This is a genomic window from Candidatus Melainabacteria bacterium (assembly GCA_003963305.1).
GTDB lineage: Bacteria > Cyanobacteriota > Vampirovibrionia > Obscuribacterales > Obscuribacteraceae > PALSA-1081.
The window spans coordinates 173,015-230,685 of the sequence record RXJR01000024.1; the positions used below are offsets into that span (position 1 = coordinate 173,015).

37 protein-coding genes (2 of these 37 running past the window's edge) are annotated in these 57,671 nt (G+C 50.9%); 17 read left to right on the top strand and 20 right to left on the bottom strand.

The features are described from left to right. A protein-coding gene (locus EKK48_23585; GenBank protein ID RTL37669.1) for a hypothetical protein crosses the window boundary here: on the bottom strand, window positions 1–4 show its beginning. It extends 2,432 nt beyond the left edge of the window; 4 of the gene's 2,436 nt are visible here — the first part of the coding sequence; it begins with the start codon at window positions 2–4; its stop codon lies off the left edge, out of view. Between the two features lie 379 nt (window positions 5–383). Here EKK48_23585 and EKK48_23590 point away from each other — a divergent pair, with 379 nt between their 5' ends. Then, window positions 384–1,436, top strand: a complete 1,053-nt coding sequence (locus tag EKK48_23590; GenBank protein RTL37670.1) for a hypothetical protein — start codon at window positions 384–386, stop codon at window positions 1,434–1,436. A 65-nt stretch (window positions 1,437–1,501) separates the two neighbouring features. Here EKK48_23590 and EKK48_23595 read toward each other — a convergent pair whose 3' ends face one another. Then, entirely contained in the window at window positions 1,502–3,439 is a 1,938-nt protein-coding gene (locus EKK48_23595; protein ID RTL37671.1) for a serine/threonine protein kinase, read from the bottom strand. Between the two features lie 382 nt (window positions 3,440–3,821). Between EKK48_23595 and EKK48_23600 the strand changes: the two genes are divergently transcribed. Further along, the gene (locus EKK48_23600) at window positions 3,822–5,135 is read left to right on the top strand and encodes a tetratricopeptide repeat protein (GenBank protein ID RTL37672.1); all 1,314 of its coding nucleotides are present in this window, start codon (window positions 3,822–3,824) and stop codon (window positions 5,133–5,135) included. A gap of 135 nt (window positions 5,136–5,270) precedes the next feature. Here the strand turns inward: EKK48_23600 and EKK48_23605 are convergent, their stop codons facing one another. Both EKK48_23605 and EKK48_23610 read right to left on the bottom strand, forming a co-directional pair. Further along, window positions 5,271–5,465: a hypothetical protein gene (locus EKK48_23605; protein ID RTL37673.1), complete on the bottom strand. Its 195-nt coding sequence runs from the start codon at window positions 5,463–5,465 to the stop codon at window positions 5,271–5,273. A gap of 173 nt (window positions 5,466–5,638) precedes the next feature. Then, a complete protein-coding gene (locus EKK48_23610) occupies window positions 5,639–6,331 on the bottom strand; it encodes an integrase (GenBank protein RTL37674.1) in 693 nt (230 codons plus the stop codon). A 115-nt stretch (window positions 6,332–6,446) separates the two neighbouring features. Here EKK48_23610 and EKK48_23615 point away from each other — a divergent pair, with 115 nt between their 5' ends. Both EKK48_23615 and EKK48_23620 read left to right on the top strand, forming a co-directional pair. After that, a complete protein-coding gene (locus EKK48_23615; GenBank protein ID RTL37675.1) occupies window positions 6,447–8,738 on the top strand; it encodes a TonB family protein in 2,292 nt (763 codons plus the stop codon). Window positions 8,739–8,828: 90 nt separating this feature from the next. Further along, window positions 8,829–9,467 (top strand): hypothetical protein, encoded by a 639-nt coding sequence (locus EKK48_23620; protein ID RTL37676.1) that lies wholly within the window; start codon window positions 8,829–8,831, stop codon window positions 9,465–9,467. A gap of 212 nt (window positions 9,468–9,679) precedes the next feature. On the opposite strand, the gene EKK48_23625 is transcribed toward EKK48_23620, so the two are convergent. Further along, window positions 9,680–12,274 (bottom strand): M1 family peptidase, encoded by a 2,595-nt coding sequence (locus EKK48_23625; protein RTL37677.1) that lies wholly within the window; start codon window positions 12,272–12,274, stop codon window positions 9,680–9,682. A gap of 167 nt (window positions 12,275–12,441) precedes the next feature. Between EKK48_23625 and EKK48_23630 the strand changes: the two genes are divergently transcribed. Continuing rightward, the gene (locus EKK48_23630; GenBank protein ID RTL37678.1) at window positions 12,442–14,331 is read left to right on the top strand and encodes a transketolase; all 1,890 of its coding nucleotides are present in this window, start codon (window positions 12,442–12,444) and stop codon (window positions 14,329–14,331) included. A gap of 175 nt (window positions 14,332–14,506) precedes the next feature. On the opposite strand, the gene EKK48_23635 is transcribed toward EKK48_23630, so the two are convergent. Next, window positions 14,507–16,126, bottom strand: a complete 1,620-nt coding sequence (locus EKK48_23635) for a hypothetical protein (GenBank protein ID RTL37679.1) — start codon at window positions 16,124–16,126, stop codon at window positions 14,507–14,509. A 340-nt stretch (window positions 16,127–16,466) separates the two neighbouring features. Between EKK48_23635 and EKK48_23640 the strand changes: the two genes are divergently transcribed. Beyond that, on the top strand, window positions 16,467–17,456 hold the full coding sequence (locus EKK48_23640) for a decaprenyl-phosphate phosphoribosyltransferase (GenBank protein RTL37680.1): 990 nt from the start codon (window positions 16,467–16,469) through the stop codon (window positions 17,454–17,456). Window positions 17,457–17,563: 107 nt separating this feature from the next. On the opposite strand, the gene EKK48_23645 is transcribed toward EKK48_23640, so the two are convergent. Both EKK48_23645 and EKK48_23650 read right to left on the bottom strand, forming a co-directional pair. After that, window positions 17,564–18,292, bottom strand: a complete 729-nt coding sequence (locus EKK48_23645; GenBank protein RTL37681.1) for a hypothetical protein — start codon at window positions 18,290–18,292, stop codon at window positions 17,564–17,566. A gap of 157 nt (window positions 18,293–18,449) precedes the next feature. After that, window positions 18,450–18,917, bottom strand: a complete 468-nt coding sequence (locus EKK48_23650; protein RTL37682.1) for a hypothetical protein — start codon at window positions 18,915–18,917, stop codon at window positions 18,450–18,452. Between the two features lie 223 nt (window positions 18,918–19,140). On the opposite strand from EKK48_23650, the gene EKK48_23655 reads away from it, so the two are divergent. Next, window positions 19,141–19,638, top strand: coding sequence for a hypothetical protein (locus tag EKK48_23655; protein ID RTL37683.1), 498 nt, complete (start codon window positions 19,141–19,143; stop codon window positions 19,636–19,638). Window positions 19,639–20,170: 532 nt separating this feature from the next. Further along, window positions 20,171–21,298: a M28 family peptidase gene (locus EKK48_23660; protein ID RTL37684.1), complete on the top strand. Its 1,128-nt coding sequence runs from the start codon at window positions 20,171–20,173 to the stop codon at window positions 21,296–21,298. Window positions 21,299–21,471: 173 nt separating this feature from the next. On the opposite strand, the gene EKK48_23665 is transcribed toward EKK48_23660, so the two are convergent. The 4 genes from EKK48_23665 to EKK48_23680 are packed head-to-tail and all read right to left on the bottom strand — an operon-like array spanning window position 21,472 to window position 30,102. Continuing rightward, window positions 21,472–23,031 carry a hypothetical protein gene (locus EKK48_23665; protein ID RTL37685.1) on the bottom strand — a complete coding sequence of 520 codons (1,560 nt, stop codon included), beginning with the start codon at window positions 23,029–23,031 and terminating at the stop codon, window positions 21,472–21,474. A 2-nt stretch (window positions 23,032–23,033) separates the two neighbouring features. Beyond that, on the bottom strand, window positions 23,034–25,709 hold the full coding sequence (locus EKK48_23670) for a hypothetical protein (protein RTL37686.1): 2,676 nt from the start codon (window positions 25,707–25,709) through the stop codon (window positions 23,034–23,036). Beyond that, window positions 25,706–28,519 carry a hypothetical protein gene (locus EKK48_23675; GenBank protein ID RTL37687.1) on the bottom strand — a complete coding sequence of 938 codons (2,814 nt, stop codon included), beginning with the start codon at window positions 28,517–28,519 and terminating at the stop codon, window positions 25,706–25,708. Before EKK48_23675 ends, EKK48_23670 begins: the two co-directional genes overlap by 4 nt. A gap of 20 nt (window positions 28,520–28,539) precedes the next feature. Next, entirely contained in the window at window positions 28,540–30,102 is a 1,563-nt protein-coding gene (locus EKK48_23680; GenBank protein ID RTL37688.1) for a glycosyltransferase family 1 protein, read from the bottom strand. A gap of 216 nt (window positions 30,103–30,318) precedes the next feature. On the opposite strand from EKK48_23680, the gene EKK48_23685 reads away from it, so the two are divergent. The 4 genes from EKK48_23685 (at window position 30,319) to EKK48_23700 (ending at window position 34,814) form a co-directional block, all read left to right on the top strand. Continuing rightward, on the top strand, window positions 30,319–31,758 hold the full coding sequence (locus tag EKK48_23685) for a glycosyltransferase (protein ID RTL37689.1): 1,440 nt from the start codon (window positions 30,319–30,321) through the stop codon (window positions 31,756–31,758). Window positions 31,759–31,765: 7 nt separating this feature from the next. Further along, a complete protein-coding gene (locus EKK48_23690; GenBank protein RTL37690.1) occupies window positions 31,766–32,698 on the top strand; it encodes an NAD-dependent epimerase/dehydratase family protein in 933 nt (310 codons plus the stop codon). A 103-nt stretch (window positions 32,699–32,801) separates the two neighbouring features. Beyond that, window positions 32,802–33,788: a glycosyltransferase gene (locus EKK48_23695; protein ID RTL37691.1), complete on the top strand. Its 987-nt coding sequence runs from the start codon at window positions 32,802–32,804 to the stop codon at window positions 33,786–33,788. A gap of 30 nt (window positions 33,789–33,818) precedes the next feature. Further along, the gene (locus EKK48_23700; protein ID RTL37692.1) at window positions 33,819–34,814 is read left to right on the top strand and encodes an NAD-dependent epimerase/dehydratase family protein; all 996 of its coding nucleotides are present in this window, start codon (window positions 33,819–33,821) and stop codon (window positions 34,812–34,814) included. On the opposite strand, the gene EKK48_23705 is transcribed toward EKK48_23700, so the two are convergent. The 8 genes from EKK48_23705 to EKK48_23740 all read right to left on the bottom strand — a co-directional run bounded on the left by EKK48_23705 (window position 34,811) and on the right by EKK48_23740 (window position 48,362). Beyond that, the gene (locus tag EKK48_23705; protein RTL37693.1) at window positions 34,811–39,076 is read right to left on the bottom strand and encodes an A-macroglobulin complement component; all 4,266 of its coding nucleotides are present in this window, start codon (window positions 39,074–39,076) and stop codon (window positions 34,811–34,813) included. The two genes, EKK48_23700 and EKK48_23705, sit on opposite strands and share 4 nt — an antisense overlap. Window positions 39,077–39,173: 97 nt before the next feature. Then, window positions 39,174–40,610, bottom strand: coding sequence for a glycosyltransferase (locus tag EKK48_23710; GenBank protein ID RTL37694.1), 1,437 nt, complete (start codon window positions 40,608–40,610; stop codon window positions 39,174–39,176). Between the two features lie 19 nt (window positions 40,611–40,629). Beyond that, the gene (locus EKK48_23715; protein RTL37695.1) at window positions 40,630–41,496 is read right to left on the bottom strand and encodes a DUF4915 domain-containing protein; all 867 of its coding nucleotides are present in this window, start codon (window positions 41,494–41,496) and stop codon (window positions 40,630–40,632) included. A 42-nt stretch (window positions 41,497–41,538) separates the two neighbouring features. Further along, window positions 41,539–42,225: a hypothetical protein gene (locus tag EKK48_23720; GenBank protein RTL37696.1), complete on the bottom strand. Its 687-nt coding sequence runs from the start codon at window positions 42,223–42,225 to the stop codon at window positions 41,539–41,541. Continuing rightward, on the bottom strand, window positions 42,222–43,727 hold the full coding sequence (locus EKK48_23725; protein RTL37697.1) for a hypothetical protein: 1,506 nt from the start codon (window positions 43,725–43,727) through the stop codon (window positions 42,222–42,224). The genes EKK48_23720 and EKK48_23725 overlap by 4 nt, the downstream gene beginning before the upstream one ends. Further along, window positions 43,666–45,615, bottom strand: coding sequence for an adenylyl-sulfate kinase (cysC, locus tag EKK48_23730; GenBank protein ID RTL37698.1), 1,950 nt, complete (start codon window positions 45,613–45,615; stop codon window positions 43,666–43,668). The genes EKK48_23725 and cysC overlap by 62 nt, the downstream gene beginning before the upstream one ends. Then, window positions 45,615–46,418 (bottom strand): sulfate adenylyltransferase subunit 2, encoded by an 804-nt coding sequence (locus EKK48_23735; GenBank protein ID RTL37699.1) that lies wholly within the window; start codon window positions 46,416–46,418, stop codon window positions 45,615–45,617. The genes cysC and EKK48_23735 overlap by 1 nt, the downstream gene beginning before the upstream one ends. A 204-nt stretch (window positions 46,419–46,622) precedes the next feature. Beyond that, complete coding sequence (locus EKK48_23740; protein ID RTL37700.1) at window positions 46,623–48,362, bottom strand: hypothetical protein; 1,740 nt, start codon at window positions 48,360–48,362, stop codon at window positions 46,623–46,625. A 264-nt stretch (window positions 48,363–48,626) separates the two neighbouring features. Here EKK48_23740 and EKK48_23745 point away from each other — a divergent pair, with 264 nt between their 5' ends. From EKK48_23745 to EKK48_23765, 5 genes are all read left to right on the top strand, one after another. Then, window positions 48,627–49,835 (top strand): DUF1574 domain-containing protein, encoded by a 1,209-nt coding sequence (locus tag EKK48_23745; protein ID RTL37701.1) that lies wholly within the window; start codon window positions 48,627–48,629, stop codon window positions 49,833–49,835. A 123-nt stretch (window positions 49,836–49,958) separates the two neighbouring features. Further along, window positions 49,959–51,752 carry a DUF4388 domain-containing protein gene (locus tag EKK48_23750; GenBank protein ID RTL37702.1) on the top strand — a complete coding sequence of 598 codons (1,794 nt, stop codon included), beginning with the start codon at window positions 49,959–49,961 and terminating at the stop codon, window positions 51,750–51,752. Between the two features lie 2 nt (window positions 51,753–51,754). Then, entirely contained in the window at window positions 51,755–52,975 is a 1,221-nt protein-coding gene (locus EKK48_23755; protein RTL37703.1) for a hypothetical protein, read from the top strand. A 6-nt stretch (window positions 52,976–52,981) separates the two neighbouring features. Continuing rightward, window positions 52,982–55,522, top strand: a complete 2,541-nt coding sequence (locus EKK48_23760; GenBank protein RTL37704.1) for a hypothetical protein — start codon at window positions 52,982–52,984, stop codon at window positions 55,520–55,522. Between the two features lie 240 nt (window positions 55,523–55,762). After that, window positions 55,763–57,671, top strand: partial view of a hypothetical protein gene (locus EKK48_23765; GenBank protein ID RTL37705.1) — the 5' portion only. The gene runs 281 nt beyond the window's last position; 1,909 of the gene's 2,190 nt are visible here — the first part of the coding sequence; its start codon is at window positions 55,763–55,765; its stop codon lies off the right edge, out of view.

Sequence of the window (57,671 nt, forward strand, 5' to 3'; positions counted from 1 at the left end):
CCATGATTGGCGTCCTCCAGAATCTAGTAATTTTGGGCATAAGTCCGCGCGGTGCTCACAGAGTGCCACACGACTTAAGGGGATATAGAGGGGCAGTTCGGGCTTTGGGCAAGGGCAGTTCGGACTGTTGGTAAATCTTGTCGAGAACTTGCGTTCTTGCAAGGTTTGTATCGGCTGCAATCTGCTGATGATTAATATATAGCGGAAGGATGTGGCCGAAATGTGGCCGTCAAGAGCAAATCTGCAAGGAATGTAATCTTCTTGTGCTCCAAAATCTTTCCTGACTGTGGTTGGATGAGTTGTTGCTTGCTCAAAGCGACAACTAACCTCAGCAGCAGCAGCTTATCGGTCACCTCAAAACAACACGCTTGAAAGGTATCCTTATGCCAACTTCAACTCAGACGGCTCCAGAATGTACTCCAGCTATGCGCGTGTCACAACTGGCACATGGCTTCATCGTTTCTTCGGCGCTGAGCGCCGCGATACGTCTCAATCTCGCAGAAACAATCGGCGATGAAAGCATATCCATAGATGCATTAGCCTCAAAAACCGGCACCGATCCAGATGCGTTAAACCGCCTCCTGCGACTGCTTGCCAGCCTGGAGATATTTGTTCAAACGGGCGACAAAACCTACGCGAATAATGAAGCCAGCAACAGCCTTCGCGGCGACAGAGCCGAATCGCAACGTGGATTCGTTGAGTTCATAACCGATCCCTTCCACTTTACCTACTACGCAGACATCGTCCCGACAATAAGAACTGGGCGCCCGGCACCCGAAATAGCGACAGGAAAGAATATATTTGAATTGCTGGCAGGCGACCCTGTAGAACAGACGCGCTTCGACAACGCCATGACCGACCTCTCAAAAGCAGGGGTGCATGCTGTTCTTGAGGCATATGATTTCATCAATATCAACCACCTTGTCGATGTCGCCGGTGGACACGGCAAACTGTTAACGGCAATCCTGACGCAGTATCCTCAGCTTAAGGGAACGCTGTTCGACCAACCTCATGTAGCGGCCGGAGCAGCAGTACATATAAAAGATGTGGGATTAGAGAGCCGCTGTGGCACCGCGGGTGGTGACTTCTTCAAAGAAGTGCCGCAAGCCGACGCATACATCATGAAACACATTATTCACGACTGGGATGATGAAAGAGCCTCCCTGATCCTCAAGAACTGTCGCGCCGGTCTGGCAAGAAAGGGCGGCGGTAAGTTGCTGCTCGTCGAGATGATACTGCCAGAAACTGCACAACCGCACCCCAGCGTGTTTCTGGATGTCGAAATGCTAGTCTTGCCGGGCGGACGCGAACGCACCGAGCAGGAATATCGAGATCTTCTGGAGCGCACTGGTTTTCGTTTAACCAGGGTGATTCCGACTAAGTCGCCCTGGTGTATATTGGAAGCGGTTCCGGTTGAGCATGCAGCTCCGATTTAGCGTGCAGCTCCGGTTTGGCGTGTAGTTACGCCTGGCGTTTAGCCGCCTAGCATGATATTCAGCGCCTATTGCTCAAAGTAGCGCTGCTTTTCCACTTCCTCGGTGGCGATGTTCAGCAACTTGCAACCAGGTTTCGCACGACGGAAGCGCTTGATACCAGATGCGGTGACATTCCAACAATCCTGAACGCTCATCTCTCGAAGATTCTTCAGGGCAGCCAGTCGCCGCAGCTGATCATCACTGATGGCACTGCGATTAAGAGAGATGCGAGTCAGCTTCTTATGCCGCAGCAATGCATCTATCAATTCGTCGGTTATTGCTGCAGCGTTAGCGCTAATATTTGTCAGCTCAGGATTGTCTAGCTCGCTCAGGTCCACGCGACTGCCGTCGAGCAACAGAGTGCGCAACTTCGTAAATTTGGAAAGATAGCCGCAGGGCTTAGATATATCGGTCATTTTTAAGTCCAGCCCCTCAAGCTGTTTCAGTGGAGCAAGACGCCTGACTCCCTCATCCGTAATGCCTGTGTCCTGCAAACATAGAAAACTCAAATTCGGGAAATACTCAGCGATTCGCGAGCAGCCAGTGTCCTTAATCGCGGTTCCTTTCAAATTCAAACCGATTAACGGCAGATGCCTGCCATACGCCAAACCTCGTTCCGTCACGTTTTCACAACCGCCGAGATTCAAATTCACAATAGAATTTGCTCCATGCAAGGCAACCAGGTCATCATCTGTGATAGAACGATCTTGCACAATCAGCTCTCGGCGCTGTCGATCCTGTCTGATCTGGTGCTGAATGCTGGTACCAAAAGCTTTCGCAACATCTATGCCGCCTAGCAGTTGTTCAGACATCACGTCATTCGTGTGCGACAATTCCACAGATGGCGGGGTTTGAGAAGTCACAAAGAAGCAAATCGCCGCTGCTCCCGAAAGAAACACGAACAGGGCAGAGAAGCCTACAGCCAGCCCGGTCCAAAACGGAAGTGTCGACGATATATTTGCTACAGTCGGATTTGGTTGAGTGATCCGCAGCCCAGTATCGGCTTTACTAACTAAATTGCTGAAAGTATCGACGACACTTTCGGCTTCGGACCGGGAAGCGACCAGATTTTCATAAACTTCGTTCATCGACTCGTAACGCTCGTCCGGAAATTTGGCGAGCATCTTATCGAGCACGGACTGAATTTGAGGCGAAAAAACACGACCATCGAAAGTGCACTCTTCCAAAGAAGGAGCATCGGACTGCACATGCTGCATGAGAATACTGAGCTGGCCACTACCCACAAATGGTGGATTGCCTGTAAGACACTCGAACAAGACACAACCGAGTGAATACTGATCGCTGCGGCGGTCGACGGCTTTGCCGAGTGCTTGCTCCGGGCTCATGTAGGCAGGTGTACCAAACAAGTCACCGGTAGTTGTTGCTCCAGGCGTGTTATCGTCGACCATTTTGGCAATACCGAAATCAAGTATCTTCGCCTGCACACTCGCAGAATCGAAGTGCTCAATGATGATATTGCTAGGCTTCAGGTCACGATGAATAATTCCATTATCGTGTGCATATTGCAGACCTCTGCAAAGCTGCTCGGCTAATCGGAACACCTGATCAACGGCAAGAGGTCCATTGGAAGCGATTAACTCAGCCAGAGTAATTCCGTCGACGTTCTCCATCACTATGTAAGGCGTCGACAAATCAAAATTGAAGGAGTGCAATCGAACGATATTAGGATGGTCCATTTTGGCGATGGCTCGAGCTTCCCGCCGAAACCTATTGAGCGATTTGGGGTTTGCTGTTTGAGCTGCGAATAAAAGTTTCACCGCCACAATACGTTCGACAAACATGTCGAAACAGCGATAGACGCTGCTCATTCCACCGGAGCCAAGTTTAGTCAGCACCTCGAACTGTCCGGCAATGACCTCGCCTGGAGCTAAAGAGGTCGCGTCATCCTGCATAGCGTCATCCGCCACGGGTGAGAGATTGATGTGGGGCTCAATGTTGAACACGGTAGTGATTCCTGTGCTTGTCTCTCATATACAGCTCCAGTGTTACCAATTCCGAACCAATGGCACTCGCTGCCGCGATTTAATGTGGTAGCGACGGTGCCTAACATAATTTTGTCGTGCCGAAATCACAATCCAGAAAGTCTTTTAGGATGGGCAAAGTGATTGAACAAGCGTCCGAATTCGTCAAGGAATCGGACACCGCGTAATAGCCTAAAATATCTTTTTAAGCCACTAAAGAGCCCCAAAAGACCGAGGTCAACCCAGTTATGAGTAATCACCCATTTGAGCGATAATCTTTCATTCTTTACTGGCTGGGCAAGAAGAGGAAACTGAGCTATAAAGGTTATAGCGGTAAAGTGGAATCATTTAAGGGGGACAGTCAATGGCGACTGGCTACGGATCATCGACTGTGGCGTTGGAAAAAATGCTCAAGATGCAGGAGTCGATGTATGGTCCAACAAGCGTTCAAGCCGCAGCTGCGGCACACAAACTAGCCAGTTCATTGGTGGAGCAAGGCGCCTTCGACAGAGCAGAACCCCTACTCCGTCGTGCTCTACATATTTACTCGAACGAAAAATCGCCAGACCCAGCCAAGGCAGCAGCGGTGCAGGCGGTTTTAGACCAGACCATGGCTGGATTGAACAAAGAAGATGGAGACTCGCTCGAAAAACTCACGGTAAGCAGCGACCACATTCCGACCTTCTTGCCCAGTGATCAGGCGCTACGACAACCACAAGCAGAGTCCAAAACACACCTCACGCCTGTGGAAATACTGGCGAATGAAATTATAGAACTACGCAAGAGTGGCAAACCAAGCCAGGCGATGGCTGAAGCTTTAGTAAAACTGGCAGGACTTTATAACGAACAGTCGAAACTAGACAAGATGGAACCACTTCTGAAGGAAGCACTTCAAATACGTGAGTCTCTCGACGGCAGCTCCCATCTAAGTGTCTCGACCGACCTGAAAAATCTGGGCAGGCTTCTCTATTTTATGGCGCGGTACGACGAAGCGGAGGGGTACTTAAAGCGAGCGCTAAACATCAGACAGAAGGAGTTGGGCGAATTTCACCCGTATGTAGCCGATGTGGCTGAATGGTACGCACGCGTTTTGAGAAAGTCGAGCCGTCCCGAGGAAGCCATGGCAATGGAGGCGCTGGTCCGTGACAGTCGCTCCAAATTTGGCAGCGAGTGGGAGCATTATAAAGCCGCAGCCGTTAAAGCGAGTGAACGGGAAAACTACTTCCTAGCGCAAGCCCTGTGGTTGGCTGCACTGGATGAAGCAAAAGATTATCGCTCTGACGACCCGCGCTTGAGCTTGACGCTTGAAAGTCTCGCGGAAGTGTACTGGAAACAACTCAAATACGACAAAGCAGAGCCGCTGTGCAAAAGACTCTTGCAAATTTGGGAGAGCGTCTTGGGACCAGACCATGCAGATGTCGCAGTCGCTGCGAATAATCTTGCCATGCTGTGTGAACGGCAGGGCAAGCATGTTGAATCTGCACTTCTTTACCAGCAAGTTCTCGGCATCAATGAGAAATTGCTTGGACCCAACCACCCTGATGTAGAAAACATCCGCCAGAGCTGGTCGAAAGCCAGACAACTGGCTCAGAAACAAGTGGAGCTCAAGGTGGCTAGAGCTGAGGCGAGCGCCCACCACAATGATGGCGCAGACGGCTCTGGCGGCCAGAGAACTTAGGAATCAACGGGCTCTTAAACTTGAATTTTTTCCGATATCGGAAAAAATACCAACACGCGAATATTATCAGACCGGTCTATTAAAAATAAACAGCAAAAAAATGTGCGCTGGCAGGCTGCGCAGGCGATCGTCTGGCTAAGATTTCTCGCCATGATAGAAATTGAGAACACGTCCGCCAATCCAGGATGTGGCAGCTAATGCGATTTTGAGCCTGGTATCGAGCGGAGCGGCGGCAATCACAGAAACTCCAAACTCCTCCGCCGCTGTTGGTCTGAAAAGATCTTTGCCGGCTATATTCTCACCGAACACACCTTGCAGAGCCGTATTCAAACCGACATCCGCGAGGGCAGCACCGATACCGATAGCTGCTCCCTTCCCGATGCTTTTAAACGCGCCTCCAGTGGAGTCGAGATGCTCAACGGCGTGAAGCGCTGGAGAGGCAGACTCGGATGGCGGTGATGACGGCGATGATGACCCTGCGTCCAGATGGACTCACTGCTCGGCTAATCCTTTCCGAACCCCTTATAACTCTGCTTCGAATCTTGCTTCGTGTAGCGCACAGTGTGCTGAATCGCCTTATGACCAAAGTACCCCTGAATGGCTAATGTATCTGCTCCTTTTGCAGCCAGTTGAAAGCCCTTCGTATGCCGCAGCATATGCGGATGGACGGTGACCTCTAGCCCAGCTTCCTCACCGGCGCGAGCAATGATGGTGTGCACCTGCCGCGACGAAATTTTGCCACCACGTTGTGAATTGAAGACGAATTCGGAATCAGGATGCTCCTCACGTAGTTTTTTCAACGCCTTGATCTCATCCGGCTCCAGAAAGTGAACGGAGGCATCACCGTTTTTCATGCGATGAACCTGGAGTTTTCCGCGTTTGAGGTCGACTTCATCCCAGCGCAAGTCGCAAGCCTCGCTGACTCGCAGGGCGTGAGCGTAAATCATCGAAACCAGCCAATAGTCTCGAAATCCGTTCCGAGGTGCCTTGACCGCAGCTGCCTTGAGTAGCTTAATCTCGCGCGGTGTCAGATACTCTCGGGCCCGCGCCTCGATATTGCGTGGCTTCGTCGGCGGAAGTGGTCTGCTGCTTTTTTGTTTTCTCTTTGGCAAAGCAAGATAGCCGAAAAGGTGACTGTATAAGTTTAGCTGGAGCTCCGCTATCTCGCAACGGACCGACGATATGGTATGCCGCATGGCCGGGGTGATGATTTGCGTAACAGTCCAAAGAGCTCGTAATTCCGACGGTGAAGCCAGTATTTTTTGCGCAGACTAGTCGTAAGATAGTCTCTTCCTGAAATTAAAGATTTAAATGCATACTAAAAGCGACACAACAGAATCAAGCGCACGTCTAACTTCAGAAGCCAAGACAAGCCTGCCATGGGTATTAGCGCTAGCACTCCTTGGGTATCTTTATATCTTCCTCTTAATCATTGGACTCATTTTGCTCGCGGCGCTGATCGCGTACTTCACTTTCAAATACAGTCATCTCTGGTTCGCGAAACTTGCCATTCTTTTGGTTATAAGCGCTGGTTTGATGTTAAAAGCACTTTTTGTTAGATTTCCGGAGCCAGAAGGACTATTGATAGACCAGACCTTTGCGCCACGCTTGTCAGAAATCATTGAAGAATTGCGTAGTAAAACAGGATGTCCCAAAATTCATCAAGTTCAGCTCACCGGGGAATTCAATTGTGGAATAGTTCAAGTCCCAAAATTAGGCATTTTAGGATTTCACAAAAACATTCTGAGATTAGGTCTACCAATTTTAGATTCAGTCACGGTGGATGAGTTCAAGTCTGTTCTCGCTCATGAGATGGGACATCTTTCAAAAAAACATGGTGTAATCGCGTGCTGGATCTACCAGGTGCAAAAATCATGGGACCAACTTTTTGAGGTCCTACAGGCATCTGAAGAATCGGTTGGAAGGCTTCCACTGCAATTGTTCGCTAGATGGTACGATCCTCTCTTCGCAAAATACTCTCTTGCCTTATGCAGAGAACACGAATTAGCAGCCGATCAACTTGCTGCCACCGCAGCCGGTGCAGCCGTCAGTTGCGATGCACTCATACGCGTTCATGTAGTTCTAGAACAACTGCAGGACAAAATGTCTGAAAGATTGACATTTGCTCAACAAGAATTACCCGAGCCGTTCCCTAACTTCTTTCATATTCTGCGTGCTGAGGTTTCTTCAAAACCAAAGGAAGCGGAAGTCCAGTCAACACTAGAGCGAAATTGGCGAATTGATGATGATAGCTCACATCCATCTCTGGGAACCCGACTAAAAGCACTGCAACCATCCAAAGATTGGTCCGACTTATCCGCAATAGCTAAACAATTCGTCAGTCAAAAACATATAGAAGAGACACCTGCCGAGTTGTTTTTTGCTGAGCAAACTTCGGCAGTCAGGCAACAGCTTTCAGACGAATGGTATGAAAAGAAATTAGAAAGTTGGCAAGCCGAACATGCACGACTGCAAGCGCTGAAAGCGGAATTTGCGCCGCTGCAGGAAGCAGCTGAACGAAACGAACTCAACTTTGCAGAAGCAGGCAGGTTGGCTGATTTGCTCTCTGAGCTGCTTACGCGCGACCAGGCAATTCTGCGGCTGCGAAGACTAATTCAGACGTTTCCAGACAACGCTGCCATTCTTTTCAATCTGGGTGTGCAGCTTGTATTTGATGAAAACGAAGAGGGTATCGTATATCTCGAAAAGGCAATCGAACTAGACGAACCTTACGCACTTGTTGGATTCCTCGCCATTTACTCTTTCCTCCGCAAAAAGGGAGACGAAAAGCAAGCCAAGATTTACGAAGACCGTATTAAAGCGCATGCGGAGAACCAGCTAGATAAGCAAGAAGAAACCCCAAATTCAGGCGAAAGTAATGAATTTACGAGAAAGTCCAATTTATTTGCACAATGGCAGATAGTCGCGCTGGGTGTAGTAGTAATTTGTACATTTGTGACCTATGAAAGCTCAGTTCATCATCCTACTGTCATTCCGCTCCCCGAACCCCACAACCATCCAGCCTATGTGCGTGAAGTCTGGACACGCCTGAAGCAACACTGGAAGCCAATCAATCAATCCCAAATAGCTCGTTCTACTCGCGTCGTCATGGAGGTTAGAAGAGATGGAACCATATCGAAAACCAGAGTTGAGAGGAGTTCGGGGAACCAAGCCGCCGACGAATCAGCACTGAAGTCAATCGCTGAATCTGCGCCCTTCCCCGTAATCAACGGACGGGCCGAAGACGAAGTTGAGGTACTGCATCACACCTTCGACTCGCCCAGTATTCACTACACGGACATCAATGACTTTATGGCAGACTTTCAACTTAAATTGAAAGAAAACTGGTTTCCACCACACGGCGATCGAACGCTGCGGTCGGTGCTTCGATTTACTCTGTTACCGAACGGACAAGTCAAAAATGTTCATGTCACCAAAAGCTCAGGAGACAAATTGATGGACGACGCTTCCGTGAATGCGGTCGAGCAATCGACTCCGTTTTCAATTCCGCCAACGGAAAACAAACCAGCAGAGATAGAGTTTACTTTTGACTACCATGTAAATCCCTCCCAGGATGATGATCGAGCGAGTACGGAAAAGTAGGCTTAATTGGGAAATTTACGAACTGCGGTGTCACTAGAATGTCACGGAGTCCGAACAATAATTGGGCAAATAAACGTGAGGAACCGCCCTATGTCCCACATCGAACAGAAAGCCGAGCGTATAGCGTCCGATCTCAGCTACGGACAGGTTGGAAACGCAGCTAGAGAATTGCGTTGCGAGCTCGACCGCAATCCCCGAGAAGCGCTAGCTCTTATTCAAATGGCAAATCAAATGCGCGACCCCCGCAGCCCTGACCACATTGTGGTGCAAAACGGCAACGTGTTCGTTCGCGACGAGTATCATCACACACAAACTTATGCCGGTCATCTCGACTTCAACCGGAACTACGGACGGCAAGATGACTGCGATCCTCGCTATAACCGGGGAGGATACGATCGCTACAACCAGGGTGGATACGACAATCGTAATGACCCCCGATACAATCAGGGACGCAACGACAACTGCGACCCACGCTATGGTCGCCCCGACGTAAACAATGGACCCTATTACGGCAACCCGTATCCAAATGGTGGCGATTGCCCACCAGTTTATCGCCAGCCGGAAGTCTATCCGCGTCAGCAGATCTACATTCCCGACTGCTACGGCAACGGCGAACGCAACGGAATCAACGCTGGAACCGCTGCACTACTTGTGCTCGGAGGCGTAGTGCTAGGCAGATCGCTAGGACATGGCGGCGGACATTATTCTGTCCGCGATCATCGTCGATAGCCGCTTCAGCATCCAGGCTGGTGAATTATTGGCGCTTAACGCACCCTCCGGGGTGCGTTTTTTGTTGCGTTCCATGGCACCCGAGACGGGCACGTTCCATGGCACCCGAGACGGGCGCGTTCCATGGCACCCGAGACGGGCGCGTTCCATGGCACCCGAGACGGCGCGTTCCATGGCACCCGGGACGGGCGCGCTCCATGGTCCGCGTTTTTCTAGTCGAGTTTTTGGAGAGTGGCTTTTTCTCTGTCTTTGAAAGCAATCGCCACCTGAAGTTTCTCCAGATGTTGCGCCACAGTTTTCTGACCTTGTTTGACTGGATGTTCCTTCAAGAACTCCGTCACTTTGGGCAGATAGTCACTCTCCACCAATCCTGTGATGCCCTCGAACATTCGCGTAATCGAAACTTCCGGGAAGGTGTCCTTAATTTTCGGATAGTTCTGATTGATGAACTCCCACGACACTTTGCGACCGAAGGGATTGAGCATCACCTGACGCACCAGATATGGTGCATTCTGTGTTCTCACTTCGCCATTCAAGGTCTTCTCAAGCGTCTGTTTAAGAAGCTTCTCGTTACGGAAAGCAGAAAGCGCATACATAAACCTGTCTTCTTCTTGCGGAGTCGACGCAGTCTTGAACTCATGCACGAACCTGCTGTATCTGTCTTCAGCGCCTGTGTGAGCCATGATCGTCACAAGAGCGGGAGCGATATCTGTCGAAACAGAAGAGCGATCTTTCAGATAGCGCTCAAATAGCTCGCCTGCCTGCTCCTGCACTTTCTCATCTTCGCCGAGCGTGCCCAAAGCACCGATGATCATGCCGCGCAGTTGCTTCGTCAGCTCGTCTTCGTGAGCCTTATTTTCCCAACCAAAGCGTTTGTAAGCTTTGTCGAAAAGAGTGCGTGTCAGCTTCTGCAGCGGCTCGAATGTTTTTGCATTCTTGCCATCGGCAGTCAGACGATCGAGATATTGAAGTGAGCCTAGAATGACCGTCCAGACATTCTTGTCTCGCTCTTCGATAAACAATCTGATCATATCGAGATACTGCTGCAGCGGCATCAATCCCGCCAGAACCGCAGCCCAACTGTCATTGACCAGGTTAAAGCGCTCAATCGGTGCGAACTGATTGATATTCGTCATGATCGTCTTGAGCAAATCAGCGCCATAACGAACTCTGTAGAAGCCGTGTCCACCGTCGTTTACGACTACCCATTCCAATTTGGCGGGAAGGTCTACGGTTGTCGATTTCCCAGTGAGGATCACTTTCTTCTCGAAGTGCCCTTCAGCAGTTCGAGCCTTGAGCATTATGGGCACATGGAAAAGCGTGTCTTTTCCTGGTGCATTCTCGCCGAAATACATAAATCGCTGCTGCGTCAAACTCAGTGACTTGCCGTCGTTTATTGATTCAACGGTGATCATCGGATGCCCTTCCTGATAAATCCAGGAGTCCATCATCTGGCGAACCGGCTCTTTGGTTGACTCTTCGATCGCATCCCACAAGTCGGTCGTTTCTGTATTGGCATATTTATGCTTGCTCAAGTACAAGCTGATGCCTCTGCGGAACGGCTCTGCACCCAGGTATTGCTCCAACATGCGGAGCACTGATGCACCCTTCTCGTAAGTGAGTACATCGAACATACCTTGCGCTTCTTCCGGACGCTTGACTGGGAACTCGATCGTACGAGTTGCCCGCAAACCGTCTGTAGCGAAGGCTGATGCGCGCGAGACGCCGAAAGATTCCCAACGTTTCCAGTTTGGCTTCCAGGAATCAACCGCCAGCATTTCCATAAATGTAGCGAATGCTTCATTCAGCCAGATGCCGTTCCACCAGCTCATCGTGGCAAGATCACCAAACCACATATGAGCTATTTCATGAGCGACAACATCGGCGACGCGCTCCAACTCTGCATGTGAAGCCGTCTTCTCGTCAACCAGCAAAGCCGTGTCTCTGAAAGTGACAGCGCCAAGATTTTCCATTGCACCAAAAGCAAAATCTGGAATGGCAATCAACTCGAGCTTGTCGCCTGGATATTTGAGTCCATAATACGAATTGAAGAAGGTGAGCGCATGCACTGCAATTCCTTCAGCGAACTTAGCCAGGTGCAATTGACCTGGACGCGTCCATATGCGGACGGGCGTTCCATCAGCATCTACGATTTCAGTCGCTTCAAACTCACCGACGATAAAGGCGACAAGATAGGTCGACATTTTCATCGTGTCGTTGAATCGCACTACTTTCTTACCACTCGGCAAGAGCTTCTCAGCGCGGATTTTCGCGTTCGAAATAGCGGTCAAATGGCGATCGACAATTAGCGTGACGCGGTAGACGGCCTTGAAGTCAGGCTCGTCAAAACAAGGGAACGCGCGCCTGGCATCGGTCGCTTCGAACTGAGTTGTGGCGATAACTTTCGTTTGCCCTTCAGGGTCTTTATAGGTACTGCGGTAAAAGCCGTGCAGTTTGTCGTTCAAAATTCCTTTGAATTTGATGCTCAGCTTCCAAGATCCCGACTCCAGCTGCTCTGGGAAGCTTAGAATGGCGCGCTCATTCTCTGCATCCAGCCGAATTTGCGCTACCACCTTTTTTTGCTGATTGTTAGTTACGAAAGCATCGAAAAGCTCTAGCTCAAGCGCATTCAATATGATTTCACGCACCGGTTCAGCTATGGTGACGTGGATTAATTCCTCACCGTCGAATCTGAAATTGACCAGATCCGGCTCGATTTTAATCTCATACTTCTCAGGAACCACATTACGTGGCAGCCTGTACGAAACGGTTTCCGGATCCATCACAGCGGTTGTGTCCTTTGACATCAATGCTTCCGACCCTCACTTTGTCAGCAGGTAGCAAATAAATGAGCAAGAGGTTAGCATATTAGGCAATCGTTTTGATCTAAGTCAGTGTGGCTCGATTCCCCGCAATCAGCCAAAGCTGCAAGGGTTCTCATGGCGGCAATCCCTTAAGAAAAAAGGAACAGGCAATGGTAGAAGTTCAATTCGCGAAGACTCAAACAATTCAGCAGCTCGGCTCTCAACTACGTGTTGACAGCATCCGCGCCACAACGCAAGCGGGCTCTGGACACCCGACTTCGTCGATGTCGGCCGCCGACTTGATGGCAGTGCTGATGGTCAAGTACCTGAAATACGACTTTGACAAACCAGAGAACCCGAACAATGACAGGCTGATCTTCTCCAAAGGTCATGCCGCACCGTTGCTGTACGCGATGTATAAAGCCGCCGGCGCCGTCAGTGATGAAGAACTGATGACATTGCGTAAGTTCGGCAGCAGACTGGAAGGTCATCCGGTTCCGAAAATCATTCCCTGGGTCGACGTCGCTACTGGTTCGCTCGGCCAGGGTCTAGCCATGGGCGTCGGCATGTCGCTGAACGGCAAATATTTGGATAAACTCGATTATCGCGTCTGGGTTCTGCTCGGCGACAGCGAAATGGCTGAAGGTTCAGTTTGGGAAGCGATGATGTCAGCTTCCTACTACAAGCTCGACAACATCACAGCCATCCTCGACATGAACCGTCTCGGTCAGCGCGGCGAGACCGAACTCGGCTGGGATTCACGCACTTACGCAGAAAGAGCACGTGCATTCGGCTGGAACGTCATCGAAATCAACGGTCATGATTACGACCAGATCGACCAGGCTCTAGGACAATCTGTGACCTGCAAAGGTCAGCCGACTTTCATCGTTGCCAAGACGGAGAAGGGTCATGGGTTCCCCGAAATCGCCAACAAAGATGGTTGGCACGGCAAGCCACTCAGCGCCGAACAAGCCGTGCAGGCAATTGAAGGACTCGGCGGCATCCAGAACTCGGTAATTAAAGTTCAGAAGCCGGAAGAAGTGAAGACAAAACTGCCTGCCACTACCCGCAGTGGCGAGTATCTGCCGCCCAAGTATGATAAGCCGATCGCCACTCGTGAAGCTTACGGCGACGCGCTCAAAGCACTTGGCGGCTGCCAGGAAAACGTCGTAGCGCTGGACGCGGAAGTCGGCAACTCGACCTATTCCGAAAAATTCGGCAAAGCTTATATGGATCGCTTCTTCGAGATGTTCATCGCAGAACAACTGATGGTTGGAGCAGCAATCGGACTTTCAACACGCGCAAAGATTCCATTTGCCTCGACATTCGCCGCGTTCTTGAGCCGCGCCTACGATTTCATTCGTATGGCTGCCATCAGCCGCGCCAGAATCTGCCTGGCTGGTTCGCATGCCGGTGTTTCAATCGGTCAAGACGGACCATCACAAATGGCGCTGGAAGACCTTTCAATGATGCGTTCAATTTTCGACAGCATCGTTCTCTATCCTTCAGACGGCACTTCCACTGCCGCTCTGATCGAGCATATGGCTGATTACAATGGCATTTCTTACATGCGCACAACGCGTGAAAAGACACCGATTTTGTACAAGTCAGACGAAAAATTCGAAATTGGCGGCAGCAAAGTTTTGAAGAGTTCGAAAGACGACAAAGCCACGTTGATAGGCGCTGGAATCACGCTGCATGAATGCCTGAAAGCATACGAAACACTGCAGAAAGAAGGCATCAATGTGCGAGTGATTGACCTTTATTCAGTCAAGCCGGTAGATGCAAAAACAATCAAAGCTGCCGCTAAAGAAACTGGAACGCTCGTGGTCGTAGAAGACCACTGGCCGGAAGGTGGACTTGGCGATGCAGTGCTCGATGTCTTTGCCGGCAAAGGCACCTGGACGAACGATGGTAGCGCCAATGGTGGCAGCGGTGCGCCGCGCGTCATCAAGGTGGCTGTCAAAGCGCTGCCGGGATCAGGCACTCCGGAAGAGTTGATGGATGCCGCCGGCATTTCAGCCAAGCACATTGTCGAGGCGGTTAAGTCGGTTAAGTAAGCGGGGCACCCGTCCCGGGCGCGTTCCATAGCACCCGGGACGGGCTGCTCCATAGCACCGGGACGGGCACGCTCCATGGCACCCGGGACAGTCCGCGCTCCATTGCAACGCTTAGATTACAAAGCCCATCCAATCCGGATGGGCTTTTTCTTTACGGTGATTTTTGGAGTGGAAATCAAAAAATCCACTGCTCAGCGCGCAGCAATTCGACCGCTATTTCGCGAATTCTTTCAGCAAATGCAAACTGTTTGCGCTGCAGCTCATTCAATGAGCTCAAATCGACGCGCCCATGCTCATCTCTTTCAGGATACTTGAGCGGAGTGTTCCAGTACGGCAATTTCAGCGCGCCTGGCTCAACCTTATCTTTGGGATTGAATGGAATGCTCCCTTGAGTGTCAAACCAGTCTTGCAACAGATCGCCGATATGTTCGACGACCTTGTCGTGGTACTCTCGGCCGGCACCGGAAATCCTCTTGTGCTCAACCGTAAAAAGCTCTGGATCTTTATCGTGAGCCTTTTCAATTGCTTGCAAAACCTTTTGAATTCCAGTCGTTGGTTCTTCTTTGGGACCAATGATTATCCCGGAAAAGAGTTCACGCATAATCCTGGTTACTCTTTCCACTGCCGTTTTTGTTCGTCTCAATCCTGAAAGTGCCAGCGAATGCACCTCGGGACGAATGACACGGAACGAATCAGCAAAACTGTTGACTGCAGAATCGAGCGAATGCAAAACAGTCGGATCTTCGAAAATAGCCTCGGTATCTGGTCCCCGAATCAGAGCGATTTTGGCAAAACCTTCCGGGTGATTGTAATTAATCGAGTGATCACCGGCTATCACAGCGTGAGCAATTTTTGATTGTGGATTATCCGGATGCGGAACATACCATTCGTCAATCTCAATGAGCTTGAGCAAACGGCGCTCCTCTTCATTGAATGCAATTTTTGTCAGCTCGACGTTGAGATAACTCCTATTGAACGGATCGGCGATTTTACTGTAAATCTGCTCAATAGCACCACCTTGTCCGATATCGCATACGGTATCAGTTTTGGCTTCGCCGCGCCCCTGCAATTTCTTCTGAATCAAGATAGTGACCACTCGGGCCATGAACTCTGGCGGCGCGATTTGATGCTCTCGCACGGCGCGGGCGATCTCTTCGATAGCGGCAAGATTGTCCGGATCGCGCACATCCAAAATGTATGAAAGAGCTTGAGCAGCGCCGTAGGCGCCATGAATGTTGTGAATGATGAAATTGCTTTTCGTCTTAATTGCATCCGAAAAGATAGATGCGATGATGGCGTCACGAGTCTCTGACGCGTTCAAGTTGAGCAATTTGGCGGCTTCCAATACCTGGTCGATTTCGGCACGAATGTGCTTCCAGTTCATATTCCACTGATAGCCACCTCGCACAGGAGGTTTACCGACAGACGGATCGATGTTCTCCATGCGCAGGAAGGCCTCACGCACAAGCGCCAGACACTTCCAGATAAGCTCCTTATCTCGCGCCGACATCAATTTGTCAGCTTCAAACTTAGCGAACACATCTGTGACTTTGCCGTCTTTGCCTAAAACCGGAACCTCGGAAAGGTCCTTTCGCATCGCCTTCAGCGACGCCTGCATGTCTGCCGGAGGCTCGAAGTAAGATTTGAAGCGATAATTATCAGTCAGAGCACGAAGACGCTTCTCCGCTTCCTGATCGGTGAGCATGGTTTTAAGAGCGTGCTCTCGGGTGGGCACAACTGAACCGTGGTCGGCGACCACAGGCATAGATTTCGTGCGCGTGCGCTTGCTGGACATGACCGGGCTTTCTGAGTGTGAGACAGAGTATACCGATTTTAGCGATATGCCCGCAGAAAACCAGCATTAACCCCCAGGAGGTTTTCATCCATAGAGAAATTTTTTGGCGGTAGCTCACTTTGAGCCGACAGTCGCTTGTTTTGTAACGTTAAGCCGAAAATCCGGCGGTGTTCTCACTCTGCGATATACGAAAGGTGCACCGTTCAGCCCGTCTCCGCCGAGGGACTGCGCTCAAGGACCGGCGCTCCCGAAGTTGCCAAGCCCTTCTGTCAAGCCTCCTGGACCCAGCCGAATCCCGCCCTTGTGTGTCCTGTAATGCTAAATTAGTTCTGGAGGGAGCATGGACACTGCCCAGGCTACAAAGTCAGATAGCTCTGAACCGGAAAAAGTTGACGCCGCGGCGCCAACCAGCAATTACTTAGCCCTGTGGCTGAAGCAGTTGCGATGGAAGCAGTGGCCTAAAAACCTCATTTGTTTTGCGCCATTACTGTTTTCTGGAAAGTTTGTAGAGCCGCATGCATTCATCGCGGCAGTAATTTGCTTCGTCGCATTTTGCATGATTTCAAGCGGAATCTATGTGCTCAACGACATCATGGATGTCGAAGCAGACCGAATGCATCCAATCAAGAAATACAGACCTATCGCCTCAGGAAAACTGAATATAAAAATGGCATTGGCCGTCGGACTTTGTTCTCTTCTGGGCGGTTTCGCGGCGGCTTTCTGGCTGCGTCACACACTGGTTTTTATATGCCTTGGATACGTCATTTTGAACGTTGCTTACTCGCTGAAACTAAAGCACGTAGCAATTGTCGACATCCTCTGCATCTCCTCGGGCTTTGTCTTTCGAGCGATTGCCGGCGCAGTTGCCATCAACGTTATGCCTTCGAGCTGGTTTCTACTTTGCACCACACTCGGTGCCCTATTTCTGGCGATGGAAAAGCGACGACAGGAGATTATCGTACTTTCAAACGAGTCAGCGACTCACAGAAAGGCGCTCACAGACTATAGCCTGCCACTGATCAGCAGATTTGAAAGCCTGGTCGTACCAAGTCTGCTCACAGCCTACGCCTTCTACACATCAAATTCACAGCACGGTCAGTACATGATGATCACAATCCCGGTGGTCCTCTACGGTCTGATGCGCTATCAGCAGATTTCAGAGAGCGGCACTAGCACTGGTACGCCGGAAGAAGTGCTGTTCAAGGACCGACCCATCCAGTTCACTATTTTGCTCTGGATAGTTATATGTGCCGTGGTGGTGCTGTTCCACCCTCGCGATCTGGTCTTGAACTTCTCGCATATGTTCGATGAGATGCGCACGTACCCGTAAGGTTTACCGCGCAAAGTGCAACTTTACCCGCTTGCGATTTGGGCACGCGACCTTGAAACACCGGACTGCGTGAAGCCTCGCTTCAGAGCGAGGTCGTGAGCATAGAATTACCCTTTGAATAGGGATGAGAGCTTGTCTGCATCAAGTTCGCGAAGGGTGATGGTTTTTGGTGTAAATTTCTTCGTCGACTTCTTTTCCTTGTCATCAATAGTCTTGGTGACAGTTTCGATGCCTTTTTCATAATCGTAACTGGTCTCCACCGATTCATTGCTGACACGGTCTGTACTTGTAGTTACTACAGCTTTCGAAACAACGAACTGATTTTTTGTTTTATCGAACTTGAAAGTGATGTTGTACTCAAAACTGTCATTACCACCGCCGCCACTCTGATCGACGCTAAACGTATTCTTTTCTTTGGAGATTTCGATAGTTGTGCCCAGCTGCCCACCACAAGTCGAACAGAGCAGGAACTTGGTCGCGTAATCTGCCAATTCGAGTTTGCCATTCTTCGCGAAAGCGACTACGAGAGCACGAAAATCGGTGGCAACACCATTGGAATTTTTGCCTGCCTTTTTCGTGATCAACTCGATAATCTGATCCTTTGAGCCATTTCCCTGTAGGTCGGCGGTAAGCTTGCTTTCAACCTTCCAACCAGTCGGACAGAACTGGTCGGCGGTAGTACCAGTTTTGGGAATAGAATTGGGCGCTATCTCAGTTGCGAATGCGCCTGTACCGCAAACACCGAAGCCGAACATGAGAGTCAGCAACGCAATTCTTGTGCGGGCTCTGGTCTGTTTAGATCTCGATTGTATAGCTCTGGTGGATTGAATTTTCATAGTTTCCATTCTTGGGAGTAGCTCAACAGCTGCCATGCAGCAACGGATTATATAACAAGCGGCCAGCGGCATTTTAGGACGACCAGCCCGCTCCAAAAGGAAAACTCAACCGCTAGCGGTTGAGTTCCCACAGCCGAATCCGCGACAGGAACGCGTTCTACTCTTGAGTACCAGAATTACTTGTGAATCCACCACGCTCGTTTTGACCAGCCCGACTACTCGTTTTTTCAGGTTGTGCAGGTGGGGCACCGGGACCTCGCGTAATTGTGTCGCCCTGCACAGCTTGGCCGTCAACGTAACTCTTGTCGTCTGTTTCCGCTGGTCCCTGGTTGGGGCGGAATGCACCTGTCGTACCTGGTGGAAGTGTATTGGGATCAGGCAAACCAGAATTCCGTCTTACATTTTCAGGGCGAGTGCTGTCGCCGTCGAAGTTCCATCGTGGCACAGCAAGTAATGCGCCGACCACACAGGCAAGAGCCAGTACAACAGTCATTATCAAGGCAATGTTGATGCCACCGTTGCTCGATGACTTCGGTTCGTCTGGAACCTTGATGTGAGCCTCAGGAACGGTAGAACTCGAGCTGGGGCTCGGAGTTGGGCTCGGGGTTGGGGAGTTAGTAGCCATAATCGCCTCCTTGGACTTGCCAGGTTGTGACGCGCAGCCGCGAGCGGAGGTTCCGGTCGTTAGACCGTTCTAGTCGTTTTTGTTGGTCCGGACGTTTTACGCCGATTTTATAAGCGGTCGCTTAACTTCTTCACATCGATGCTGACAACCTGTTTTGCCTGAAGCAGCAAGCATCTTACTTACCACTTAATCGCCCCGATTCTAATGAAGTGAGGAACTTACCATGAGCCATGGTCACAGCAGAGCACACGAGTCTGAGAGAACCGAGTCACACACACACACTGCGCACGCCAGTGACCACTTGAGTCATGCTCACAGCGAAATTCATAGCGCCAGACACGAAGGTGGCCAATCTAGAACGCACGATTTTCAGCAGGCAGGAGTTGAACGGAATTCACAGGGACACGTCACGCACTTAGATTTCGGCGGACAAGATATTTATGCAAGCCTGAATTCGGCCCTTGGCGGACGTGTAACAGCTTGGGAGCACCATAAGAGTGGACCGGTTGACCGAAATGGCAACGCTCTCACCACGGAAGGTGACAAAACCAACGCCATTAGTAATAGCGCAGACTACCACGGAAAACGTGGCTCGAACGGACTCGCCCTAGAAAACGAAGGCGATAACATTAACGCTATCAGTAATAGCGCGGACTACCACGGAAAACGTGGCTCGAACGGTCTCGCCCTAGAGAACGAAGGCGAACCTATTAACGCCTAAACCTCTAACGCATCGGCGCTAATGCTTGCAGTACAAGCGATTTGACTTGCGCAAAGCTGCGATAGGAATGAAGTGATTAAACCTGAACTTCGCGCAAATTATGCGCGCGCGCTGAGATTGGCTCCGAGTGCCAGTTTCAGCGCGAATCGCCACTTCTATTAGGCTTTGCTCACTGAAAATCAGCCTGGCATGCCTCTTCCCTGCCCCAAATTGCCACCGAAAAATGCGTCTAATTCCCAGGTGAGCGCGAGCAGCGCTAATAGCAGAAACCGCACCTGCGCCACCACGAGATCCAGGGATATCGATCAGACATTGCTTTAGAACAGCAAGAAAAAGTACGCTGCCAGAGTACTTTCTTAAATTCCCTTCCGAAACAGAGACCCTTTCAACAAAATCAAGCCCAGCAAATAACGCCTAGATGAGTCTTCCCGATCATCTCTCCTCATTTCCAGGAGCGGCGTTGTGAGCTTGTTTCGGAAGTTCTGAAACTCAACCAGGTAGCGCCGTTGCGCCACCTAGAAGGAGCATCACTATGTTCGCATCACTTGTTGCTGCGCTCGGTCCGATTGGACTGACCGCTGTCTTTCTGTTGCTCGCTGCTCTCGGCGCTGCCACAGTCCTTTTCATCCGCCGCTCGCGTGACACCGTCTTCAGCCCCGTTCACCCGGGCAGGAAGCACGTCGGCGGATGCAAGTTCGATTCGCGCATCGTCAACGCGACCCGCTTCGCGCCGACGCCGCCCATCGACATCTCCAACCTGCCCGCTCCCGACCCGCGCATCGTTGCGGCGTTCGCCACCATCAACCCCGACGACCTCCGCGTCAAGGTCGAGATGATTTCCGGCGAGCGCGACATCGTCATCGGTGGCAAGACCAAGCGCATCACCAGTCGCAGCACCTACGGCGCCGGCTACCTCGAGATCATGACCTGGCTCGAGGAGTACTACGCGTCCATCGGTCTGCCGACTCGCCGCGAGGCCTACAAGAAGGGCGGCAAGACCTACTACAACCTCATCGCCACTCGCAAGGGCGACAAGACGCCGGAGAAGGTCGTCATCGTCGGTGCTCACATCGACTCGACGGCCGGCGAGCAGTACCGCAACGAGGCGGTCGCTCCTGGCGCCGATGACGACGGTTCGGGCACCATCGGTCTGACGGTGTACGCCGGCATCCTCGCCAAGCTGCCTCTCGACTGCACGGTGGAGTTCGTCCACTTCAGCGGCGAGGAGCAGGGTCTGTGGGGCAGCTACGCGCATTCCGATGCCGTCGCGGCCGCGAAGACCATCGTTCCGGCGATGATCGAGACCGACATGATCGGCTACTGCGCCAAGCCGGGCAACCGTGTCGACATCCACGACGACCAGGACCGCAACGGTTCGCACGAGATCGTCGTGAAGATGGTTCGCAACGTGCACCGCTACGGTCTGAACCTCAACCCGGTCGACACGCACAACCACGCTGTCGAGGATCGCAGCGACCACGCCGGCTTCCTCGACCACGGCTACAAGGGCGTCCTCGTCAGCGAGGAGTTCACGGACGACGGCTTCAATCCGCGGTACCACTCCAAGGAAGAGCGGTCCAAGTACATGAACTTCCCGTACATGGCCGAGGTCATCAAGATGGTGCTTGCCACCATCGCCGACTACGCCGAGCTGAAGTAATTCGGTCGACGCAGTTCCCGCCGGCGTTTCTCATCCCCGTGATGAGTGCGCCGGCGGGTGGAAAGGGAATTGCAAATGTGGTCTACCCGACCACCTCTTTGCAATTCTTTTTTCCAAACCAGCGCTACTAAATAATATAATAAGTAGATTGGCGAATAGGGACGAAGCAGGAGCTATTCAGAAAGCCCTTCTCTTCTGGACTTCAAATATCGCCCCAGGAAAATAACTAATGGCGTTGCCGTCAGCAGTACGTAATTAATTCCGCCTGAATGACCAAGATACGTAATCGCAAAAAGTTGCGTGCAGCTCAAGATGATAGCGAGCTTGCGTAATTCGCTACGCTCAGGCATCCAGAGAGCAACAGGAAAGAACATCAGGATGTACCAGGGGTGAAACTTCGAACTGACAACACAGACCGCCAGAAGGGCAAGCAGCAGCGAGTCACGCAGCATCGACTGCACCGAATAATTTCTTCCTGTTTTGAGCGCCTTCCCGAAAAGCACAATACAGAACCCGGCAAATCCAGCAAAAATTACTGCCTTCAATGCTGAGACACCTTGATTCAGCCCCTGCTCAAACCAGGGCAAAGTCGTGCTGTGATAGATCATGCGCTCGACGCCGTGCGCAATATTTTCGACAAGAGCAGGCAGCGATTTTCCGTTGAAGGATAAATCCTGACGCATGATGTCGAATCGAAAGTGACTGAAATCAGCGATATAAGGCGAGGCAAGCGCGGCAAGCATAGCGGTGGCGGCGAGAAGGTTCATAGCCAGGGCTTTAGGTCCGAACTTCCTGTAAAGAAACAAAGCCAAGAACGGTACACTTACGAGCCACAGGAACTTGATTTGCGCGCTCACAACGAGAGCAGACAGCGCCAGCAACGGCAAGGCTGCGACATCCACCGATGCGCAGAACAGTGCAATCATGACAAATAAAGTCATCAAAACATCATTGTGCGCATTCGCCAGTGACTGAATCAGTACAAAGGGACTCCAGAGATAGAGATAGAGGCTCACTTCGGGTTTAGAAACTCCAAACCGTTTTGAACCGCAGTAAATCAACGCCGCCGTTGCAACGAACGCCCCGAAATTGATGCACTTCATGAGCAGTGCTGTCGTGGCAAGATTTCCGCCACCCAACTGGCAAACCAATTTCGTCAGACCAGCAAAGGCAAACCCATAAGGGCAGGGATTCCAGGCCCAGACGCCAGTCAACATAGAATCGCTGCGAAAGTTCGGAATCTCATCTACAGTCGTCACGTAGGGGTTCAGGTGATAATTCGACTGCAGCCAACCAACATCTATGTAGCTGAAAACATCCGAAGAGTGGAAGTTGGGAATACAAACGGCAATTGCGGCGGATACCATGCCAAGCACAACTATCGACTTAAAATTTGAAGCCGAATCTTCCTGAATTGCCCGATAGCCGCGCCAGTACGACCAGAGCAACAGAACGACACCAGGGATGGTGACAATCAAGTTGCTGATGTGGTGATTGACGTACTTTGCATCAACAAGACTTGATTTGTAATACAAGGCAAAAGCCAGATAAGACAAGCTGTTAATGGCAAAACAACTAAGCAGACTGACCGAAAGCCGCTTTGCGGGTTGCATTGCGCTTTGAACAGACTCAGATTGCGCAGTGGATAAAACGGACACGTCGGAAACGGATACGCCGGAAACCGACTCTGTGGGGAGATCGCAATCTGTCGCTTCGATAACTTCCTTAGACATAGTCAGTTCTTCGTGTTTGCGTTCGGTTGCGATTTAAGCGGCTCAGTGATTCGCAGGGTCAAAGTATCGGAGTATTCTCCGACCGGCTTAACAGCAGCATCAATACACCGTGCACGTAATTCGTAGAAGCCTGGCGTCGGAAATTCGTTCGCGTTGAATCGAATCTCAGGCGAGCTCAAGTCCGTCGTAGCACTCATCTGAACAGGTGATGCGCCCTCGACTTTCTCAAAATTGTTGAAGAAGTAATTGACCTTCCCGACCTCAACTTCAAAACCAGTGGCACCTTTCACGCCTCGACGATCGAGTGATACTGCGGCATTCGAACTATCAGTGCGATAAATACCAGCACCATCGCATGTTCCACCAACGAACTTCATCAAAGGAGAGACGGTATTTGATGAAAGCAACTTGAAGTTTCGCATCGATATGTGCGAACAAGGGTAAGGTTGCACGGTAATCGATTCAAGATTCCCCTGGCAGAACCAGCGCCAGTAGCGAGACAACGGTACTCGCACCGTTTCGAATGAATCACAATTCTGCATAGCCAACTCTGCAACAGCCTCACCAGCATTGCCAACATTGTCATCGCCACGCACGCCGGTAGAAAAGACTTGGAACCGTGCGCCCGGAGGAACACCTGTTGCCTGATACTCGAATTGCAGAAAGTCTGCCGATGTCGGATTGACATTCAATCCAGCGATGCGCACTCCATCGCCTTCCTGCAATGACGTGATTTCAACTGCGCCATTAGCGAGTTTGTAGATAGCGCGACCGTGAGCATTTGGCAGCCAGCCAGTGACGCCACCTGCGATTGGCAAGTCAACGGTCCCGACTGGAACAGCCGTCAAATCTGCTTTCAATTTATCAAAATTTCCGTGCCCAGAATTCCAAACAAAAAACTCTCCATGCGAACTTTGCAGCACCGATTTAAAACGGGTTGCATCAATGTACTCCGGCGGTCCAAACATGATCGGATCGAAGGTTGCGAACCTCTGGGCGAAGTTCACTGTCGTGAAGGGCGGGCTGAGCATGGTACCAAATGTGGAGCCATTGAGAATCTGATGAGCGCCATTGCGTTCTTTCGGAATGCCCAGCACCGGAATCAGTTCCGACTTATTACGCGCTTCGGCAAGTCTCTGGGCAGCCGCTGAAACCTGCTTGTTTTCCTTGCCGGCGTGCACCCACTCCAGATCAGTTAAACAGGCAATTCGACCAAGAACGCAACCCAGCCCGGTCAAAACGACCGCACTGGCAACAAGAATCTTCAGCTCAGATGCGTTGTGCAACGCGGAAGGAGAGTTCAGCCCAGCCGCAACGAACAGGTCGGATGCCTTGTGCAATTCTGCATCAGGGCTAGACCCAGACCGAGAGCGAGCCGTCTGGGTCGGGCGAAACAAAAGAACTGGCGCCAGAAGACAAAGTGGAACAGAAAGAAAGAAATAGAAGCGAGAGCCTTCCAGATCAAACCCCAAACCCCAGAGCTGAAATATCGGCACCGCAGCAGTTGCAAGCCAGCCTGCCAGGAATAAAAACCACTTCAGGGAAAGCTTTTTGTCGACCAGACGTATCAACGCGAGACCACAGAGTGCGGCATAGAACAAAGTCAGCGACTCGGAATATATCGTCGACTGTCCATTAAACAATGAGTGGCTGAGCGGATAAAACAACCGCTTAATCGTGTCGAAATCGAGCCATCTCTGCACCATAAATGAGAGCTGGCTAGCCCCGAAACCGGCCACATAGCCACCACCCAGAGTGCCGAGACAAGCGTATCTGATGATGAAATAAATGACCGCAGAAACCCAGAGCGGGGCGCTGAAAACAGCCGCATCGCGTAGTCGCGCCGTCAGTGGTCGCACGACGGGAAGCGCCGAGTGAGCAGAAGCACTGTTAGGCTCGGCGACTTGCCCACTGTCGCCGATGCCGAAGAATGCCGTCAGCGCCAGCAAAACCGGCAGACCGATAGCCATTTCCTTCGTTCCCATGGCCAGGAAGAAAGCCAGAACACCAAGGACAGTGAATATTTGCGGTTTGCGTACACCCGATGCACGCCCCTTCAAAAACAGTAGATAGCTGCTCAAATAAAAGAAACAGCAGATGATATCTACCCGACCCACCACCCAGGAAACGCTCTCACAGCGCAATGGATTAGCAGCAAAAAGAGACGCACCGAAAAATGCTGCTGCACCACTTCGAGTTCGGGACCAACCACGGGTAAGCTGACGGGTCACGAAATAGACAAGAAAAACCACACCTGTGAAGTAAGAAAGATTAGTGAAATAGTAGCCCGTTGCATTGGCTTTGTAGAGAAGGAAATCCATCACAAGCGATACGAGGAGCCAGGGTCGATAGACGTTCATCCCTGGAATCTGCATATAGTTGCCCGTGAAATTCGACCAGAAAAGCTGCGGCTCGCCGTTAAAAATCCGAGAGACGTAGCTGACTTCGCCGAAATCGTCAGCAAGAAAGTAGCTGGTCAAAGTTCTTCCGAAGCACAGCGCAACGATCAGCAGCAACAAACTCAAATGTACATATGGACTGGAAATCAATCGTTCAAAGATAGATTCAGTCGCCATCGATTTGACCGAGTCATTCGAAACAGTAGATTCGGCTTGCGATTCCTTGTGCAAGTCTTTGTGCGCATCCTTATGCGAATCTTTGTCCGTAGCTTCGATCACTGAATTGAAAACCCTCTTGCTAATGGGTTCCCAGGCAATCTCACTATTTCCAGCTTCAAATCTTTGACCTGCACAAGGTCATCGGGCACTGAACCCACGGTCTTCCACTTCGGAACGTTGTACACAAACTCGCCTTGAAGCTGCTTGATGCCACCGGGCAAGCGACCTGGTGCAATGGGCACGGCGATATCAAAACGACTCCACGCTGTTGAAGTCCAGATGAAATTCGGCGTCCAGGGAGTTTCGTAGCGGTTTCCATCAAGGTTACAGTCCGCACGCAACAGCATCGAAGGTCGTGCGGCAGAATTTTTCGACTTGATTGAACCAGTAGCCCTGACAATCCACAGGTCATCCTTTGCGTATGCCGGCATCGTATAGATGGCGAACGGCTTGCTACCCGACTTTGCCGTCAGTTCGAAGGGTGGGATCGGAACCTGCTTGAGCGACGTTACCCTGGTTGCTGAGGATAAAGCCGCCGCTGAAGTCAAAGCATCCGTGGTCGGATGCGGCTTTAGAACCAACGAAGCTGTCGTGCCCGGATCGACGTTTCCACGTGTCGACGGGATCAACAAGCGAATGTTTGGCTCGGCAGTCCGAGCGAGCGGCGCGTGAATCGATTGATCGAGTCGCGGATCGGTCAATCCGGCTTCATTTTCTACGCCGTAGAATGCCTTCTCCCAGGAATATGTCGTGACACTGGGAATGTACAGCTCCTTACCGTGATGATAAGAACCATAGAGGATACCAACGATTTCTTCACTGGCGCTGACTTTCCTTGCTACTTTGACCGACAGCTGACCTTTGGCGCCAGCGGTAATTTCGGTCGGGACAGGAATCAAAAACCATTGCCGCAATTCAGCATTACTTGTGTCGGCAGGTTTCGTCATGAAATTGAAGATATTCTCGCCTTCCCATGTCACCTTCTTGTTAGTCACATGCTGCAAAACTGAATAATCCTGCGCCACGGCAAGACCCGGAATAACAGGACCGTCTAGCTTCTTACCGTTGACGATAACATCGGCAGAATTGAGGGAGCTGGCTCCATCCGTATCTATCATCAAGTATGTCTGCTGGTCACCAATCGAGGCAGGCAAAGTCAATGTTTGCGTCACCGCATCGCCGATTAGCGGCTTCTGCCACTCATACCAGCGCCCTGCCGCGCGTCCTGGCAACACCATCAGTGGTATCGCCAGAAGGAAGCACATCGTCGTGAGGATACGAGCCAGGCGCCTGTAGCCGCTAGTTTTTTCCAGTCCCATCCAGATTGAGAAAAGGAGGAATGCAAGAATTCCAAGTTTGGCCAGGCTCTGCATTCCCAGTGCGAACACGGCACTGTTGCATATGCCTGAATCCATCAACGGCTGCACAAAATTTGTATGTGACACAACCCAGAAAGCCAATGCGGCAACCCCGATTCTGACGGCAATCTGGCGGGTGCGCTCGACAGCAAGCAAGGCAGCAACGGAAGCAAGACCGGCTGCACTGAAGGCAATCACTACAGGCATGGAGGTCAGGGCATAGCGCGGCACGGTAATGAACAGAACGTAAATCAGATGAACCAGCGCAAAACCGAGCAAGACCACGCGAGAATAAATCTGCGCCCGGTTCGGGCTTTCCCTGCCGACATTGGTAAACAATGCGATCAGCAAACCCAGCCCAGCGCAAAGCAAAACGAACTGATGAAGCAATGACTGTGCGCCAACATCGAACCAACCGATGCTGGTGCGGAAATCATTCCACGGCATTTGAAAGAGCCTTGCAGGCTTATCCAGCATCAGTCGAATGAAGCGCGAGGGGCTGGTCTTATAGCTTTGCGCCAGAAGATTGGGCAAGGAGCTTTTCTCAATTCCCCGTCCATCTGGATACGGAAAAGTCAACCAGCCCTGAGTTTGAGTGTTGGAGCCAATAAAGAGGTTGTAGTTTCCGACGCGATCGACAACTATGCCACCTTTATCGAAAGCAACATGCTGAAAGCTCACCCAGGGAACTACTACACATGCGAAACCAAGCAAAAGCGAGACCAGCCCAGATTTCCAACGAGAGGCGTACTGTTGCACAATCAAAATCGGCACCATACACAGCGACGTGATCACGAGAATCGAGCGAGTCAATTGCAAGCATGCCGATAGAAATCCCAGAGCAAAGGCGCGCGGCACAACGTTCTTGACCGTAAAGAATCCACGCACAACAAGCGCAAGTACAACGCAGACAACGAACGTCGCGAACGACTCGGTATAAAGGCGCCCGCTATTAACAATGAAACCAGGATATACAGCCGCAAGCAGCCCGGCAGTGTAACCAACTGGGCGCGACCAGGCTTTGCTTGAGAAGTCGGTGATCAGACAGCAAGCAACCGCCGAAAGAATTGACTGCACCAGAACCGGGGCGCCAAAAGGGTTGTCCGCAAATAAAAATCCGGCAACAGAAAACGAGATAGTGAGGAAGATCGGAAACACGGGACCAGCTTGATAAACCTCTTTCAAGCCGCTCATGTAAGCGCGTACAGATTCGAGGTCAGTCTGAGATGCCGTGCCGACGGCGCAGTTGAAAAATTTGTGCCAGAACTCTTGCGGCAAACTGAGCATGCTGCTCAAGGCCGCAGCATTGCGCACATACTCGGAAGCATCGCAACAACCAGCACAGTTGGGATGGTCGGCCGCGAAATTGAACCACACTCGAACCGCCAGAGCGCCAACAAAAATTGCAGCCAGAATCAGTTTGTACCGTAACTCGGCAGATTTCCGCGCTGCACTTTCTGTGAGCAAATACGCAAACCCGGTGTCGGTTTCAGCAGGGATAATATTCTGCATAATCAACCGGTGACCTCTGCTTACGAATTCTTTCGCTCACCGGCCGCAACCAATTCACGTTGTTGCGGCGAACTGTTTTTAGGAGCTTTCCTTTGCTTGACTTTGATTTCTTCTTCAAGCTTGCTAAGCATGCTCGCTTGCTGCCTTTTCATCGGAGAAAACGGTAAGAACTTGCGCACAATCGCAGCCAGAATTTTCGCCCCCATCAAACGCGGACGATTTTTTGCGAGGCGTCCCCAGTGCTTGAATCTGAAAGCGATCGACTCCTGGTAGAGCAAGTCGTAAAGCATCTTGTCAAAAGCGTACATAATTGCGTCGGCATCGCTCAAACACTCGCTCGAGTCTTTCAGATAGAGCTTCGTTTCCGGACGGAATCGGTCAATGGCGAGTTTGTACAACTCAACGGTCTGGCGAGCGATTTCTTTGCGCTGGAATTTTTCCAATACTCGCTGACGAGCGTTTTGCGAAAGTCGTTCTTGCTCTTTATCATCGGTGAGAATGGAGAGAATTGCTGTCGCCAGAGCAGCCGAGTCGCGAGGCGGAACGATAATTCCTGATTCGCCGTCGATCAAGTACTCGCATGTGCCACCAGCAGAGGTGCCCACAACCGCACGTCCGCAGGACATGGCTTCCAGGCATGTGTAAGGTGAATTGTCATAGACGGAAGGCACAACGCAAATGTCTGCGGAGCGGTAATAGTTGGGCAGTGAATTGAGCGGCACTCGATTGATAAATTGCACACTGTCGAGTGAATTGCTATTCGTCAAACTTTCCTTCAGTTGTGCTAAAACCGATGTCTGCTTGCTTTCCGCATTAACTGTATCGTCACCAATAATGACGAAACGCACATTTTTGTAAGACTTGAGAATTTCTGGAATAGCTTCGACAAGGTAGCGAATGCCTTTCCGTTCTTCCAATCTTCCAACGAACAGAACGGTTTTGCGCCCATCCGACGGCAGTTCCTTCACGCCATCTGGATTGAAAACATCAGGATCGATTGGATTTCGAACAATTTCAATCAGCTGACGCGGATAGTTCAAGTCGTTCGAAACAAACTCAGCCAGGTCATCGCTGGGCGAAGTAATTACATCGGCAGAGCGCATCGCCACCCGCTCGAGCATCGCCACGAACTGATGATCGAAGGAAGGATGAACGCTATGCAATTTTTCAGCGATAAATTTCGAATGTGGCGTATAAAGCCGAATCAAGAGAGGAGCGACCTTCGTCACCGCGGGCATTAATCCTTCTGCCAGCAGTTCAGGTGTATCAACTACATCGAACGGATTCTTGCTGTGAAGCTCGAAGAATTTTTCCCACAAACCTGCAGTCGTTCTGAGGACATATCGACTGTATGGCATGCACATCGAAACGGCACCCAGGTCGCCTTCCACAGCATAAGGCTCAACTCGATGAACGCGGATTCCTTCCACGTCTACGGTTTTTGCCGGACCCTCAGCCAGTGCCACGACTTCGACGTCATGACCAAGGTCGCGCAGACCATGCGCCAGATGTTTCGCAAAAGTGGCGATTCCGCCCCAGCCGGTATCGGGTGGATATTCCCGGGAAATCAAACAAATTCTCATGGCGCTTATTTTACCGCTGCCTCTTGTAATCGATATTGAGACGAATCTCAGTAACCACGCAGATTAGCCTCGTAGAACAGAGAAACTGGACTGCCGAGCGGTGCAAAATGACAATCGAATCAATATGAAGTCTTGCTACAACTTCGATTTTCCGCATGGCGTCGAGTTCTTGACGAACTCGTTGTATGATGTGTTGTCCGCAAAAGCGCGCATTCAATGAGAAGAGTTTTACTTACCGTTCATAAATTTTTCCCTGAACACAAGGCAGGGACTGAAGTCCTGACGCTCAAAGTCGCGCAGGGCTTAATCGCACGCGGCTACGAAGTGCTCGTTGTTACTGCCAATCCACCGGATATAGACGCTCGTCACCCGAGCGCTGAAGAATACCGGGAATATGTCCACGAGGGCGTCAACGTCCACTCTATTGAAGAAGGTCTACGGCTTAAAGGTTACACATTCAAGCACGAATACTATCACCGGGCCATCAAAGAACATTTCGATCAGCTGCTTGCCCGGTTCAAGCCTGATCTGGTGCACATCTTCCACGCGCAGAATCTGACCAGTTCCATAATTGATTCATGCGAAGAAGCGCGAATACCGATTGTTTCGTCGCTGACTGACTTCTGGTTCGTTTGCCCCGTAGTGCAATTGAAACGCCCTGACGGTGCGCTCTGCCGCGGACCGAGCCCGGGCGCGACAAACTGTCTGACTTGCTACACGCCTGAGCTCATTCCGCCTGCGGCACAACTACTCGAAGCGGTGGGAAAGAAGCTGCCGGCAGTTGGAAAGGTCGTAGATAGCCTGCCCAAGCCGATTCAGTCAGTCTGCGCCGGGGCTTTGCAATTAGGCTACTCGGCGGCGAAGATGCCCGCTGCTGTTCGAGCTACCACCGATCGCCCTGAAGCGCTGCGCATCGCGGCAAACAAGAACAGGGCGATTATGGTTCCAACGAAATTGATGCGCGATATATTCGTGGAAAATGGCATGAAACCTGAGCTTTTACACCATGTTCCATTCGGGCTGGATCAGTCTAATTTGAAAGGACATCAAACAAAGACTCCTGCCGACGTCCTGCGCATAGGCTTTATCGGCACTATCTTCGAGCACAAGGGACTGGATTTGCTGATTAAGGCATTTCAGAAATTTCCTCCAGAAGCCCCGGCGGTTCTGCAAATCTATGGCGACATCAATCAATTTCCTGAGTACGGCAAAACAATAACGGCTCTCATAAACAGCAAACCGGACAACATTCAACTGCTCGGCACTTTTCCAAACGCTGAACTGGGACGGATATTGGACAACATGGATGTGCTTGTAGTGCCCTCACGCTGGTACGAAAACACTCCACTTGTGATTCAGTCGGCGCTGGCGACCAAAACGCCTGTGATTGCCACTAATCTGGGCGGAATGTCTGAACTGGTCAAGCATGAACAAAATGGTCTGCTGTTTGAACTGAACGATTACAATTCGCTGCACACGCAGCTGGCGAGGCTCGTGGACAATCGTTCCATCCTGAAACAGTTCATGGATAACATTCCGCCTGAACGAACGATAGAAGCAATGGTTGACGACATCGAAGGCATTTATGAAAAGGTTTTGAAGTCAGACGGTACTGTTACGCCAGAGTCGGAACTGAACCGGTCGGTGGTATCATAACGTCCTTATGAAATCACTAGTAATTGGCGGAAACGGATTCATCGGCACAAACCTCGTAGACGGCTTGCTCCGCAAGGGTCACGCGGTGCGCGTTTTCGACCGTTATCCGAGCCGCTTTCGCGAGCCGAATCCGGCGGTTGAGTATGTAGTAGGCGATCTCGGCAATCACGGCGAAGTCGCGGACGTGGTCCAGGGCGTAGACTTCGTTTTTCACCTGGCTTACACGAGCCTGCCGCACACAAGTAACGAAGACCCTGTTTACGACATTCGCTCGAATGTTGTCGATACAGTGCAGATGTTGCAACAGTGCAGTGCCGCAGCAGTGCGCAAAGTAATCTTCATTTCCTCTGGTGGCACCGTATATGGTATCCCGCAGAACACTCCTATTAAGGAGGACGACGCCACCGATCCGATTTGCTCCTACGGCATCACAAAACTCGCTATAGAGAAGTATCTCCACCTGTTTCATCGATTGCATGGGCTCGATTACGTGGTCGCCCGTATATCCAATCCATATGGCGAACAGCAGAATCCCGACGCGAAACAAGGCGCTGTCACGGTGTTCCTCGGCAACTTAAAACGAGGCAACCCCATAACTATCTGGGGCGACGGCGAGGTTGTTCGCGATTACATCTATATAGGTGACGCAGTGCAAGCGCTGGTCAAGTCAGCAGACTACCAGCCCGGACCGGATCAGCACCGAGTCTTCAACATCGGCGCCGGGCGCGGTTATTCGTTAAATCAGTTGATCGCAGCAATGCGCGGCGTTGTCGGTAAAGATATTGACGTTCGTTACACTCCGGGACGAGTCGAAGACGTACCTTCGAACGTGCTGGATATAAGTCGGGCAACAGCAGAACTGGGCTGGAAACCGGAAGTGGAGCTGGAAGAAGGGCTTACCCGAACCTGGGAATGGCTGAAGACACTTCAGCTGGCCTGAACTTAAACATTGATTCCGCAACATTAGAATTGCCAAGTTGACCTTTTCAAGTTGTTAGCGGACAATCAGGCGTTGTTGAAACCAAAGGAATTACTGGCAAGAAATGATTCTTGATCTGTCGATAATCGTGGCGGTCTATAACGAAGACCCACGCAATCTTTCCCTACTGATTGAACGACTCCGAACGGTCATCACAGGCGACGGGCTCTCCTACGAAGTAATTTTTGTAAACGATGGCAGCAAAGCCCCAACGAGCAAAGCGCTAAGGGATATTGCCGCGCAATATGATTATGTAAAACTTATCGAACTGTCCAGAAATTTCGGACAGCAAGCGGCGATCACGGCCGGTATCGATCATGCCGAAGGTCAAGCCGTGATTAACCTTGACTCAGATTTGCAAGATCCGCCCGAACTGATTCCAGCCATGGTTAAGCGCTGGCGCGAAGGATACGACGTTGTATATGCACAACGTTCAAGCCGCAGAGATAAACTCGGCAAGCGATTACCCGCTTATATCTTCTATCGACTCTTAGGTTCCGTTTCGTCGGTACACATTCCGTGGGACACAGGCGACTTCCGTTTGATGGATCGCAAGGTCTGCAACGAGCTAAGAAATATGCCCGAAAGGTCACGTTTCTTGCGCGGTCTGATTCCGTGGTTGGGCTTCAGACAAATTGGCATTCCAATTGACCGTGACGCTCGCGAAGTGGGTCAGAGCACCTACACTCTGAAGAAGCTTATCAATCTGGCTCTTGATGGCATACTGGCATTCAGCGTAGCGCCACTATATTTGGTGCCGATCGTTGGTGGTGTAATGTTTGGAGTTGGATTGCTGGCACTGCTCGCCTGGGCAGTCACGCATTCATCTTCGCTGCTTCAGCTGGACAGCGCCTGCATTATCGCCTCGATAATTACCGTGGCGGGGTTGCAAATTCTCTGCACCGGAGCAGTTGCAATCTACCTTTCCAAAGTACTTGACGAAGTGCGCGGCCGCCCGACATACGTTGTTGCTCACAGACTCGGTCTGGCGTTTGCACGCTCAGGCGAACAATCCAACTTCGAAAGAGCATTGCTCGATCAAACTACCTGATCCCATCGGGACCACTCCTGAGAGACACAGATGCACTTGCTTGTGATCGGCGGCACCGTCTTTCTGGGCAGACACATCGTGCTGGAAGCGCTCGCTTCCGGGCACAAAGTGACCACTCTCAATCGCGGCACGCACGTTTTGCCGGAGCAAGAAAACGTCGAAAAACTCATCGATGACCGCGAAAAAGATCTGGACATCCTCGCCGGTCGCAAATTTGATGCAGTCATAGATGTTTGTGGATACAAACCGGAAGTAGTTGCTCAGTCAGCAGAGATTTTGAAGAATGCCGTCGAGACATATTTATTCGTCTCAACGATCTCTGTTTACGGCTCCTTTGAAAAAATCGGATTGAACGAAAGCGATCCAATCAAACATACAACGCTGAAAAAGCCCGGCGACTACGGCACTTTCAAAGCAGACTGCGAAAAGGTCTTGCAAGAAATAGTTCCAGAAAAAGCACTGATTGTCCGACCTGGCTTAATTGTCGGTCCCTTCGATCCGACGGATCGCTTCACCTATTGGCCGGCACGAATCGCCAGAGGCGGCAAGGTTGTGGCGCCCGGGAAACCCGACGCCGCCATGCAATTTATTGACGTACGAGATCTGGCCCGATGGCTGATCGAACTGACGGAGAATGGAGAGCGTGGAATCTACAATGCCACGGGACCGCGCCAGAGACTGACTCTGGGTGAGTTTCTCGAATCCAGCAACCGAGCACTGAACGGCAACTGCGAGTTCATCTGGTTAGATGACGAGATTCTGGAAAACGAAAAAGTGCAATCATTTGCTGACCTTCCGTTTTGGATTCCTGCATCCTCAGCCGAGTACGCTGGATTTCAGCAGATTGACTGCAGTAAAGCGTTCAACGCAGGACTGAAATTTCGACCTCTTGAACAAACTGTCAGGGACACCCTGGCATGGCATCATGAGCACCGTTCGGACCGTTCAGACCGTTCAAAAACCAAGCCGTTAGCCGTAGGTATCAGCCCTGAGCGCGAACGAGAACTGATCGAAAAGTACCATTAACGAGCAGCGGCAATCTCCACCTGCATGCCATCGACCCACTTCTTGTCCTCGTCTCCATAATAGAGATAAGCCCGACTTGCTGGACCGGTGTAGGTGCCAGGAATCGCAGCAACCAGGCTGAGCGGCACCTCGACTTTCGCATTGCCGGGCAAGGTGCGCCAGTAGAGCACCACTTCGCGACCGCGAACTTCGTACGCATCAATGACGCTCTTCTTAACGAGTTCCTTCAACTGTGCGTGGCGCGGTTCCAGTCCGCCGGGCAGACCAACTATGGCAATTGGCGTCGGAACGACCTCGTTGCTATTGTTGGTTACTGTCACGTTAGCCTCGGTCGCCGTACCTTCTGAAACGTGGTCCTGCGCTAGCTTTGTCACGATGTCGAGTTTGCAATCTTTGGATGACGCAGGTGTGAGCGCGTTGTATTTCGCTGCCACCGAATATGGCATCACACTTCCATTCTGCATCGTCAGCTCGATTGTATGTTCACCAGGAGGCAACTTCGAACAAATGTCAGAAAGCTTGATTGCGCCCTGACTTGACTGATCGAACGACACCCAGTCACCGACAACATTTCCATCAACAGCGACCCGAACCTTACCCGGTGCCTTGGGATGAGCTCGCAGCTGATCATATTTGACAATGGCTCGCAACGCCAGAACTGTTGCCTGAGTAGAACCGTATCGACCAGCTTTGCAAGAGTCAGCAAGGAACTTGATGCTTTTCTCAACGTTGGCGGCATAGGCAGGATCATGCAGCCAGGCAAGCACAGACAGTGCTGTTCCTTCCACAGTCAGAGATTGGCCACTGCTGCCGACAATCGAGCTTGTTATACCGTCAATACTTCCGTCTGGCTTTTGTTTAGCAGCCAGCGCATCCATCAATTTCTTTGCGGCTGATTTGTCGCCAGAGAGATAGAGTGCATTAGCAGCCAGGGCAACCACGTACATGTTCTTACTTTCGCTAGCGGCACTCTTGATTGACGAGAGTTCCAGCGACAGGTCAGAAGCAGGCTGTCCGCATTCGAGCAACGCCCAGAGAATGTATGCGTTTGAGCAGTCTTTGTCCTCGATCCAGGTGTGCAGAGCTCGGCGTTTGCGAGTGAATCCACCCTTTCCATCCTTTTGCTTGAGCAGCCAGGCACGCGTGGTGGAAATCATATTCTGGTCGACATCACGAACCTTCTGCATATCCGTAAAGTGAAGCAATCCAAAAGCAGTCAGAGCTTCATGTCCCGGATTCTCTCCAAACCATTCATAGCCGCGATCGGGGCACCAGAATCCGACAAGTTTCTTGTATCCATCGTCCAATTTCTGACGCGATACTTCAACCAGTTTAGGGTCGACATTCGTATGCGACAAGAAATACTGTTGCGCCATAGTGAGCGGATAACTCGTCGAACTCGTCTGCTCGAAGCATCCGTAGGGATCTTGAATCATGCGCTCCAACGCCTCTGTGAGATTCGCAAGCGGAGTTGGAAAAACAGAAGTGTTCGTGGAGAGGCTTCCAGGCACAAGTGCTTGAGGAATTGTAATTATATGTTTTACTGTTTTATTCGGTTCGAGCACCCCTGCAAACGTCGTTTCGATGGGAAATCCTTTCGATTTCACCGACAATTTGCGCAGTACTTTGTCCGAAAACAAGCCTGTTTTTGCAACGAGTGTCAGATCTTTCAACTCGTTTCCGCTGTTGACGTCAATCGGCTGAATCCAACGCACGCGCTGCCCGGCGGCAATCGCAGAATTACTTTTCTGCAGTGCAGCCAGCTTTTCAACACCAGCAAGCGAAACGTCCACGCCGACATCGGAAAAGTTCTCCGCGGTTGCATTGACGAGGCTAATCGGCAAAAGAATATGGTCGCCTTCAGTCACTTCCAGAGGCATTTTGGCTTCAGCGTAGAATGGTTGAACTGATTCCAAGCCTACATTGGCAGCACCAACTGCGCCATCACCAGTAAACCCGTCAGCGAACACTCTGAAGGTCGTAACACTATCGTTCAAGCCAAACTTTACTTGAGCTTCGCCGGTTTTGGCATCGGTTTTAACTCCGGCATTCCAATACAATGTCTCGGCAAAATCAACGCGGTCGTTTGGTTTTCGATCTGCTCGAACCTGATGGGCGAACTCGCGTACAAACAAATTGGGAGCCCAGGCTCGTTGTCTGCGAAAATCCTGCTCATTCAATCGCGCCAGTTTTCCTTCCATGACGATCTTGTTGGCAGCCTTGTCACCGGCAGCCCATGCCTGTTGCGGTTTTGCTTGAATAAGATCCAGGTTGACTTCTTCATCTTTTCCAACCGCACTCTTCGGAACAGACGCAGGAGCTCCAGCAGCAGGCATCCCAGCACCATGCGCAGCGCCAAGCACCCCAGCACCATGCGCAGCGGCAAGCACACCAGCACCACGCAAACCGTTGACAGCACCAGGAACAACCGGAGGCGGAGCGGGAATCAAACCACCGCGCCTCGGTTGAATAAGGGCGCCATCTTCCTCAAAACACACGGCTCCAAATGACACATCAGGCGCATTTCTTTTAGCGGCGAGCATAGTACGCCCTTTATCGCCATACTTTTCAACAAACTTGGCTAGACTCATTATGGCGAAACGGCGCCATCCCTGAGTGCCCAGCAAAAGATCGGTCGCCAGGGGCGCCTTTGGGTTGGTGGAATCGAGGTAGACTGCGGCATCTGCAAGGTCTTTAACTTCAGGCTCGAGAAACACCATTACAGGTAAACGAGGAGCTTTCTCACGCTTCTCCACCATCTCCAGAACACTATCATCGGTTACCGTGATACCGACTACTGTAGAAACTGGCTTTCCATCAGCGTCAGTGGCTTTTACTTTCAATTCAGCATTGTCGCCCGGGATATAGGTCTTCTTATCAGAAGTAATCGTGATATTGAGCGGATGCGCAGGCTCGCGAAAAACAAGCCGTTCTGCAAGAGGCGCTCCTTTCTCGTCCCATACGGTGACAGTGAGAACGCCATCGATATTGGCCGGCACATCAAACTGAGTCGAATGTACAGAAGAACCGGAGCCGCCCGAAGAAACTTTGTCGGCTGCTACTTCAACTTCGCGCTTGGACAGGGTAACCCGATAATTTTTCTCAGTACAACCAACGCGAACCGACACCGGACGGTTCTTTGCGAACACATCGCTATCGGAATGAATAACTGCACCAGCAGTCTTGACTTTGGGCAACGGATATTCAGTCTTGATTCCGGCGGGCGATGAGATCTTCAGAAAGTAATCTTTGCCAGCCTCAGGAGCAAATTCAAAACGCCCTCTGCCCTCGTGTTCTGTCTTGAACTCCGCCACTTGCACAGGCACACCAAGCTGTTTGCACATCAACTGACCTTGAAGATCTGCCGGTTTACCATTAGGTTGATTTGCCTGCAGATAAACACGATTTTTGAAACCGGCAAGAAGATCGCCTCCCTCCGGAAAAATCTGCAAATCAACTGTTTGCAGAAGAATTGGAATAGTCTTAGCGGCGGTCTCGACCACTCCACCATCAGCTATCACAAGCGCAAGAGTTCCTTCTCCGCGAGGAATCTGACGCGGCAAATCAAAACTGACCGTGCACAAGCCCTTCTCATCGACAGTCGCAGTACCACCATCAATCTCAATCCCATCGACACGGGCAGTGACGTTTACCTTTGCGCCCTGTGGCACGCCACCCTCAGCTCGTTTCACATCAAGTGTGGCAGTAACCTTCTCGCCGGGGCCATATCCATCTCGAAGAAAGGTTATCTGTGACTTCAGGCGCGGAGCCCGATAATCGCGAATATCAAATTTACGCTCAGAGGGCGCATAACCGTCAAAAGGATAGGTGACGCTGACCGTATATTCACCGCCAGCTTGTCCATTTGGCACTTCCCAACCAAAACCCCAGACACTATCCTGCGACGGCACAGAACTCGCAACGAGAATGTCCCCTCGCGAACCTTTTATTTGCACTGCGGCAGTGGCTATTGTGTCCGCCGGCAAAGGTTTGTGGTTATGAGCGTTTAACAGCACGCCACGGACGTACACTTTTTCGCCCGGATGGTAAATAGGTTTGTCTGTGCTGACAAAGGTTTGATAGCGTTCTGCTCCGCCAAGTGTCTTAGTACGAGCGTCTTCGTCGTGTGCTTTCATGGCGCGGCCTTTGCCTCCCGCAGTGTGCGTGTGAACGGGCGAATTCGCCAGAGTTCGACCAAGGGATACCATCCAACAAGCCATGACACCAAACGCCATCCAAAGCCAAATCCATCGGCGAGCCATATTCGGTCCTCCCCTAAACACGCGACCAATTTCGCGAATAGCGTGATGGTATCACGGTGAATTCGCCTGAATGTACCGGGAATATCCTAGTTTGTCGTCAGGGTGGAGAGCTGTTTCCGTTAGTATGTTTAACGCCGAAAATCTTAGCAACAGTACTTGCAATCGGTGCCGCCGGCGATTTTGATTCTGCAACCTTAGTGAACCAATGTCTGAAGCGAAACTCCGGCGATTCAACGAATAGCAGGTCGTAAAGCATCTTGTCATAAGAGGCGACCAGCGCTTCGGAACGCTGCACAAAGTCATGCATTGCCATGGCGCGCGCGGCGGCTCGTTCTTCGCTTCTATAATTGTCGATTGCAGCTCGATAGATGTCTTCCAACTTGCCCATGACACGTCGACGGCAATGACTCTCGTGCACAACGCGACAGCCGGAAATACCAACTTTGAGACGCAGTGCTCGGTCCTCAAACAGCTCCAAAACAGCATTTACACTGGCTTTAACATCAAATGGTTTGACCAGGACTGCATCCTCACCGGCTCGCATATACTGCTCGCATCCCGGATCTGAATTGGCAATGACAGCTCGCTGACAGGCCATTGGTTCGAGCCATGAATAAGGAACTCGCTCAGATCCCGGAGCTACCAGCACGTACTGCGCGGACCGCAAAAGATCGGGAAGCAGCTGATGATATGCTCTTGTGACAATAACAGGATTGTGCTCACCTAGAAGCCCTTTCACAGATTCTTGCGCATGATGTTCGTCATCATCGCTGGTTATGTCTTCAGCCAGGATAAGGAACGGGATCTCGTGATTTTGATGATTGACGCCTTTGATCACATCGCACATATACTTGTGTACGGCTTTATCACGGACTTTCCCGACGATAACCAACTTTCGGTCTGAATCTTTGGGCATAGCCATAGCACCATATACGGTGAAGCGATCCATATCGATCGGGTCAGCGACTATGTCCACTTTATCCGGGTTGCTCGGAACTAAAGCAGCAGCCAGCTCCTTAGTCGGTGAGTAAATTTTTTCCGCCATGTTCAAGGTCAAATCAGAGAATTGATTTACCAATTCACTGTCGAGCGAAAACGCAGATTTTGCGCCTATGCTCTCCTTGTCGTAAAGAGATTGGTTTTGTTGCAATCGAACTACTACCGGCACCATCCCCGAAATTGAAGGCAAGAGACCATCCCACAAAATATTGGGAATATCAAGCACCTCGAAAGGACGCTGAGCATGAGCCTTTAAAAATGCCTTCCAGAGCGCAGATCGACTGCTCCAGATAGTGAGGACGTTGGGCGTCGTCTTGGGCACGACCTTAAGCTGCACCAGCTTCTGATCGACGAGAACCCGATGCACCCGCATTCCATCCTGAATTGTTACCGATTCAATTTCGGCCGCCAGGGCAAAGATTTCTACTTCGTGACCAGCAGCTTTCAAGCCCATAGCAAGCTCATAAGCACGAGTGGCGCCGCCATCCCAACCAAAGTCGGGTGGAAAGCTGGCACTGATAATTCCTACTCGCATCGCCTTACTCAACTCGCTCTCAACTCGCCGGCAGCACTAACACATCATAAATTTCTACGACCGGAAGTGGAATGAATTGCTTCACTGCCAGCGTTTGGCGATCGACAACAGCCATTCCCGCTTTGGCTTCTTCCGCTTTGAGCATGTCGACCCGGCGTGATTGACTGAGACCAACATAAAGGTTCTGTTCCCCAAAAGACAACCCGCGCGGATACTTACCCTTGAACTCAACACTTTTGACCTCACCGTCGCGGTCAACAAGCAGTTTCTGCGCATATGAATCACAGATGCATTTGGTGCCGTCCGGCAAGAGTTTTGGTGAATGAGGTTGTGACAACCCCTTCCACAAGATCTCACGCGTCTGCACGTCAGCTACAAGCCCATTCTCCTTGTAGTTGCCTTTCCACTGACGGTGCCAATCGAATTCACCAAACGCCGAAACGACTAGCTTGCCATTCCAGTTATCCAGGCAGTTGAGATGCCACGCGTCGCCAGAGCCGGGGAAAGTGATACGTTCCGTAAGCTTGCCGTCTTCTGTCATAACGCAAATCTCGTTGGTGACAGTCGACACGGCGTAGAATTTCCCATCAAAGAAACGGATATCGTGAATATCACCGACTTCCGTGTTGACTCGATAAGACACTTCGCCATCACTATTGATTTGACCGATGCGGGCATGATCGTGTGAAACATAGGCAAAGTGTAGAATGCCGTCGTTGAGCCAGAGCCCTGTGATTGAGCCGCGGCTGACGCGATCGATGACGCCGTCATGAAACAGGTACATACCGCGGTCGTGCTGAGCTGAGACAAGCACTACATCAGGAACGTCTTGATATGTGCCGACGCGCTCGATTGATTTCTCAGCGAGAGCCTTAACTATAGGCATATTCTACGCAAAGGGCGGGGTTGCAACCTCGAAAGTATATCATCACCGGGAGCTTGAGCCAGAAAGTGCAGGGATCTGTTTGAGCTTCCGGCTCCGCTGCAATTCGGTTGTCAGCCATGCGCTTGCCCTCGCCGAGCCCGCCGTGCGATAAGGCTCAACTTCGCTGAACTTCGCGCACACTGTCGGGCGAAGCAGCTTCTTCTGATATACATCAGCTAGAGTCCGATTCTGCACCATGTTGTAATGAAGCAGCAGCCCCTGCCAGGCAGCGATAACCGCCCCCGAATCAGCACCGCAAACGGTCTCCGCTGTCTCTTCTCGACACTTCATAGCTGATTCAGTCAATTTGTTGTCAGCCGCAACCGTGGCAGCGGAGTCAGGTTTCATCGGCTTTGACCCCCGCGCCGCTAGCTCGTCGCCAACTGCCATCAGCTCAATGAATCGCTTATCGCCACAGCTTATGTTTGCGCTCTCGGTAGCATCAGGCTTCGGAGTGTTAGGAGTGCTCAGCGACTTCACTGTCTTTAAAGCCTTGATGTAACTATTGGCAGCTTGCGAAAAATGCCCCTGCGCCATTTGCTCCTCGCACTGACGCAACGTGCCGTACCAGTCACTCATCGCTGAAGCAGGTGCTTTCGGCTGACGCGTAGCAGTCTGAGCTAACGCGCTCGACGCGCAAATGTAGTGAGAAAGTGTCGCCAGAGCAGAGAGAGCCAAAACTCGCTTCATGCAGGATTGTAAGCAACCTGACTGGCAGCAGCAACAGCTCCGCAAACTTCTTCGGAAACAAACGTCGTGCGAACAATCTGCTCAGCCAGCTGCGCTGCCTGAACGCGCAATTCGGGCACTGCGATTGTTTCCCACAGTTGTCCCTTGCGCAGAACACCAATCGTGATGATCGATTCTGAGCGAGTACCATTGGCGCGCACGGCATAGCCATGCTCGCTCAGTTGCAATCCCAAACCTAATTGATCAGGAACGACAGCCCCGCTTTCGATCAACCCTTTGATAAAACGATCGTCTGTGGTGCGCAAATCGATATTCGGTCCGGTGCAATTGATGATGCGTCGGTAAGTCGCAGTCTGAACACGTCTTGAGCGGCGCAAACGCATGGTTACTTCCACCGAGTTACCGGAAACGACTGCAGTCAACAATCGACCTGCCACTATGCGCAGTCTATAGTCTTCACGCATAGATTCAATCACCGCTGCTACCTCGGGAGCCATGCGATGGCGCAGAACTTCCCAGAGAGGACGCGCATGACGGAGGAAACGCTTCTTATCAGCGGTATCCATGCCGCTCCAGATCTTCTGCGTGTGCGGGCGCAATTCATTTACGACTAACCGCCAGTCAGCATCAGCTGACGCGTCAGCTTTTTCACAAGCGGCTCGTATGGTGCTGAACAACTCGCGCACCTTGGACGGAAACACAGTTGGGAGATTGCCGCCGACGGGCGTGCCCTCGATGCGATTGAAGATTCGATGCTTGTTGGGCATCAAACCGTGTCTGGAGATAGCAGTTATTATGCCCTGATGTCCAGCTGCTTGCAGCTGAACAACGAGGTCGACCATCGTCAAACCAGTACCGATCAAAAGAATATTGTCGTGTGTGGAAAGACCTTCCAGTGCTTCCTGCGCCCAGGGATTGTTGATGTAAGCACCGCTGTTAACGACCGCAGCATCTTCGACAACCAGCGTTGGTTGGAAGTGACCGGTAGCCAGCACCAATCTGTCGATTTCGATTACTCTTCCAGATGCCAACTTGAGATGTTTTTCGTCGCCGCTCAGCTCAACCGCTTCGTCATCGACAATCTCGACCTCGACGCCCTCGCCCAGAGCATTGAGAGTTTGTTGGAAAAACTCAGAGACATACTCGCCATAGATTTTGCGGGATACGAAAGCGGAAGGAGCTACTGCCGAATAACGCTGAGAGAGCCAGTTCAAGAAGTGGTCGCGATCTTCAGGGAGAGCACTCATGTCTTGTGCCGGTACATTTAGTAAATGCAAATCGCATTGAGTGTCATACGCCACACCCCGAGCAATTTTCTTCGTTTTCTCGACGAGGAAGATTTTGGCTGCGTTCTTTGTATCCTTGAGCAACTTAGCCAGTCGAATCGTGGCTAGCGTGCCACTAAATCCGCCACCAACAATCGCAATGTGCACTTTGTTTTTAGTCATTGATAGCCTGTAGTGAGCGAGGTCCCGATGTACGCAAAATTTCAGACAATTCATTGTTCAAAGCTTGTTCACCAGGCAGAACATCGTTCTGACTGAGCAAAGCAATCACTGCATCCACTTCTTCAGCAACAGTCATTTTGCTGGAGTCGAGTCTTACAGCTGGACGCTGCGGAGCCTGATACGGCGAATCGAAGCCGGTCACGGCACTAATCTGTCCAGCCGAAGCTTTACTGTACAAGCCTTTTGGATCGCGGCGCTGACACTCTTCCAACGGGCAAAATACAAAAAGTTCTTTGAAGTCCTGAGCACCGATTATCTCTCGCGCAATTTCGCGATCTTTCGCATAAGGCGAAATGCAAGCGGTGATAACGATGAATCCCGTATCGAGGAATAGTTTAGCTGTATGAGCGATACGACGAATATTTTCTGAACGGTCTTCCGGACTGAAACCGAGGTCGGCGCAAAGTCCGAAACGCAAATTGTCGCCATCTAACACAGCGACGCGGCAACCTCTTGCAAAAAGTGCCTTTTCCAACTCCTTAGCCAGACTGCTCTTGCCGGAACCGGATAAGCCGGTCATCCACAAAACAGCACCACGATGTCCGTTCAGCGCTTCATATCGTAGCCGCTCAACATAACCAGACTCATGACGCAAGTTAGGGTTGACCTTGAGACTGCGCTCTACACGCACAGGTCGATTATCGACGACACCAGCGGCCACAGTATCGTGGGTGGTGCAAACAACAAATTTTTCGATGATGGCTCCAGTAGCGGTGCGATCGAATGCGACCGGCTTGAAAGTCTTGATGATGACATCGGCGAAACCGCCGTTGGCAAGAATTTCACTGTCGCCGGATCGCTTTTCCTGTGTCGCCGGGTCAAGCAACTCTACCTTGCAAGGCACTTCGGCAGTACCCATTTTCAGCATATACTCAGCATCAGCCGAGTATGAATTGGATGAAAGCCAAGCCAGTTTCCCTCTGAACTCAGTGTCGATTTCAGGTGCATTATCAAGCAAGGAAATAACTTCGCCGCGCTCAACAAAAACCTGTTCGGTAAGCCGCAACGCGATGGATTCTCCAGCAACGGCAGACTCGACTCCGGTTTCACCAAACTTTTCGATCGCCTCAACGCGCGAAATTTTTCCTGACGGCGAAAAGAAGATCTCAGCGCCAGTTTTGATAGAGCCGGAGACAACCCGACCGGCAAACAATCTGTCGCCTTCAAACCTGTAGACATCTTGCAACAGCATGCGGAAAGGCTGATCCTCTTTTTTGAGGCTGCTCAATTTCTGCGATACGTCGATAAGTGTTCCAAGCAGCGGCTTTCCGACATACCAATCAAGTTTGGCGGTCGGAGTTGTGATGTTTTCGCCAGCCAGAGCGCTGATTGGAACAATTTGTTCGCAGGTGATTTCCTGCTGTTCAATAATTTCTCTAGTCTTCTTGCAGACGTCTTCAAAAACAGTCTGGTCATATTTGATCTGATCGACTTTGTTGAGCGCGACGATAACGCGACGCACACCCAGCATGTTGAGAATCTTCAGATGCCTTTCAGTCTGGGAGCGAACCCCCTGGTTGCCGTCCACTACCAGAATGCCGAGGTCAGCTTCAGAGGCGCCGGAGGTCATATTTTTGAGAAATTCAAGATGCCCGGGGGCATCGATCAATATGAACTTGTGACCGTCAAACTCGAAGTTAACGCGAGTGGTATCAATGCTGATGCCTTGCTCCTGCTCTTCCTGCAGAGCATCGAACAAAAATGCTGGTTCGAATTGCAAACTCTTATCTGAGCAGATCTTCTCAACGTGAGCGATTCTGTCTTCGGGCACTCGTCCACACTCGAGGAGAATGCGACCGAGCAATGTCGATTTACCATGGTCAACGTGACCAACGACTACGACTTTGTGCAACTCCAGTTCCGCAGCGGCTTCCACGCCCATTACATGTAACCTCCGCTTCTCAGCTTTTGCATGGCATAGGTATCAACCTTGTCCTGCGCTCGTCCCGCGCGTTCGCCGGTTTTTGTAGTTCTCAATTCTTCAATGATTTCGTCCAGATTGCTGGCAGTCGAATCGATTGTGCCGGTGCATGGTGAGCATCCCAAGCTGCGATACCGTTTACCATCTTTTGAAAAGTAAAGCGGCATGATGTCGAGATTTTCGCGGCGAATGTATTCCCAGACATCCATCTCTGTCCACTGCAACAGCGGATGTACTCGCAAATGAATGTTTTCAGGAACATGCATGTTGTAGTAGTGCCAGATTTCGGCAGGCTGCTCTTTGTAAGTCCAGGTACCGCTTTCAGGACGTGGTGAACAGACTCGTTCCTTGCCGCGCGAACCTTCTTCGTCACGACGAATACCCACCAACAAAGCTTGAATTTTGTGGTCTTTGATTGTGTCAAGCAAAGCCTGAGTCTTGAGAGCGCCGCAGCAAGTAAGCCGTCCCATACCGGGGTTCATGCCTTCCTCGAGAGCTCTCTTGTTCGCACCGACGATCAAACGCAGACCATGCTCTTTCGTGTAGCTGTCACGCCAGGTGATCATCTCCGGAATCTTATAGCTCGTGTCGATATGCACAAGCGGAATCGGCACATTGCCTAGAAATGCCTTACGAACCAGGTGCAGCAGCACCGTCGAATCTTTACCCATTGACCAGAGCAGACCGAGATTCTTAGTCCTGCTATAAGCTTCCCTGATGATGAAAATGCTTTCGTTCTCGAGGGAGTCGAGGTAGTCGCTCATATATGTTTAAGAAGTCCTACAGTAACCGTTTTTCGCCGATCAAAACCAGCCGGAACCCAGTGAACCACAGGGGCAGGGGCATTTCAAGTGACGCTTGCCGAAATTGTAGCTAATTCAGGCTCAACGCCGTTCTGTGCTGCGTCTTGCCCTACCCACCAGAGATAATTGGTGCTTAACAAAAGAGCCGCAAAAGTTAGGTGAATTTTACTTTGACCGACTGAGCTGGCTGCGCCATTTCGACAACACCGCTCGCTCCAATCCAAAACCGAAACCACGTTGCTCGATTGTAGAAATAAACTCTTCGGCGCTGTGAATCGGCACTATTTCACCCTTTGGAGGAATAATGATGAAGAGCTTGCTGAAGTCATATGTATTGCAGACAACACCTCGCGATATATCTTTCAACTGGTTGTTCTGAATCTCCATTCGTTCAGACACGACACCACCTTTGATATCACGACTCTTCAGGGTCAGCTGCAACATAGGCTGAAAGTCCCAAACTCCGTCAAATAGCGGCGCCCACATAACATAGCGGGGGCAGTTAGCAAGAATGATCGAATCACCCGGGCGGAATCGCCCGGCGTTGGCTTTCAACGAATCCTGAATCACCTTCTGGGTGTACCAGGACAGTATCCAGGGCTGTGCATAGCCTCTGTCGGCGATGAAACTGAGGGCCAGCATGGGCAGCAACACAGCCGCAATGACGAGTGCCTGAACTGCACTGCCGGCTTTTGCACCAAGCATCCTCAAAATCAGGGCAATAAAACCGGCAGTGGCGATGGCGATACCCACCGCGGCGCCTTCATTGATGCGATTTACCAGAGTCTGGAAAGTCGGGAAGTATTCCGGATTCAAACCAAAAATCGTATACGAGAGTACGACAGTGATGAGCCCGAGCGGCAGAAGAATGGTCGGCTGATTTTTATCATCAGAGAGTCTCAAAAGCCCCCACATTGCCGCCATCAAGACAGCAGCAGCAATCCCGAACGTGGTCCACAGGGTCTTACCGGAGGTGTATTCATAGGCGCGCGCACCGACCTCGGCAAAATACTGCACCGAATACGGTGGACAATTGATACGCACACCTTCAACGACTACATTGATAATGTTGCGCAGATCGAAGTGCACCGCATGAACCTGTGCCGGTCCCAGCATCGGCGCAATCACACGCGAGTAGATGAGCAGAGGAATGACAGAAAGCGCAAAAGGCAAACTCACCAGCGTCGCTCGCTTGAAAGCTTTGAGTGCATCATCCGAACGAAGGAAAACGATATAAGCGAAAAAAGCGTTCAACGATACCAGTGGTAAAAAAGTTTCATAACAAAAAATAGACAGAAGGAAACAGACAACCGACCAGCAGTGATAACTCAGCTTTCCTTGAATAGCGCCCTTTGTGGTCAAAGCCAGACTGGCCATAGACAGCGCCAGGCTGACATTTTCGGAGCTGCAAGTCGACCAGTAGTGAGTAACATCGTGATTCGGATAGGCAATCAAAATCAATCCTGCCACCAGAGATAGTGCAGGCTTGCGGGTAAGATCGCACAAAGCAACGTAGAGCAAAAATGCAGAAGCTATCTCAAGCGCCGCATTAACAAGGTGATAGCCGATGGGCTTCAAACCAAAAACGAAAAATTCCACGACGTAGAAAAAGGCTTCCACCGGTCGCACTATGACACGCGGATCGCTGAGAAGGTATTGATGAAAGGCCGAAAAGAATGACTTAGGTCCCCACTGAATCAGGTTCAGCGTGATCCAGTCATCCAGATAAAAGCCGACTTTGTTTACAATCGGTCCAAAACAAACAAATTCAAAAGCAATAATCAGAGCCAGAGCGATTAACAAATGCCATCGCTTCATAAAATCGCCGAGGGTCGTAAGCCCATTCTTTGAGCCACTTTCAGCTGGCTCTGCCGGCGCGTTTTGTTCATCGTTCACAGCCGTCATCACGGCTCGAATCTAGCAGAAGAGCGCTTCCGACAACGCCTGTTGTGTATAAAAATTTTGCCACAATAGGATCACTATATCTATGAACCTATTAGTCTATGTCTGAATACCTATCGACCGGGGCGCACCGTTCTGACCAGAGTTTTCGTCGAGCCGAAAGTTTCGGAAGCTGATACCAATGGTCAGCCTGGCTCACTCAGCCACTCACCAGAGCACGCACAAGCCACGTCTGCAAAAGTAGCTACGGTAAAAGCGGGACCGGCAGTGCCGACCAAAACGAGAGTTCTATCAGCATTCACGCTATCGCTGATGGCATTTGCAGCCATCAATGCAGGAATAGCGTACACGCCCTATGCGAAAATAAATCCCGATGTCTCATCTTACCGAGGCTGGAGCTGGTGGACGGTCAACGACATCAGGAGCGCTTCCAGACCTGCAAATGTTGCACTGCTCGGGTCATCACTGATGGTGGCAGCGATCGCCGAGTGCGATGCAAATTATTTGAAACATTCACTCGACCTGGCGACCTATCGCGGTGCCAGCTATCTGGACCATACTTTGAGCAACAAATTAGGTGGCTCATTCAACACGATGAATATTTCGGCACCCGGACAGATGCCTTCTGATGCTTACTTGACCCTGAAAGCTGCGCTCAAGGAGGGCATGAAGCCCTCCATCATCATTTACGGTCTGGCGCCCAGAGACTTTATCGACGGCACAATGCAAAGCCCGTCCGACACCGAAGCATTCAAGTTCTTGCAGCGTAGCGTCGATATAAGTGACTGCGGTTTGGATTATTACTCATCTCCATTCGGCAAGTTCGACTGGTTGCTGCAGCGATCGGTCAATCTCTATCGCATCTCGCAAGACTGTCGCCTGGCACTGGAAAAGTTTTCCCGACAATATCTGACTCACAACGGCATCTTCAATCTTCCTGAGCAGGAAGGCGCCGCCGGACCATTCGCAACTCGATTGAGAGCCCTGCTCCGCCCCTTCAATATCGAACCAGGGACATTTTTGGCCCTGCAAACAGTCAACAACCAAACATCAATGATTGACAATCGTCGTGACTACATGGACCGCTACAGAAATCCGGACCAACGCCTTTACAAAACACAGTTCAAGTTTCTAGAGCGCATCATCGACGTGTGCGACAGGGAAAATATCGAGCTTATTCTCGTGCAAATGCCCATCACTCAAGACAACGTTCAGATTCTCAAGCCGGCAGACTACGCAAAATATAGAGCCGATTTAAACCAATTCGCTACTGATAAAAAAATCGCGCTGCTTGACCTGTGTAAATTCGAACAATATGACAAGAGCGATTATCGAGACACTGTGCACTTGAACGGTTACGGCGGCAAAAAGTTCGTTGACAATCTGGTTTCCGCAATCAGCTCAGATGCCGCCCTTAAAGGCGCTTTTACGGCAACTGGCGAACGTTATGGCAATTCCGTGAGACTGGCGCAGTAAATTTGGGAATGTTAGAGTTACCGTTGAACCGGCTGACCGTTTCAGCATGTAATATGTACTGCTATCGGCTATCGGTTCCCTACAACTTTACACCGCTACCCTTACCATCAGGCGATACAAGGCATGTTTAGCAGTTCAAAGAAGCCACCACCAGATCCATCAAAGATAAAGTTGCCAAAGGCTTCCATCGCCCCAAACATGGCCGAATTGCAGGCGATGCACCAGCAAGCCGCCGAAACCGGGCGTGAAGTCGAACAAATCTGGGCGGAGCCTGATTCGACCAAGTCTTACAGCATGAGCGCCAAGTTCGAAAACGCTGCTCCAAGCCCCACATGGACCTTGTGGGAAGACGATGGCATGGAAGGAAGACTGGTCTGGAAATTTGAAACGTCTGATTTCGAGCTGGTCAACGACGTTGTCTGCATGCTCAAGAAGTCGAAACCAGCCACACCGGCAAATGAGACTCCAAACGAGCCGCAGCGCCCCCGTGACCCATTTGAAGCAGTCAAACCCCAACCGGTTCAACAAGCACCAGATCCATTCGGCGCACTAAAACCGCAGCACCAACAAAATCCATACCAGAGCCCTGCCTCTTATCAACCAGGCTACTTTACAAAACCAGAGCCTGTTAAGCCGGAAGCACCGCAGCAGCCGATGATGCGAAACCCATATCTGGACTCGTCCGCCGATGACTTAGGACCGACAGGGCTACCCATGCCCAAGCCTCTGATGCCTGCGAAACGTGAACCTGAGGGTGTATACGTCAAGGCAGAGAAGAAGTCCGACACAATCGAAGGCACACTGGCTGAAATGGCTGTTCCTCAGCTTTTACGGAGCCTTGTAACGAACCAGGCCACAGGCAAACTGGAAATCCTCGGCGAAGAAACAGTCGGCGAAGTATATTTCGAGCACGGCATGCCTAAACATGCCAGCACGCCGTCAGAATATGGCGACGGTGCCATCAAAGAGCTGGTCACCTGGGAGAAAGGAACATACGTCTTCACTCCGAACTCTCGCACTGATATGCGATCGGTGAATGAGACGCTGGAAAAGGTGATCACAGAAGGAGTCTTACTGCTCGACCAGAAACGACATCTGAAACGAGCCGGCCTGGCCTACGAATCGTATCTGATTCGCCTGCACAAAAATCTGAGCGATACAGAGCTGAAACTGATGCTCACCAAAGGCGCTCCTCTCGATTTTGAATTCCAACGTGATGTCTATCACTACTTGAGACACAAGCGCACCTTCACAGACCTCTTGCGCGACAAGCCCATGGATAGCACGAAGTGGACGGCGCTGCTTTTCAATTTCCTCTCTTGCGGTTTGATCGAAATCAAACAACCTGACGCGATCAAGGGTTCTGCTTTAGACTTTTTAGGTGAAGCAAGAGCGCAAGTGCAAGCGATTCACGAATCGTTCATTCGCCCGGAAACAGGCGTTTACTCGTATCCAGCCCTGATGTATTTCATGGAGTATGAACTGAACCGCTATGAAGCGTACAACTTTCCGCTCTCATTGATAGTTTTTGAAATCAAAAATCGTCGCGACGGCAGTTCTACATCAGACGTACTAACCAGTCAGGCTGCGGGAATTGCAGCGATGAGAATCGATCTGGTAAAACGACCACTCGATATCATCGGACACTTCGAAGCAGTCGACTACGGTTTGTTATTGCCGAATACCACTGGTTCTTCTGCTGCTTTCGTGGCTAACAGAATATTGGAAAGCTTGACTGCAACTCCGCTGATCAAAGGCGTTGACCGTAATTCTCTCGAACTCGCCTTCGGCATAGCCTGCTTACCCGCCGATGGTGATGACATGGAAAGCCTGGTCATGTCTGCCAAAGCTGCAAAAGCAAAAGCGAAGAGCGGACAGTTCCCGATCGTTCTGTCGCGCAGCAAAAAGAGTAATTGATTATGTCCGAATCAGCACAGCTAGAACCCGCTGAACTCGCACTGCGGCTGGGCGATCTGCTTGTTCGCACGGGAGTAGTGACACCGGAAGCGCTCGAAGATGCAGTCGCCCTGAGCGAAAAGATGCATATCCCACTCGAGCGCACGCTGGGCATGAACGGACATCTGAATGCAGATGGAGTGCAGGCAGCAATCACCTTGCAAAACATGCTCGACAGCCAGCAAATCAGCCTGGACAGTGCTGTAAAAGTGCTTGAACTGGTTGCATTTCAATCAATGGAGTTCAATACGGCGCTGCGCAAGTTGGCTCCAGGCGTTGAGAAAGCCCAGGGCAAGCTGACCAGTAAACTCGGCGAAATCATGCGACAAGCTGGAGTCGTAAATCCACGCCACCTTGACGAAGGGCTGCGTCAGAGCCTCAACACAGGGCTGCCTCTGGGCCTGGTTCTGATCGGTATGGGAGCAATTTCCAACCAGAATCTCCACTCTACTCTTCTGGCTCTTCGCCTCATTCGTGACGAGGTGCTGGATAGAGAATCTGCGATTCAGGCATTGAGAGTGGCGCGCTTGCAAGAAATCAGTCTCAAGCAAGCACTGGAAGATCAGAAAATTCGCACAATCAAGCTTCAATTCGGCGTCGGCGAGCTCTTCGTGTTGGCAGGATTCATGACTGAAGGTCAACTTCTTTCAGCGCAAGAACTCGAGCTTGTCGAAGACAGGTCTATTGAACAAGTACTTGTGGAGTGCGGCTACGGCACACCGCTTACCATCGAAGCGACGCTGCGCCTTCTCGATATGATCAAAAAAGGAACGCTCTTCGAAGACCAGGCGGCAAGCATCTTAAAGCGCATCAGAAACGTAAACACGCACGCTGAGATGAATGAGATATTCTCCAATCCTGGCGATTATGACGTTGAATCTCTGAAAACCGACCTGAATGACTTGCTCTTCATGACCGGTCTCGTTTCAGACGAGGATATTGAAGCAGCTAAGCCGCTAGCCGAGTCGAATAAGGTGCCCCTCGTACAAACGCTGCAGCAAGTTGGTGCGCTTGACCAGGCAACTGTTACTGCTATGAAAGACTGCAAAGAAGCCCTGGATGCCGGCATTATCTCCAGCGAGCAAGCCGTGATTGCAGTAGTTTATGCCAATGAGAATAAAACGAGCTTCACCGACACATTGAAAAAGTTCGGCTGGGCACCAACGGTGTTGATGAGCGAATAGCTGCAAGTGAGACCGGCTAAAGCGAATCTTGGTTGGCGGGCTTATGGGGCAGTTTTTGTCATCACAATTGCCGTCACGACTCTCTATCATCTGCTCGATGATGGCGTGAAAGTAGCATTGCTGTTTGACGGCAGGCATTATTTCGAATCGTGCCAGAGAATGACAGGATTGATTCTCGCACTGGTGAGCATGAAAGCGGATCAGGTAGCCGCGGCAGAACAATCGCTGCGCGAATATATCATGCTCGATGGTCCGGTGCTGCCGACACTGTTTGGCTCAGTCTATGCGCTTCTGGGGCGCATTCCAACCAGCGCTGACTGGACCCTCATTGTCTGGGTTCAAACTGTACTGCACGCGCTAGCGACTACACTGATCTGCAAGATCACTTTTCAGATGACACGCAAGCATGCTGTCGCTTTCACTTGCTGCGCGCTCTGGGCTCTGTACCCAGCAGCGCTCGTTGCGTCTGGAAGGCTGATGACAGAAAGCCTGGCGGTGGTTCTTCTGCTTAGCTTGCCACTGGCTCTGAGAGGAGCTATATCGGCACCGCGCACGGAGGAAAACCAGAGCGCTGACGAATCCACGAAAACGGACGGAAAAGCAGGCGAAGAAAAAGACGCGTCCTCCTCAAAAGTCACAACTCGGTCGATATTGAGTAAATTTGCCAGTCTAGCAGCCTGCAATCAATTTGGATTTGCGGCAGGCATTGTCTCAGGGCTTCTAATTCTGCTCAAACCAGGAATGATACCGTCGGTGGCACTATCGTGGCTTGCTTGCCTGGCTATGACGCGCGCCAGACTCGCCGTTGTCGTTTCACTTCTTCTCGGCGCAGGACTCTCAATCAGTCCCTGGATGCTCTATACAAAGCAGACAACAGGCAAAGCGGCCATAACAGTGCAACGAATGCCCGTCCATAACGCTCTGATCGGATGGGATCCAGAAACAAGCGGTTGGCAGACAAATCCACCATCAGGCTTCGAGCGTGTGATGAATACCGGAGGCGAGCCGCTTTCGACAATCGAAGGAATCTGGCTCAGTCATCCGCAAGACTGCATCAACATTCTTTTGGAAAAATTTGGACATCTCTACTCCACACCATGGAACGATTATCGAGCTAACGTATTCGGAGTCGGAACGCGCCCGCAGGGCTTCTATCATTGCCTCCTGCTCTTTCTGGGGTTGGGCGGAGTGTTTGCCTGGATACTAACGAGCGAACGCAAGAACAAACTGGCAATCTTATGCATTGCAGCTGCGACAGGGCAATGCGTCTACTTGATGTTTGAGCCAGTTTGCAGATATGCCTTCCCTCAAATTGCCTTTGCGCCGGTTCTGTCGGCGTTGTTCCTGGCATTATTGCCCGGAAATTCAAAAAAATGGAAGACCATCGCGCTTGCATCGATATTGTCGGCAGGCAGCGTAGAGCTTGTTGCCCAGAGCGAAAAACAATCAAGCAAGCGCCTGGAAGAAGTCGCACATGCACTTACCAATAACGAAAAACTCGCTGCCACAATCAAATTCAACCCCCAATCATTGCCGGGTTCAACAATTGCCCTTCTGTTGGTGGACGGAGATGCCAATCTAGAGTCCGCACGGGTCGAAGTGAACGGACACAAGTGCTTCGGAAATCTAATCGCCTTCAACTACTACGATCCGCAGCGCTACCAGGCATTCAACCTGCTAAAAGAACTGGGTTACGGAATGCATGTCCAGGTAGACGATTTCAGGATCTGGAGAGCCATTCCTGTTCCTCTTAACGCGATTGAGGACGGCGTCGCCAACATCACAATCACTGCCGGACAGCAGGGTTGCACCATATACGGTGACAACCAGGAGTCTCGCAACTATTTGAGCCCCGACTTCCTCTGCGTAAACCGGTTAATCAACTCGAAATCGTCACTGGAGATGCGCAATGAAAGTCCGATTCCGGCAGCAAGAACGATGCGGAGCTGGACATTTAGCGATAATCCGCGCATTCACTTACTGCTTGCCAAAGACGCAAACCCAGCGGCAGAGGAATTAAAATCAAGCACGCCACTCAAGCCATCCAATCTCAATATTGCGCTTTCTCCAGACGACTTCGATGAGAACATGCGAACGCCGACTGGAGAGATAAAAATAAGCAGGAGCATTCTCAAGGCAGCCCGATCAACCGGACTGGTGCGCAAGTTGCCCAAGCTCGATAGTGCAGCAAATGTAGAAATCACCCTTGAAGGAGACATGCACTCAGGTCCCAAGCCGGGCGAGCTAGGCATTGTCATCTCGACAGTGACAGACAAAAATACTGAATGTTTTCTTGCGCGGCTGCCATCATCTATTCCGACAAAATCAGACTGGACCCACTTCAAGCTCACAGATATTGCTCCATGCAAAACCAGGCAGGGCGAAGTGAACGCAATCGACATCGCTTTCTTTCCTGGTCCCTGGCAGCAAATCGCCGGATATGGAGCCGATCGCAAATGCACTGATACGGTGCTGAAAAATCTGCGTCTGGAAGTAAACAGTACCGCACTACCGTCCCTGGCCGACAAGCAACTGCTTATTTATTAGGTCTCGCTGACAAGCAATTGCTCAGTTCTTAAGTACCGGTGACGAGCATCTGCTCAGTTCTTAAGCATCGGTGACGAGCACCTGCTGATTTTAAGGTCAGCAATCCGATTACTTATTCAAGTCGCTCGGAGTCATTTAACAACTCCGAAATTTATCGTCTGTAATTTCAGGGCATCGAACAAACCCGGTTCGCCAAGAAATGCCCCTCGCTTTTCAGTCAATTTACTGGAGATTACTAACATGTCAGAACAAACGGACGCCGCACAAAAAGATGCAGTTAAGGACGTAAACGAGGTCAAGGAAAAATTGCAAAAGTCAGGAGCGGCGGAAGCCTCCAAGTTGATGCTTGAAGAGATACAGAACGAGCATAAGAAACTCAACCTGAATTCGAAAACGCCAAACGCCGAAGCGGAAAGCACTATGAAGGCATACATGGAGAAATTTGCAGCGACGGCGCAGGAACAGGGTCTGATTCAACCACTGTCGATCGAATACATGAACAACAACCAGAACTTCCTGGGAAAAGACAAAAAGGTTATCGAAGATGCTGCGTCAAAATCGAACGACCCGATGGAAAAGCTCATGCTGCAAAACGTCGCATCAAAATACGACGAATTGAAAAATGCAAAACAAGATAACCAGAACGGCATCTCGCAAGACGATATCAACGAAGTTCGAAAAAACGGACTCACTGAAAAGCCGCAATCAGACGACAGCAGACAGAAGTTGGCAAAGGAATTAGGTCTGGAGCCTGATACAAACTTGAAGGGCGGAACGACTCTCTACGATGTAGCGAAAGCGAAGCTCACGCTAATGCATAATGCATTGCCAGAGAAATATGGTGCTCCGACGCAGCAGGATGTTTTCGGCGAAATCGCAAAAATGATGCAACGGTCGAACACGCAGAAAAAATTTGACGACCTCAAAGAAGAAGACGCCAGAGCGGGCATGCAAAATTCTATTCCCAAAAATTGGAACTCACTAACTTCAAAAGACACCTTGAAAGTCTATACAGAAGAGGAACTCAAACAGCTACAACAACCGCAATCCACCGAACAGAAGACAACCGAAAAGCCACCGACAGCACCGAAAACCACCGAAGAACAGACAACCGAAAAGTCACCGACTGCACCAAAAACCACCGAAGAAAAGACAAACGAAAAATCAATAACCACTTCCGGAACCACTGAGCAGCAGGAGCCGGCGAATAATGCCTCAGTGCAACCGGATAAAAAACTTGAACTACAAAAGCCTCTTTCCAACGGTCAAAGTCGCACTATCCATCTGGATAACGCGGACGGAAATCCCAGCACAATCACATACAAAGACAATAGCGGCAAAGATGTACAAGTGCTTGCCAGAAAAGCCGATGGCACTTGGACCTCGAAAACAGGTGACCAGCCAGAAATTGCTGTTTCAGTCACGTCAGAGAACGGCCGCTTGACCGTCCAAGAAAGCGCCTCAAAAAAACGCATTGAATATAACAATGGCACCGTTGTTGAGATGGACCTTCCGAAACAGAGCATCTCGACAGGGGGAGCCGAGCCCCACGTTTATCAGACCACAGACGGCAAAACCTGGACAGTAGATGGCAAACCTGGCGCCGAATCAGTCGCGGTCAGTGCTGACGGCATCGTAACTCGGTCGCTATTGAATACAGACCGGGAGACGCTTACTAGCGAAGAAGTAGCTCGAGGACGGGAGTTCTTTCTCAAGCATTTCGATGAGATAGATCAGAGCGGCAGCGACAAAGATGGCTGGGTAACACAAGCAGATTTAAACGCATACTCTTCTAAGCACAAAGCCGAACTGAGTCCAGCTGAACTTAAGTACCTGAGCTACCTGAACGAGCACTACGATAAAGTCGAAGAAGCCAATAATGACGAGACTGGTTTTGAAAACGCTGGCATAACCAAACTCGACATCGATAACTGGTCGCAGGAAAAACTATTCAAAGCTGGTCACGGGGACTGGATCGTCATGGCACCCGAGCTGTCGAAAGAAGAGCAAGACAAAGCTTCTGCATTTATCACGAAAAATGCTGCCGCCATGAACAGAGATGGTGACGCCTACATCAATCCGAAGGAAATCAATGCATTCTTAAAAGAGCACGCCGACGATCAGACTATCACTTCTGCCGATAGAGAAT

Coding starts and splice junctions, on each gene's coding strand:
- EKK48_23620 (RTL37676.1), top strand. CDS start 8,829: ATGTCCCACATCGAACAGAAAGCCGAGCGTATAGCGTCCGATCTCAGC.
- EKK48_23725 (RTL37697.1), bottom strand. CDS start 43,727: ATGAATTGTCTGAAATTTTGCGTACATCGGGACCTCGCTCACTACAGG.
- EKK48_23590 (RTL37670.1), top strand. CDS start 384: ATGCCAACTTCAACTCAGACGGCTCCAGAATGTACTCCAGCTATGCGC.
- EKK48_23740 (RTL37700.1), bottom strand. CDS start 48,362: ATGACGGCTGTGAACGATGAACAAAACGCGCCGGCAGAGCCAGCTGAA.
- EKK48_23750 (RTL37702.1), top strand. CDS start 49,959: ATGTTTAGCAGTTCAAAGAAGCCACCACCAGATCCATCAAAGATAAAG.
- EKK48_23625 (RTL37677.1), bottom strand. CDS start 12,274: ATGTCAAAGGACACAACCGCTGTGATGGATCCGGAAACCGTTTCGTAC.
- EKK48_23610 (RTL37674.1), bottom strand. CDS start 6,331: ATGCGGCATACCATATCGTCGGTCCGTTGCGAGATAGCGGAGCTCCAG.
- EKK48_23715 (RTL37695.1), bottom strand. CDS start 41,496: ATGCCTATAGTTAAGGCTCTCGCTGAGAAATCAATCGAGCGCGTCGGC.
- EKK48_23645 (RTL37681.1), bottom strand. CDS start 18,292: ATGAAAATTCAATCCACCAGAGCTATACAATCGAGATCTAAACAGACC.
- EKK48_23640 (RTL37680.1), top strand. CDS start 16,467: ATGGACACTGCCCAGGCTACAAAGTCAGATAGCTCTGAACCGGAAAAA.
- EKK48_23755 (RTL37703.1), top strand. CDS start 51,755: ATGTCCGAATCAGCACAGCTAGAACCCGCTGAACTCGCACTGCGGCTG.
- EKK48_23615 (RTL37675.1), top strand. CDS start 6,447: ATGCATACTAAAAGCGACACAACAGAATCAAGCGCACGTCTAACTTCA.
- EKK48_23710 (RTL37694.1), bottom strand. CDS start 40,610: ATGCGAGTAGGAATTATCAGTGCCAGCTTTCCACCCGACTTTGGTTGG.
- EKK48_23705 (RTL37693.1), bottom strand. CDS start 39,076: ATGGCTCGCCGATGGATTTGGCTTTGGATGGCGTTTGGTGTCATGGCT.
- EKK48_23695 (RTL37691.1), top strand. CDS start 32,802: ATGATTCTTGATCTGTCGATAATCGTGGCGGTCTATAACGAAGACCCA.
- EKK48_23600 (RTL37672.1), top strand. CDS start 3,822: ATGGCGACTGGCTACGGATCATCGACTGTGGCGTTGGAAAAAATGCTC.
- cysC (RTL37698.1), bottom strand. CDS start 45,615: ATGGGCGTGGAAGCCGCTGCGGAACTGGAGTTGCACAAAGTCGTAGTC.
- EKK48_23720 (RTL37696.1), bottom strand. CDS start 42,225: ATGAAGCGAGTTTTGGCTCTCTCTGCTCTGGCGACACTTTCTCACTAC.
- EKK48_23655 (RTL37683.1), top strand. CDS start 19,141: ATGAGCCATGGTCACAGCAGAGCACACGAGTCTGAGAGAACCGAGTCA.
- EKK48_23635 (RTL37679.1), bottom strand. CDS start 16,126: ATGTCCAGCAAGCGCACGCGCACGAAATCTATGCCTGTGGTCGCCGAC.
- EKK48_23650 (RTL37682.1), bottom strand. CDS start 18,917: ATGGCTACTAACTCCCCAACCCCGAGCCCAACTCCGAGCCCCAGCTCG.
- EKK48_23660 (RTL37684.1), top strand. CDS start 20,171: ATGTTCGCATCACTTGTTGCTGCGCTCGGTCCGATTGGACTGACCGCT.
- EKK48_23675 (RTL37687.1), bottom strand. CDS start 28,519: ATGCAGAATATTATCCCTGCTGAAACCGACACCGGGTTTGCGTATTTG.
- EKK48_23665 (RTL37685.1), bottom strand. CDS start 23,031: ATGTCTAAGGAAGTTATCGAAGCGACAGATTGCGATCTCCCCACAGAG.
- EKK48_23700 (RTL37692.1), top strand. CDS start 33,819: ATGCACTTGCTTGTGATCGGCGGCACCGTCTTTCTGGGCAGACACATC.
- EKK48_23630 (RTL37678.1), top strand. CDS start 12,442: ATGGTAGAAGTTCAATTCGCGAAGACTCAAACAATTCAGCAGCTCGGC.
- EKK48_23690 (RTL37690.1), top strand. CDS start 31,766: ATGAAATCACTAGTAATTGGCGGAAACGGATTCATCGGCACAAACCTC.
- EKK48_23685 (RTL37689.1), top strand. CDS start 30,319: ATGAGAAGAGTTTTACTTACCGTTCATAAATTTTTCCCTGAACACAAG.
- EKK48_23735 (RTL37699.1), bottom strand. CDS start 46,418: ATGAGCGACTACCTCGACTCCCTCGAGAACGAAAGCATTTTCATCATC.
- EKK48_23680 (RTL37688.1), bottom strand. CDS start 30,102: ATGAGAATTTGTTTGATTTCCCGGGAATATCCACCCGATACCGGCTGG.